A 57671-nucleotide genomic window follows, 5' to 3' on the forward strand; every position below is an offset into this window, starting at 1 on the left:
CTTCGAAGATGTTTATTAGAGACAACCAGGTGACAGGTGGTAGGCGGGCGGGATCGGGTGTACCTGGCGAGAACGGGCGTACCGGGTCGGAAAATCGCACCAGGTACGCCCGGAACGACCAGGTACCCGGGGTCCGCCGTGCGAGGTCGGGCGTACCGAGCGAGACCGGGCGTACCTGGCGAGATCGGGCATACCTGGCGAGATCGGGCATACCTGGTCGGAAGATCACACCAGGTATGCCCGGAACAACCAGGTACCCGAGGTCCACCGTGCGAGACCGGGCGTACCTGGCGAGACCGGGCGTACCTGGTCGGAAGATCGCACCAGGCACGCCCGGAACGACCAGCTACCCGAGCTTCACCGTGCGGGATCGGGCGTGCAGTGCGGGATCGGGCTTGCCGTGCCAGATCGGGCGTACCTGGCGAGACCGGGCATACCTGGTCCTAAGAACACACCAGGTACGCCCGGAACGACCAGGTACCCGAGGTCCACCGTGCGAGATCGGGCGTACCTGATCGGAACGTGCAGCGATCGGACGAGCCGCAGCGGCAGACGTCAGCCCGCAGCGAGGGCCGCGGCTGCGAAGTCGCGCACGGCGTCACGGGCCGCGGGCGGGTCGAGCACCACGGCACGACCCGGCAACCCCGCGACGAGCCGGACCACGCCGTCGAACCCATGCGACGCCGCGAGCCGGATGCGCACACGACCGTCACCGTCGGGCGCGTCGGCGGTGTCGGACAGGAAGTCGGCGACCAGGGGCAGCGACGTCGAGTCGAGTTCCACCGTGACGATGACGTCGTCGGCGGCCTGCTGGAACAGCGTGTCCGGGATCACGACCTGGTCGATGGTCTTCTCGGCCGGGCGGTCGTCGACCCGCGCCTCGGACATCCGGTCGAGCCGGAACGTCCGGAGTGCCTGCCGGTCGAGGTCCCACGCGCGCAGGTACCAGTCGGTGTCGATGGACTCGACCCGCAGTGGGTCGACCCGTCGGGTGCCGCCCTGGGTGCGCGGTCCGGCGTACTCGAAGACCAGGCCGCGGCCGTCGGACATCGCCCGCCTGATGGTGGCGAGGGCGACGTCGTGCAGGTCCTGCCCGACGGCGACGGTCGACGCCGCTCCCCCGGCACCGCGGGAGAGCTTGGCCATCAGCGCGCGGATGGCGTCACGGTCGGCGGCCTCGGGCAGCGCGGACAGGTACTGCAGACCGGCGATGAGCGCCGACGCCTCACGAGCCGACAGACGCGGTGAGTCGTCGATCGCCACCAGGTTGGTCAGCACGATCATGTCGTTCTGGTCGAAGTCGTCCCAGGCGATGTCGAACAGGTCGCCGTGCTGGTACTGCATCGTCTCGCCGGGCACCCCGGACACCGCGATGAGTTCGACGGCACGCCGGATGCGGGCCTCGGGCACACCGAAGTGCCGAGCAGCCTCGGCTACCGAGACCCGCTCGCGGTCGATCAGGTACGGCACCAGGGCGAGCAGGAACGCGAGCTTGTCCTGCGCCTGCAGGGGTTGGGCGTCAGCCACGAACGGGGTCCTCTCCGGGGGCTGCGGCACGGTCGTCGTCGGTGTGGTCGCGCACGAGTGCACGGAGGCGCTCCTCGACCCGTGCCCGCAGGTCGTCGGGCTCGAGCACCCGGACCTCGGGCCCGAAGGCGGCGAGTTCCTCGGCGAGGATCTGCGGGTCGACGTGGTGCAGCACGAGCGCGCCGTCGGCGTCGGTCTCGGTGTCGCGGCGACGGGTGAGTCGGCGTTCGGCGTCGGAACCCGGCGTCACGGCGATGCGCGCAGTGCGCTCGGCCCAGATCCGCTCGAGCTCGGCGAGGGTGCGCTCCCCCGCGCCGACGGGAGCGGTGTGCTGCCCGACCTCGTACTGGGTGACGGGTCCGACGATGCGGGCCAGCAGGTAGTTCTTGTCCGAGTCCGTCGCGAACTCGTGGGCGGCGAGCATCCACCGGCCGCCGTGCTGCACCAGGGCGAGCGGAGCCACTTCGCGCCGACGGGCGTCGTGCTGCCCCGGCGTGATGTAGTCGAAGCGAACTGCGGCGCCGCGATCGAGCGCGGAACGGAGCGGCTCGAAGGACGCATCCCGGGCGCGGAGCCGCGGGGCGTACGCATCGACCCCGAGCTGCAGGGCACCGTCGTCGTCCTCGGCGCCGGCCGAGCGGACCTTCAGCAGGCCACGGCGGGAGTCGGCGGACAGTGCGCCTTCGCGCCAGGCCATCGCGGCCAGGGACAGCAGCGCGGATTCGTCCGGGGTGAAGCGGACGTCGACGGGCAGGTCGTACTCACCCTTCGGGATCCGGTACCGGAGAGTCTGGTTGTTGCCCGCGGCACCCGGGGTCTCGATGGTCTCGAGGGGGATGCCGAGCTCGCGGACGTCGTCCTTGTCGCGTTCGAACTGGCGCTCGAGCGAGGCGTTGTCGCCACCGGTCGAGAACCGCTGCCGGTACCCCTGCACGTTGGCCAGGATCTCGGCCTTGGTCAGCCCGGACTCCGTCGAGAGCAGCGCGAGCACGAGGCTGAACAGCCGCTCCTCGGCGGGCACACGGGGCACACGGGTCGCTGGCACGAGCCGATCCTACGGCAGCGCGGGTGCACCGGAGTGCACCCGCGCCGCGGTCCGTGGACGGTCGGACCGGGTCAGTTCGAGATCGCCCCGAGGACGTCGATCACGTACGCGTACGCGGTCCCCTGCTGGTTGACGATGGCCAGGACCTGGTCGCCGACGTGGTGCCCGACGATGGCGGACCGGACGCCCTCGTCCACCTGGCCCTTGGTGAGCGGGATGGCCTGCGCGCCGGATCCGTCGGTCCAGCTGGAGCCGGCGACGGACGGGTCGGCACCCCAGGTGACGGCGGTGTACTTGATGACCGCGGTGTCCTTCGCGGTGAGCTCGCGACCGTCGCCCTTGCGGAGCAGGTGCGTCTCGTTCGACTTCGGCGCGCTCCACGACGGGATCGTGATGCCGGGGGCGCCGGAGGGTGCGAGCACCACGGCCGGCATCTTGTCGCCGGCGAGCTGCGGGGTGCCGGTGGCACGGGCGTCGAACGCGCGCTTGACGTCGATGACGGCGATGACGGCGTCCTCGGTCTTCTTCGACGACGAGCTGCCAGCGGTGCCGCCGGTGCTGCTCAGGGCGCTCTTCGGCAGGGCCACCGCCAGGCGGTCGCCGACGCGGGCGCACTGCAGCGAGGCGCCGAGGGCCCCGTAGTTGCTCGCACCGGCGGTGATCGGTGCCGTCTGGCCCGAGTAGCCGCTCGTCTGGGCGACCTGCCCCGTGGAGCCGTCGACCAGGGTGTACTCGACCAGGACGGGGGTGCCGTCGTCGATCGTGCGACCGGAACCCTGCTGCAGCACGGACACCTGGGTGCCCTTGGTGGTCAGGCCCTTCGGCACGTTGATCTTCGGCTCCGAGCCGAACTTGCCGGTGGCGGTCACCGCTTCGGACGCGGCGCCGGGAGCGGCACAGCTCGAGGGCGTGGTGCCGGCACCGTTCGAGGCGCAGGCGGTGAGGGACACCGCGAGACCGATGGTGACCAGGAGTGCGGGGATGGTGCGCACGGACCCTCTTTCCGTTCGATGCAGGACGGGCACGCCGTCAGCCTACCGTTCGTCCTCGACGGCCCCGGACGGAGCCGCAGCACCATCCGCCGCCGACGACGCCTCGGCCGCCGCGACCTTGCGCGCCTGCGCCGCCGACTGCCGGGCGACCTTGCGGAGCTTCTTGTCGCTCGTCGCCCGCTCGCCCACGGCGCCGGGGGTCCAGGCCTCGATGTCCTCGTCCGAGAACTCCGCCTTGCCCGCGCGGCGCTTCAGATTCGGCAGCACGGTGCCGTCGGCCAGGCGTCGTGCCGTGACGAGGAACCCGGTGTGCCCGACCATGCGGTGGTCCGGGCGGACGGCGAGGCCCTCGACGTGCCAGGTGCGCACCAGGGTCTCGCTCGGCATCGGGTCGGTGAAGCGCCCGGTGTCGCGCAGGGCCTCGGCCGTGCGGGACAGCTGCGTGACGGTCGCGACGTAGCAGACGATGAGTCCGCCGGGCACGAGGGCGTCGGCCGCGGCGTCCACGCACTCCCACGGCGCGAGCATGTCGAGCACGACCCGGTCGATGCTCTGCGGCTCGGTCGCGTCGGGCAGCGACTCGACCAGGTCACCGACGGTGACGGACCAGTTGTCCGGGACTGCGCCGAGGAAGGTGCCGACGTTGCCCTTCGCGATCGCCGCGAACTCCTCGCGGCGCTCGAACGACTGCAGCTGCCCGGTCGGGCCGATCGCGCGGAGCAGGAACAGCGACAGCGCGCCCGAGCCGACGCCGGCCTCGACCACGCGGGCCCCGGGGAAGACGTCCGCGAAGGCCACGATCTGCGCCGCGTCCTTCGGGTAGACGATCGCGGCGCCACGCGGCATCGACATCACGTAGTCGTTGAGCAGCGGACGGAGCGCGAGGTACTCGTCACCGGTGCTCGCCCGGATGACGGAGCCGTCGGGCTGGCCGATGACGTCGTCGTGCCGCAGCACCCCGCGGTGCGTGTGGTACTCACCCGCGGTCTCGAGCGACAGCGTCGTGAGCTTGCCCTTCGGACCGGTCAGCTGGACGCGGTCGCCGGCCCGGAACGGGCCGCGCGGCGGCGTGTGCGGTGCGCCGCCCGCGGTGTGCGGGAGGGCTGCGGTCGGGTCCGCGGTCGGACTGGAGGCGCTGCTCGCGTCCGCCTCGTCGCGTGCGTCGTCGGTGTGGCTCATCGGGTGACCCCTTCGGTGTCCGCAGCGTGCGCCGGGTCCGGCACCGCGCCTCCAGAGTGCGCAGCCCGTGCGGCCAGTGCCGGCGTCGTCAACTCGACCAGACGGTCGACGTCGACCCCAGCCAGGGTGGTCAGGTGCACGTCGCCGCCGGCGATCTCGGACAGCGGGACGATGTGCTCGACGGCGACCGTGACGGCGCCGGAGGCGACGGCCGACGCGACGCCGGTGGCGGAGTCCTCGATCGCGACGCACGCGGTGGGCTCGACGCCGAGCTGCGCGGCGGCGGACAGGTACGCGTCCGGGAACGGCTTCGGGCGGTCGACGTCGTCACCGGCGACGACGACGCGGAAGCCGTGTTCGCCCAGGGCCTCGGCGGCGACGAGCGCCATCTTGCGACGGGACATCGTGACCAGGGCGGTCGGGATGCCGCGGGCGTGGAGCTCCTCGACGAGCTCGCGGGCACCCGGACGCCAGGGCAGTTCACCGGCGCGCAGGTGCTCCATGACGTAGTCGGTCATCCACTGGATGATCTCCTCGACCTCCATGTCGACGCCCTTGGCGCGCAGGAGCTCACCGGAGCGCTCGAGGCCGGACCCGACCAGGGACAGGCCGTCCTCGTGGGTCCACTCGGCGCCGTAGCGGTTCGTCAGGTCGACCTGGGACCGCTGCCAGATCGGCTCGGTGTCGATGATCGTGCCGTCCATGTCCCACAGCACGGCTGCGGGCGGGACGAGGGCAGGAGGATGCGCGGTCACGGGCGACGAGTCTACCGGGGCCGTTCCGCTGGGCGCGGACGCGCGCGTGCGCCGACACCCCCTGGGCCTACAGTGGATGCCTGAATCGTGTCCGGCCGGGGGCATCGCTCCCGCCCCGCTCCGCTCCACCACCAGGAGGTCCGCTCCGTGCCACAGCACTCCCCCTTCAGCGACGGTCGCTTGCTCGTCGTCGCCTTCGAGGGCTGGAACGACGCCGGCGAGGCCGCGAGCGGTCTGGCGCGTCGCATCGTCGAGTCGCTCGGGCTCGACGAGCTGCGCGAACTCGACGGTGAGCGGTACGTCGACTACCAGTTCAACCGGCCCACCGTCGGCACCGACGACAACGGCGACCGCGGCGTGCAGTGGCCCCGGATCGTGCTGCACGGCCCCGGTGCCGAGGGGCGTCCTGTCATCGGTGCCACCGGCTCCCCCACCGACCGTGACGTCTTCGTCCTCGTCGGCCCGGAACCCTCGCGCACCTGGCGGGGCTTCTGCTCGGAGATCATCGACCTGGCGGACGTCTACTCGATCGACGCCGTCGTCTTCGTCGGTGCGATGCTCGCCGACGTCCCGCACACCCGGCCGATCTCGGTGTTCGTGTCGAGCGAGAACGCCGGGGTCCGCGCCGCGTTCGACGTCGACAAGTCCTCGTACGAGGGCCCGACCGGCATCCTCGGGGTCCTCGCCGACGCGATGGACAAGGCCGGCCTGACCACGCTGTCCCTGTGGGCCTCGGTGCCGCACTACGTGCACAACTCGCCCTCGCCGAAGGCCACGCTCTCGCTGCTCGACAAGATCGAGGAGCTCACGGACGTCACCGTGCCCCGTGGCTCGCTGCTCGACGACGCCACCGAGTGGGAAGAGGGCATCGACGCCCTCGCCGCCGACGACGAGGACATGGCGTCCTACATCGGGCAGCTCGAGCAGGCGCGCGACACGGTCGACTCCCCCGAGGCCTCGGGTGACGCCATCGCGCAGGAGTTCGAGCAGTACCTCCGTCGCCGTGAGCGCAAGGACGGCAAGGACGGCGGCACCGCCGGTGGCGAGGGGCCGTGGCGGCCCCAGCAGTAGCCGTCACCCGCTGACGGACAGGAGGCACGGTGCCGGCCGGCACCGTGCCTCCTGTCCGTCTGGGGCGTGCGGCGAGTGGTCACGAACTGTCGGCTGCGGCCCGCCCGGGCGACAGTTCCTGACCCCTCGGCGGCGCGCACGCGACGTCGCGACCACACGGCGGACGGGAGGCGCGTGTCGGCCTCGCCACGGGCCTCCCGACCGGCGGCCGCGAACGGTCACGACACCCCGCTCACGTCCGGCGAGTGGTCACGAACTGTCCGTTGCGGCCCGCCCGGGCGACAGTTCCTGACCCCTCGGTGGCACGCACGCGACGTGTCGCGACCACTCACCGCGCGGTCACGACACCCCTGCTCACGTCCGGCGAGTGGTCGCGAACTGTCGGCTGCGGCCCACCTCGGCGACAGTTCCTGACCCCTCGGTGGCACGCACGCGACGTATCGCGACCACACGGCGGACCGGAGGCGCGTGTCGGCCTCTCCACGGGCCTCCCGTCCGGCGGCCGCGAACGGCCACGACACCCCGCTCACGTCCGGCGAGTGGTCACGAACTGTCGGCTGCCGACCGTCCAGGCGACAGTTTCTGACCCCTCGTCGCCGGGCATACGGCGTGTCGCGTCAGCGCAGGTCAGGCCAGGCGGATGCCGAGCAGCGCGTCGATGAGGTCGATGAGCTCCGGCGTGCACGCCGTGCCACCGGCGATCGCCGTGTCGACCGCAGCGACGGCACCGGGGGTGTCCAGGTCGTCCGACACCCGCGCGCGGATGCGTGCCGCGACGTCCGCGGCGTCGTCGGCGTGCCCGGCGGAGGCTCCCGAGGCCCAGGCGTCCCAGCCGGCGAGCCGCGTCTGGGCGCTCGTCAGCTCGGTGTCGAACCACTCCCAGTCGTCGGAGTACTTGTGCGACAGCAGCGCGAGCCGGATGGCACGGGGGTCGGCGCCGTCGTCGAGCAGCCCGCGCACGGTGACGAGGTTGCCGAGCGACTTCGAGATCTTCGTGCCCTGGTAGGCGATCATCCCGGTGTGCACGAACGCGTTCGCGAGGGGCTGGTGCGCGAGGGCAGCAGCGTGCCCGGCGCTCATCTCGTGGTGCGGGAAGACCAGGTCGCTCCCGCCGCCCTGCACGCTGATCGGCAGCCCGAGGCGGTCACCGGCGATGACGCTGCACTCGATGTGCCAACCGGGGCGACCGGGGCCGATCTCGGTGTCCCAGGCCGGCTCGCCGTCACGCGCGGCGCGCCACAGCAGCGGGTCGAGCGGGTCGCGCTTGCCCGGACGATCCGGGTCGCCGCCGCGTTCGGCTGCGAGGGCGAGCATCGTCTCGCGGTCCAGGCCGCTCTCGTCACCGAGGGTCCACGCGTCGGTGGGGCGGTTCACGTCGAAGTACAGGTCGTCGCCCTCGGCGCCGTCGGTCGGGACCTCGTACGCGTAGCCGGACTCCTGCAGGAACGAGACCGCCTCGGCGACGCGCTCGACCTCGTCGGTGACGGCCACGAAGTCGTCCGGCGGCAGGATCCGGAGCGACTCCATGTCGCGACGGAACAGGTCGACCTGGGACGCAGCGAGTTCACGCCAGTCGACGCCGTCGCGGGCGGCACGCTCGAGCAACGGGTCGTCCACGTCGGTGACGTTCTGCGCGTACTCGACGTCGAGCCCCGCGTCACGCCAGGCACGGCCGAGCGTGTCGAACGCCAGGTACGTCGCCGCGTGGCCGAGGTGCGTGGCGTCGTACGGCGTGATGCCACAGACGTACAGCGCGGCACGGTCCTCGTCGCGGGCGGGGTCCACCGGCTTGCCCGTCGCGGTGTCGTGGACGACCGGTCGGGGCGCGGCGCCGGGGACGTCGGGGACGGATGGGGCCTGCCAGGCCCTCACGGCTGGATCACTCCGAGCGACAACAACACGATGAGCACGATACCGAGTGCGATCCGGTAAACGACGAAGGGCATGAAGCTGCGCTTGCTGATGTAGTTCATGAACGCCGCGATCACGACGAACCCGACCACGAACGCGACGACGGTGGCGATGAGCGTGTCGGCGAGTCCGAACGGCGAGCCGTGGTCGCCGAGGCTCGTCGCGGCCTCGTAGAACCCGGACAGGAACACCGCCGGGATCGCGAGCAGGAACGCGAAGCGCGCGGCCGCCGGGCGGGTGTACCCGAGGGCGAGACCCATCGACACCGTCGCACCGGAACGGGACACACCGGGCACCAGGGCGAGCATCTGCGCCAGGCCGATGAGCAGACCACCACGGAACGTCATCTGCTCGATCCGGCGCTCCTTGCGGCCGACACGGTCGAGCACCCCGAGCACGACACCGAACACGATGAGGACGATCGCGACGATCCAGAGCGACCGGAACGTGGTCTCGATCGAGTCCTTGAGCAGGAGCCCGGCGACCCCGATCGGGATCGTGCCGAGGATCACCAGCCAGCCGAGCCGGACGTCGGGGTCGCCCTTCGGCACGTCACGCTTGACCACCGACCGGAACCACCGCCCGATGATGCGGGTGATGTCCTTCCAGAAGTAGATGAGCACCGCGGTCTCGGTGCCGAGCTGCGTCACCGCGGTGAAGGCCGCTCCGGGGTCCTTCGCGTCGGGCAGGAAGAGCCCCACGATGCGCAGGTGCGCGCTGGAGGACACCGGCAGGAACTCGGTGAGCCCCTGGACGAAGCCGAGGAAGATCGCCTCGAGGATGTGCATCGCACGGGCCTTTCGGGGGGAGGTCGGTCAGGGCACCGCCACGACGGCGACCATGAACAATATTAGTACGTGGCGAGCAGGTCGCCCAGCACCCGCCGACCGAACGCCAGCGAGTCGAGCGGCACCCGCTCGTCCACGCCGTGGAACATCGCGGGGAAGTCGACACCGGCCGGCAGCTGCAGCGGCACGAACCCGTACCCCGCGATGCCGAGCGTCGAGAGCGCCTTGTTGTCGGTGCCGCCGGACAGCAGGTACGGCAGGACCGGTGCGCCCGGGTCGTGCCGGCCGAGGACGTCGCGGACGGCATCGACCAGCGGGCCGCCGAAGTCCTGCTCGAGGCCGATGTCGCGGAACGACATGACCACCTCGACGTCGGGTCCGGCGAGCTCCCGCACCCGCTCGAGCACGGTCTCCTCGTCACCCGGCAGGCAGCGGATGTCGACCAGGGCCTCGGCGGTGTCGGGGATCACGTTGTGCTTGTAGCCGGCGGTCAGCACCGTCGGGTTCGAGGTGGTGTGCAGCGCGGCGTGGATGAACCGCGACGCCGAGCCGGTGGCCAGGGCGACCTCGTCCGGGCCGGTGACCGTCGGGTCCACCCCGAGGAACCGCGCCACCTCGGCGACCATCGCGTCCGTCGTGGCCGAGAGCCGCACGGGCCACTCCTCGCTGCCGATCCGGGCGACCGCCGCCGCGAGCTTCGTGACGGCGTTGTCGCGGATCACGTGCGAGCCGTGGGCGGCGGTGCCGCGCGCGATCAGCTTCACCCACATGAGCGCCTTCTCGCCGGTCTGCAACAAGTAGGCGCGACGGTCACCGAGCGTGATCGAGTACCCACCGACCTCGCTGATCGCCGCCGACGCCCCCGCGAAGACCTCGGGGTGCTGGTCGACCACGTGGTGGGACCCCAGGACTCCCCCGGCCTCTTCGTCGGCGAAGTACGCGATCACCAGGTCACGCTCCGGCGCACCGTGCTGCTCGATGACGTCCGCCAGCGAAGTGAGCATCATCGCGTCCATGTTCTTCATGTCGACGGCGCCCCGCCCCCACAGCGAACCGTCCTTGACCACGCCACCGAACGGGTCCACCGACCAGTTCGCCGGATCCGCCGGCACCACGTCGAGGTGCCCGTGCACCACGAGCGCCGACTTGTCACGGTTCCGACCGGGCACCCGCGCCACGACGCTCACCCGGTCCGGCTCGGACTCGAACAACTGCGGCTCGAGACCCAGCGCGCGGAGCTTGTCCTCGACGTAGTGGGCTGCCTCCGTCTCACCACGGGACTTCCCCTCGCCCCAGTTCGTCGTGTCGATGCGGATGAGGTCGCGGGCGATCGCCGCGGTGGCCTCGAGCTCGGGCACGGACTGCGGCTCGGAGGGCTCCGGGTTCGTCATGGCTCCACGGTATCGGTCGGCACCGACCCCGTCGCCGGGACAGCGCGCGCAGGACTCGCCCGGGATGCGCGACCGTGTTCATCGCGCGTTCAGACCCGTGCTAGTGTCTTCTCTCGGCAGGAACGCCGGGTTCAACCCGGGAAACAGACACCAGACACCCTGTCCGGGTGGCGGAATTGGTAGACGCGCTAGCTTGAGGTGCTAGTGCCCGTATTAGGGCGTAGGGGTTCAAGTCCCCTCTCGGACACAGGAAATGCGTGCCCCCTGACCTTTCGGTCGGGGGGCATTTTCTGTTGTGTCTTCCCGGCGAGTGCCGCCATCGCTGCGCTCAGGGCGTCACCGCCTCTGGGGCGCCACCTCGCTGCGCTCAGGGCGACCACGTGCCACTTCGCTGCTCTCAGGGCGATTCGGGCGCCACCTCGCTGCGCTCAGGGCGTTCTCCGTGCAGCGTCCGTACACGCGGCTGGACGCGGGACGTGCGGACTGGAGGCGCGGGGCGGGGCCGCAGCGCGCCTCCAGGCCGGAACGTGCGCACGTCGGAGGCCGGTGCAGGGTTGCGCACTCCGTGTGACGGAACAAGGTCGCACCGAGTGGGCAACGCCGCACCGCGCGCGGTCAGCGCGAGCGGCGCCCCCGCCGCACCACCAGCACGACGGCACCGAGCGCCGCCAGCCAGCCCCAGTTCGCGACCACCGGGTCGAGCACCTGGTGCCGCCAGTCCGACCGACTCGACCCCAGCCGCGACGCAACGGGGTGGTTCCCACGCTCCGCCGCGACACCGGTCTCGCTGATCACCCGGTCCGGCCGACCCCGGAGCGCATCGGTCACCCGGTGCGTCGCGACGTCCAGGCGGTCCCCGACGACGAGCAGCATCCAGTGCGCCAGGCGCCCCTCGCTGAACCGCCGGTAGGCGTACCGCCGGACGATCCCAGCGACACCGTGCAACGGCTGCGCGGTGCCGAACACCGGCGTCACGTGGGCGTGCTCGATCGAGCGCTCCCGGCCGTGCGCACCGTCCTGCTGCGGCGGGCGGTCCCAGTGGGCTCCGGTGGCCGAACCGGCCTCGCGCGAGAGCTCCGGAACGGAGGGCCGGTCCGCCGGGTCGAGGTCGCTCCCCCACCCCGGGATGCGGGCACGGAGTTCCTCGGCCGACGGCACCCGACCGGGCGGATCGGCGATGTACGGGGTGTGGTCGGACATGTCGGGCCTCCTCACGGCACGACGACGGTCTTGATGCAACCGTCGAGCTTGGACGAGAACAGGTGGTACCCCTCGGCGATGTGCTCGAGGGGGATGCGGTGCGTGATGATGTCGCTCGGCTTGAAGTGCCCGGCCTGGATGTGCTCGAGCAACCGCGGCCACTGGCGTTTCACGTGCGCCTGGTTCGTGTGGATCGTGACGCCCTTGTTCATCGCGTCACCGAACTTCACCGCGCTCGGGATCGGCCCGTACGCGCCGATCGCCGAGACCGTGCCGCCCTTGCGGACGCCGTCGATCGCCCAGTTGAGCGCCGTCGGGGACCCGCCCTGCAGCTTCAGCTTCGATGCGGTGACCTGCTGGGTGAAGTTGCCGTCCGCCTCGGCTCCGACGGCGTCGATCACACTGTCCGCACCCAGGAAGTCGGTCTGCTTCTTCATCTCGAGCACGACGTCGTCGACCTCGGCGAAGTTGATCGTCTCGGCGTGCGCGAAGCTCCGGGCCTTCTCGAGCCGGTACTCGAGCTGGTCGACGACGATCACCCGACCGGCTCCCATGAACCACGCCGACCTGGCGGCGTAGAGCCCGACCGGCCCGGCACCGAGCACCACGACGGTGTCGCCCTCGCGGATCGACGCCAGCTGCGCCCCGAAGTACCCGGTGCTCAGTGCGTCGGTCATCATCAGGGCGTCGTCGTCGTCGAGCCAATCCGGGATCACCTGCGGTCCGACGTCGGCGAACGGCACCCGCACGCGCTCCGCCTGCCCGCCGTCGTACCCGCCGGTGGTGTGCGAGTACCCGTAGATCCCGCCGACCGCGGTCGCGTTCGGGTTCACGTTGTGGCAGTTCGCGAAGAGTCCGCGGGTGCAGAACCAGCACGTGCCGCAGAAGATGTTGAACGGGACCATCACGCGGTCGCCGACCGACAGGGTCTCGACGGACGAGCCGATCTGCTCGACCACCCCGATGAACTCGTGGCCGAACGTGTGCCCGACCCGGGTGTCGGGCATCATGCCGTGGTACAGGTGCAGGTCTGACCCGCAGATCGCGGCCCGTTCCACCCGGACGATCGCGTCGTTCGGGTGCTCGATCCGGGGATCCGGTTTCTCCTCGACGCGGATCCGGTAGGGGCCGCGGTACGTCATGGCGCGCATGGACGCTCCTCTCGTTCGTCGCGTCAACGCTGGCGCGCGCCACGTTGGAACGGACCCAGGACCGCAGATGGCGGACAAGCGGTGGGCGTCCGCACAGACGGACGGGAGGCGCGGTGCCAGCTGGTAGCGCGCCTCCCGTCCGTCACCGGCGTGCGTCGACCGCTCGGCGCAGCCACGCGCGGGCTCCGGCGACGTCATCGAAGACGCCGTCGTCCTGCGCCGCCGCGGACGCCACGAGGAGTTCGCGGAACACCGGCCCCGGGGTGAGTCCCGCGTCGACGAGGTCGCGGCCGGACAGCAGCCGCACGGGCCGACGCGCGACCTGGTCCCGGAGCGCGACGTCGAACCACGACCACGCCGAGGACCGGCTCGCCCCCGGACCACGCCCCTGCGAGTCGGCTTCGCACACCCGGGCCCACGACTCCATCGCGGGCAGGGAGGATCCGAGCCGTCGGAACAGCCGCCGAGCAGCGGCAACGGACGGTGGCGCGCCGTTGGACGAGTGCGGGACCATGTGCTCGCGAACGAGCGGGACGACCCGCTCGACGATGTGGCGTGGCGCGCCGAGGCGACCGAGCAGCGCTGCTGTTGCCGCAGCGCCGGACACCTCGTGGCCCAGGCTGCGGATCCGGACCGCACCTGCGTCGTCGGCGAGGACCTGCGTGCCGGAGCCGGCCTTCCCCAGGTCGTGCAGCACGGCGGCGAGCACGATGACGACCCGGTCGTCACCCCGGATCCCGTCCGCGGTGCAGGCGCGGGCGGCAGCGTCCCCCGCCGCTCCGAGGTGGACGTGCACGGGACCCTCCGGGTGCCACCGGGGGTCCTGCGGCACGTCTCGGACCGCGGCGAGCTCGGGCAGGTGTCGCTCCCAGCCGCTGTCGTGCAGCGTTCGGAGGGCAGCCGACATGTGGTCGCCGAGTGCCAGCTTGCGGATCTCGGGCCAGATCCGCCCGGTGGCGATCGACTCGAACTGCGCCGCGAGCGACCGCGCCAGACGCAGCGTCGCGGGGTGCACGGCGAAGTCGAACCGGGCGACGAGCTGCACGGCACGCAAGACCCGGAGCGGGTCCTCGCTGCAGCGTTCGGAAGCGTGCCGCAGCACGCCGATGACGGCATCGTCGATCCCACCGACCGCGTCGAGGAACACGTTCGTGCGGGGGTCCCAGGCGACGGCGTTCACCGTGAAGTCCCGACCGAGGGCGGACACCGTGACCGGATCGAGCGCACCGGACTCCGCCGTCACTGCGACGTCGACGCGGGATCCGTCGAGCACCACCTTGAGGACCGGGAACCCCGCACCGGCCTCGACGACGATCGCGCCGGCCGCACGCAACGCTCCGACGACCACATCGGTCCTGGTGCCGTGCACCTCGACGTCGACGTCACCGGTGGTGGTCGGTCCGCGCCCGGCTTCCCGGAGCAGCAGGTCGCGCACTGCTCCGCCGACCAGGGAGGGCTGCCCGATCCCGCCCAGGACCTCGAGCACCGTTCGGGCTCCGGCGTCGAGGCCGAAGGCGCGGAACGGGTCGGCCGGACCGGGGCACCGGTGGACGGTGCTGTCGTGACGCTCGGCGCCGCATCGGAGACACGATCGGACGGAGGAGATGGTGGTGGTGGGGCGCACGTGTCGGTCGACTTCCGGGACCTCGTCGCCGTGGGCGCCGAGGGAGTCAGTATGCCGGAGAGCGGCAGGTGGGTGCGAACGCACGTGACGGACGGACGGGAGGCGCGCTGCCAGCTGGCACCGCGCCTCCCGTCCGATCTTTGGGGGCGTCTAGCTCTTCGACGCCTCGACGAAGTTGCGTCGCGGGTCCGTCTCCTTGATCAGGGAGGTCGCGTCGCGACCGGACACCGCGCCGGTGATCCAGCCGATGATGATGCGGGCCTTCCGGTTCAGGGTCGGCATCGCGTACACGTGGTACGCGCGGTGCGCGAGCCACGCGAGCAGGTTGGTCATCTTGATGCCCTTGATGTTCGCGGCACCCTTGCCGACACCGTACGACGCGACGGTGCCGATGGAGGGGTGGCGGTACTCCTCGAGCGGCTTGCCGGTGATGGTCGCGACTATGTTGTCGGCGGCAACCACGGCCTGACGGACGGCGTTCTGCGCGTTCGGCGGGTAGAACGCCGGCTGCTTGTCGGCGGTCAGGTCGGGCACCTGCGCGACGTCACCCAGGCCCCAGACGCCCTCGACGACCTGGTGGGTGTCCTCGGCCTCGACCTGGAGCTTCGCGTTCGCGGCGAGGTGGCCCTTCGGCCCGCGCGGCAGGTCGGAAGCGTCGAGGAGCGGGTTCGGCTTGACGCCGGCGGTCCAGACGAGCAGGCCGGTGGCGAACTCGTCGCCGTCGGAGAACTTGACGACACCGCCCTCGGCGCTCGGCATGGTGGTCTTCAGGCGGACGTCGATGCCTCGGGCACGGAGCGACTCGAGCGTCCACTTGGACAGCTCGGGGCCGACCTCGGGCGCGACGCGGTCGAGGGCGTCGATGAGCACCCAGCGGGGCTGCTCACCGGCGAGCGACGGGTAGGTCTTGATGGCGGCCTGCGACACGTCGAAGAGCTCGCCGATCGCCTCGACGCCGGTGTAGCCACCGCCGACGAAGACGCTGGTCAGCAGACGGCGACGCTCGTCCTCGTCACGGGTGGCAGCGGCCTTCGCGATGTTGTCGAGGAGCTTGGCGCGCACGTAGGCGGCCTCTTCGACGCTCTTGAAGCCGACGCCGTACTCCTCGAGCCCGGGGGTCGGGAAGGTGCGGGTGACGGAACCGAGGGCGACGACCAGGTGGTCGTAGCCGAGGGTGCGGTCGTCGCCGCCGGCGGTCGCGATCGAGACGGTCTTGTCCGCCGAGGAGATCGCGGTGACCTTGCCCTGGATCACCCGGGTCTTGCGCAGTGCACGGCGCAGCTCGACGGTGACGTCCTTCGGCGCGATGTGGCCACCGGCGACCTCGGGCAGGAACGGCAGGTACGTGTAGTAGGTGTTCTGGTCCACGAGCGTGATGCGCATGGGCACCGTGGCCGCGTGCTTCTGGAGCTGCTTGACCGTGGTGTAGCCAGCGGAGCCGCCGCCGAGGACGAGGACGTGAGGGATCGAGTCTGCCATTCCTCCGGTCTACCGGACTTTGGCTTGGCGCGTCATGAGTTCCGCGGCCTGTCGCGGAGCCGCCACCACGCTGTCTCGGCCAGTTCGGGTCCGGTGAACACCCCGTGCGGGGTGCGGCGGGACTCGGTGAGCGAGAAGCGGCGCAGTCGGTAGCCGCCGCCGAAGCGGTCGATGATCGCCTCGGGTGACGCCTCGGGGTCGCGCTTGACGTACCAGGTGCGGTCGTCGACCGGCTCGATCACGCCGCGGTCACCGTCGTCCGCCGATGCGGGAGCGCAGGATGTCGATGCGCTTCTGGATCTGCTCGATGCTCGCCTGCGCCACGGCCGGGCCACCGCTGATCCGCCGGAGTTCGGCGTGGATCGATCCGTGCGGTTCGTTCGAGTGCCGGGACCAGATCGACACGAGCCGGGCGAGCTCGGTGCGCTGCTCCTTGATCGTCATGTACATCGGTCGGTCGGGCTCGGGCGTCTTCGGCATACCGTCCTTGGCCGTGCGGCCCTTGGAGCGCTTCGCCTGCGTCGCCTGTCGCGCGCGCAGGAGGTCGCGCACCTGGTCGGGTTCAAGGAGCCCGGGGATGCCGATGAAGTCGAGCTCCTCGAGGGAACCGACCTCGCCGCCGGTGCCGAACTCACCGCCGTCGTAGAGGACGCGGTCGAAGGACGCCTGCGAGTCGAGTGCCTCGAACGGCTGGACCTCGAGCAGGCTCTCGGACGCGCGGTCTTCCTTGTTGGCCTCGGCGACCATCGCGTCTTCGGGGTTGTACATGCCGTCGTCGGCGTCCTTCGGGCGGTCGAGGGCGTGGTCGCGCTCGAGCTCGAGGGTGGCGGCGAGGGCCATCAGGCCGGGGACGCTCGGCAGGAAGACACTCGCGGTCTCACCGCGGCGACGGGCACGCACGAAGCGGCCGATCACCTGGGCGAAGAACAGCGGCGTGCTCGCGCTCGTGGCGTAGACGCCGACGCAGAGCCGTGGGACGTCGACACCTTCGGACACCATGCGGACGGCGACCATCCAGCGCGAGGTGTCCTCGGCGAAGGCGCTGATGCGGCTCGACCCGGCGGCCTCGTCGGACAGCACCACGGTGGGGCGCTCCCCCGTGATCTGCTGCAGTATCCGGGCGTAGGCGCGCGCTGTGGTGGTGTCGGTGGCGATGACCAGACCGCCGGCGTCGGGCACACCGCGACGGACCTCGGTCAGGCGCTTGTCGGCGGCGGAGAGCACGGCCGGCATCCACTCGCCCTCGGGTGACAGCGCGGTGCGCCAGGCCTGGGCCGTGATGTCCTTCGTGACCTGCTCGCCCAGGGACGCCGACATCTCGTCGCCCATCCGGGTCTTCCAGCGCATCTGGCCCGCGTAGGCCATGAACAGCACCGGGCGGACGACGCCGTCCTTCAGGGCTCGGCCGTAGCCGTAGTTGTAGTCGGAGATCGAGGTGCGGATGCCCTGCTCGTCGGGGGCGTACTGCACGAACGGGATCGGTGCGGTGTCGGACCGGAAGGGGGTCCCCGACAGCGAGAGCCGGCGGGTGGCGCCGGAGAACGCCTCTCGGATGCCGTCGCCCCACGTCAGGGCGTCGCCACCGTGGTGGACCTCGTCGAGGACGACCAGGGTGCGGCCGCCCTCGGTGATGCGCTTGTGCACCTCGGGGTTCATGCCGACCTGGGCGTACGTGATCGCGACGCCCTGGTAGTGCCGGCCGAACATGCCGTCGCCGTTCTTGAACATCGGGTCGATCCGGATGCCCACACGGTCGGCGGAGTCGGCCCACTGGCGCTTCAGGTGCTCGGTCGGGGCCACGACGACGATGCGGTCGACGGTGCCGCGGGCGAGGAGCTCGGTCGCCAGACGCAGCGCGAAGGTGGTCTTGCCGGCGCCGGGGGTCGCGGCCGTGAGGAAGTCGCGGGGTTCCTTCTCGAAGTACTTCGTGAGCGCTTCGATCTGCCAGGCGCGGAGCTTCGATGCCGTGCCCCAGGCGGCCCGGTCCGGGAACGCCGGCGACAGGTGCTGGACGGCCGAGTTGCCGGCCGCTTCGGCCAGTGCCGCGGCATCGGCTTCGGCACGGGCTGCGTCACCGTGCGCCTGGGTTTGGTGCGCCTGGCTGCCGTCGTGCGTCGACGACGATCCGCCTGCGCCGGACTGGTCGTCACCCGACTCCGCCCACAGCGTGGCGGGCTGCTGGTCTTCGTACTCCGCTGCGCTCACTGAACCCGATTCTACCGCCACCGTCAGTCCTGCCGAGCGTGCGGGACGCCGCCGTCAGCGGTCCGGCGGACCAGGGATGCCGGTCGCAGCACGCCGGCGCCGAAGCGTGCGGCGACCGCGTCGACCGTGGTCTCGGTGTCGCGCCACGGCGCGTCGTCGTCCCACAGGGCGTTGCTCGCGGCCGCGGGCACGAGGTTCTCGCCGCGCACCCCGATCAGCCGGATCTGGTTGCCCGGTCGGTGCAGCACGTCGTACAGCTCGACGGCTTCGCGGTGCAGGCGCTTCGCGACGTCGGTGGGCTCCGCCAGCGTGCGCGACCGGGTCAGGGTGGTGAAGTCGGTGTACCGGACCTTGAGCGCCACGGTCCGGGCCTGTACGTCGGCCTGGCGCAGGCGGACGGCGACCTTGTCGGCCAGGCGCAGGAGTTCGCGTGCGACGTCGTCGCGCTCCGTCAGGTCGCGACCGAACGTGACCTCGTGCCCGATCGACTTCTCACCGACGCCGGTGTCGACCACGCGCGGGTCGCGACCCCATGACAGGTCGTGCAGCCGCTGCCCGCCGGCCGGGCCGAGTGCCGACACCAGCGACCCGAGCGGGGTGTTCGCCAGGTCGCCGACCGTGCGGATGCCCCGGCGTTCGAGCGTCTCCTGCGTCTTGCCGCCGACGCCCCAGAGCGCGGACACCGGCTGCGGGTGCAGGAACGCCACGGTGTCGGCGGCGGGCACCACGAGCAGGCCGTCCGGCTTCGACCGGCTGGACGCGAGCTTCGCGACGAACTTCGTCGATGCCGCACCGACGGAGCAGTGCAGACCGGTCTCGGCGAAGACCGTGCGGCGGATCGCCTGGCCGATCTGCCACGGGGTGCCGTACAGGCGGAGGGCGCCGGCGACGTCGAGGAACGCCTCGTCGATGCCGAGGCGCTCGACCCGCGGGGTGAACCGGTCGAAGATCGCCATCACCGCGGCAGACTTCGCACGGTACTTCTCGAAGTGCGGCTCGACGATGACGGCGTTCGGGCAGCGTCGCTTGGCGATGGCCATCGGCATCGCGGAGTTGACCCCGTAGCGACGGGCTTCGTAGGTGGCGGCGGTGACGACGGAGCGGTCGGAGTCGTGTCCGACGATGACCGGCAGCCCCACCAGGTCGGGGCGGTCGAGCAGTTCGACGGAGGCGAAGAAGGCATCCATGTCGACGTGCAGCACGGTCGCCGAGACGTCGTCCACCGGTGCGTCGGAGACGAGGCGGTTCCGTCCGTCCTGCTTGCTCACACCGAGATGATGCCAGGCACCGCCGACATCGCCGTGCCCGGGCGTGCTCACGGCCGCTCGGTGCGAGGTTCGTCCCGTCGTGCGCGGTTGCTCGCCCGCCGTCGCACCGTGCGCCCTTCGCGACTCGGTGCCGGGTTGGTTGCACGGTGCGGCGCCACAGGGCAGCACCGAGCGACCAAGCTCGCACCGGCCGACGGACTCCGCACCGTGCGCCGCCACGCCATCGACGCCGTCGCGCCCATCGCACCGTGCGCCCTTCGCGACTCGGTGCCGGGTTGGTTGCACGGTGCGGCGCCACAGGGCGGCACCGAGCGACCAAGGTCGCACCGGCCGACGGACCCGGCACCGTGCGCCGCCACGCCAACCTCGCACCAGGCGCAGGCAGCCCCGAGCGCAGCGCTCAGCCGAGCGGGCCGAGCACCGACGCGGCGATCGTCCGCGCCGCGGAGTCCCGAGACGACGGGTGGTACTGCCCCGCCCGGACGTCACGCGCCAGCCGCGCCAGCTCGCTCGACGACCGGAACGCCGAGCCGCCGACGACGCGCATGGCCTCGTCCACGACGTGCTGGGCCGTGTCCACGGCCCGGGCCTTCGTACCGACGAGCAGCGGGAACCAGCGGGCTCCGAGGTCGTCGAACTCGTCGACCGACCGCGCCAGCGAGTCGACCTGCAGCGTGATCGCGTCGACCGCACCGCGCAGGTCGGCGATCGCCCGGCGCACGTCCGGGTCCTGCGACCGCGGAGTCCCGTCGGCCGCGGTCCGCCCCGCCACGGCGGCCGCCGCGAGCGTGATCGCCCGCTCCGCGATCCCGGCGTACACCGACGCGATGAGGAGCTCGAACGACGCGAAGATGCCGAACACGAGCGGGTCCTGGTTCGGCCCGACCGGCAGCGACCGGACGATGCGGTCGGCGGGGACGTGCACGCCGTGCAGCTTCGTGGTGCGGCTCTGCGTCGCGCGCATCCCGAGCGTGTCCCAGTCGTCCAGGTGCTCGACGTCGCCGTCCGACCGCAGGACGAACCCGTGCACGAGTCGTGGCTCCGACCCCGAGGTGTCCTTGCCGAAGACGCTCATCACGTCCCACGCCGGCGTGAGGGACGTGAAGACCTTCGTGCCGGTGAACCGGTAGCCGCCGTCGCCGTCCGGCTCCGCCGTCGTCGACGAGTCGAACAGCACGGCGTCGTTGCCGGGTTCGCTCACCCCGAAGGCGAGCAGGTGGTCGTCCGCAGCGTGGTCGATGACGGCCTGGAGGAACGACTCGCCTCGCGCACGGACGGCGCGGGCCGCCTGCACCCACACCTGGTGCATGCCGAGGCCGAGTGCCGTCGCCGGTGCGGCCTGGGCGAGGGCGCGCTGCACCCGCGCGGTGGCGCGGAGGCCGAGGCCCGCCCCGCCCTGATCGACGGGGACGCCGATCCGCAGGTAGCCGGCGGCGCGGAGCTCGTCGAGGTCCTCGGTGCAGAACGCGTTCGCGGCGTCGTAGCCGGGGGCGCGCTCGGCGATGCGGCTGAGCAGCTCGTCAGGCACCGACCAGCCGACGGCGTCCGTGTTGGCCTTCGTCATGCCACGAGACTAGGGTCCGGGACGTGTCAGATCGTCATCCTTGGACCAGGTACGTCGCGATCGGTGACTCGTTCACCGAGGGCATCGGGGACCCCGACCCCACCGTCCCGGGCGGCAACCGCGGCTGGGCGGACCGCGTCGCCGAGGTGCTCGCACACCAGACCGACGACTTCGCCTACGCGAACCTCGCGATCCGCGGGCGGTTGCTGCAGCAGATCATCGACGAGCAGGCCGAGGCCGCCGTCGCCCTGCACCCGGACCTCATCACGGTGTCCGCCGGCGGCAACGACATCATCCGCCCCGGCTCGGACCCGGACGAGCTCGCCGAGCGCGTGGACCGGCTCGTCGCCGACCTGCGCCGCGACCGAGCCACCGTCGTGCTCTTCACCGGCCCGGACGTCGGGATGACCCCGGTGCTCGGCATGGTCCGCGGCAAGACGGCGATCTACAACGAGAACCTCCACGCCATCGCCCTGAAGCACGGCGCCCTGGTGGCGAACATGTGGGCACTCCGGGTGCTCCGGGACCCGCGGATGTGGGCCCCGGACCGCCTACACCACTCCCCGATGGGCCACTCGACGATCGCCGCGGCGGTGCTCGACGCCCTCGGTGTGCCGCACGGGCTTGAACCGTTCAATCCGGACCCGCTCGAGGCGCGGCCGTGGCGCGAGGCCCGCGCCGAGGACCTCGGGTGGGCCCGGGAGTACCTGGTGCCGTGGGTGGTCCGGCGCATCAAGCACACCTCGTCCGGCGACGGGGTGTCGGCGAAGCGACCCGAGCTGCAGATCGTCACGGAGCACCCCTCCGACACCCCGTAGCCAGACGCCCGTCCGAGTCCGCACGCCTCCCCGACCGCGCCCCGCCACGGTCATCGCGCCCCGACTCCCCAGGGCGCGATGACGACACGGGGGCGCGAACCGCGTCGTGCGCGCCGCGAACGGGGTCGTGCGCGCGGTGAGGTCGGCGCAGGTCAGTCCGCCGGGCGACGGAGCGTCATCGGACCGTCGTGCAGCGGCTCGGTCTTCCACTTCGCCCCGACCGTGCCGGCGTCGAGGTCGACGCGCAGGTGCAGCAGGTGCGGGGTCTCCAGGAAGCGGACCGCGACGAGCACGCTGCCCTCCGGCTCGGTGGCCGCACTCGCCGCGAGGGCGCCCTCGACGGCCCACCGTCCTTCGCCGAGCAGCACGGACTCCGACCGGCCGTCGTCGGTGATCGTCAGGCGGATCCCGTCCGCACCACGGGCGAACGTGACGGCATCGAGGATCCCGCGGGGACGCGACCGGAGCTCGACGTCGGCGAGGTGCTCCGGAAGGCGACCGCCCTGTACCGGAGGCAGTCCCAGGGAGGCGAGCCGGGCCTCCAGGACGGATGCCGACGCCGCGTCGGACGCGCGGTCGACGGCGGGCAGCAGGTGCTCCCAGACCGCGTCGAGGACGGCCTGCATGTCGAGGCTCTGGCCGGTCATCGCGAGGACGACGTCCTGCTCCGGCAGGACGACGCAGAACTGGCCGTAGGCGCCGTCGCCGCGGAAGCCGTGGCGGGCCATCCAGAACTGGAAGCCGTAGCCCTGGGACCAGTCGGGGTTGGCCTCGTCCGGGTTGGCGACCTGCGTGCTGGTCGCCTGCTCGACCCAGTCGGCGTCGAGGATCCGCTCGCCGTCCCAGACACCGCCCTGCAGGTACAGCTGGCCGAGCTTGGCGACCGCGTCGGTCGGGGCGTAGCACCCGCTGTAGCCGAGCTCCGCGCCGGTGTCGTCGCGGCGCCAGGCGAGGTCGTCGATGCCGAGCGGGTTGAGCAGGTGCGGGCGGAGCCACGCGACGAGGGACCCGCCGGTCACCCGCCGGACGATCTCGGCGAGGGTGTACGTGCACGGCTGGTTGTAGGCGAAGACCGTGCCGGGTTCCTCGTCCGGCGGGAGCAGCAGGAACCCGCGCACCGTGTTCGTCGGGTCGAGGGCCTGGGCGCGGTCGATCGTCTCCTCGCGGTGGCCGCTCGCCATCGCGAGCAGGTGCCGGACGCGGATGCGGCGGCTGCGTTCGTCGGTGACGTCGGCGTCGAGCTCCGGGAAGTACGACAGCACGGTCGCGTCGAGGTCGATCAGGCCCGCCCGGACGGCGATGCCGACCCCGGCGGCGGTGAAGCTCTTGCTCAGCGAGTAGAGCAGGTGCACGCGGTCCGCGGCGTAGGGCTGCCACCAGCCCTCGGCCGCGACCTGGCCGTGCCGCAGCAGCATGATGCTGTGCGGCTCCACGCCGGGCGTGGACTCGAGGGCGTCGAGCAGGGCGGTCACGCCGCCGGGATCGATGCCGAGGGCGGCAGGGGTGGTCCGGGGGAACGTCGTCATCGTCGTCACCCGACCGACCCTACGGTCGGCGGCCGACGGGCGTCACGCCCCCTGGAACGGGTTCGTCCAGCGCCACCAGACGCCGGGGTCGTCGATCGTGCGTTCGAGCACGAGCGGCACCGTGACCGGGTCGTGGTCGGAGATGCGGAACCGCACCTGCCCGACCCGCTCGCCCTTCGTGCCGAAGGTCACCTGCTCGAGCTTCGCCTTCGCGGTGACGGTGGTCTTGCCCCACACGAGCACCTCGGCAGCCTTCGTCGTGACCGCGTCGGCCTCGTCCTGCCACGGGGTCGAGAAGGTGCCGAAGGTCTGCCCCTGGTGCGTGAGCGTCACCACCTGGAAGTTGTCCGCAACGGACCGCAGCAACCGCTGCACGTCGACGTCGAGGGAGTCGTGGTCGACACCGCCGAGCATCACGCCGACGACGGTGACGTCCCTGCCGCCGCGCTCGTACGTCGCCGCGAACAGCAGACAGGCGCCGGCCTCGTCGAGGGTGCCGGTCTTGATCCCCTCGATGCCGTCGAGCCCGAGGAGCTTGTTCGAGTTCTCGATCTCGCCGACCGTCGGGATCGTGACGTCCTGGGTACCGACGATGTCCTTCACCACCGGGTTCGCCAGCGCGAGCTGCCCGAGCTCGACCAGGTCCGTGGCGGTCGAGGTGTTGTCCGGGTCGAGGCCGGTCGGCTCGTGGATCGTGGTGTCGTCCAGGCCGTGTTCGTCGAGCCAGTCGTTCGCCGCGTGCTCGTAGGCGGCGATCGACCCGAAGGCCCAGATGGCGAGTGCGCCGGCGTAGTTGTTCGCCGACTTCATGAGCATCACCTGGAACGTCTGGTGCTCGGTGAGCTTCAGGCCGGCGGGCATCGGGGCGACCTCGCCGTTCTGCGCGGCGTACTTGGCGTACAGGCCCTCCATCTGCTTCGTGAAGCGGATGGACGGGCCGGACTCCCCCGCGGCCATCGGCTTCTCGTCGAGCACCACGAGCGCCGTGACGACCTTCGTGATGCTCGCGATCGACCGGGGTTTCGTGTCGCCGCTGGTGCGCAGGCTCTCCGGGAAGTCCGTCGCTTCGACCGCCGTCGCGCCGTACCCGGGGAAGCTCAGCGCCGGGACGGTCGTCTTCGGTGCCGAGTACGTGGTGGTGCTGGCGCTCGCCGGGCCGAACGGCACGACGGCCGCGGCGACGAGGTACCCGGCCACCAGGAGCAGGACGGCGACCACCGAGATCGTGACCGGCCTCCGGACGGCGGAGCGGGGGCGGCGGACGACTCGTGACACGGGACCCGAGCGTACCGGTCCGCTCCTAGGCCGAGGCTGCGACGGGCTGGTCGGGCTGGCGTTCCGGAGCGGGAGGCGGGGTCGCTGCGCCGCCGGCGTCGGTCGCGGCGACCGGGTCGGCCGAAGCGGCCGGGTCGGACGAGCCGACCGAACCGGCCGAGCCCGGCGTCGCGGCCCGCGCGAAGGTCAGGCGACGGGACAGGTAGGCGAACACCGGCCCGAGCGCGTTCATCAGCACGACCGACACCCAGGCGGCCCAGGCGTTCCCCGGGTCGAACCCGAAGCCGCCGAAGCAGGTCGCGAAGAACGAGGCGAACCCGAGGAACATGCCGGGGACGAGCCCGAACAGCTTCGTGCGACCGGTGTACATCAGGGCGCAGTTCACGACGAGGATGAGCAGCGCCAGCACGGTGTTCTGCGCAGCCTGCCCCTCGCCGAACAGCGTGCCGAAGCGCTGGTCGAGCAGGACGATGACCAGGCCGAACGCCGAGCCGATCGGCATCGCGGCCCACAGGCGCGTGGCGTTCCGCAGCGTCGGCTTGCTGCCGAGCAGGAACATCCCCGCCCAGCTGATGAAGATCGCCCAGGTCGGCAGGTGCAGGGCGTTGCCCCCGATGAACGCCGTGGCACCGGCCAGGACGGAGGCGACGATCTCGTGCGGGATCCGTTCACGCATGGCTGAGTTCCTTCGATCGGTTCGTGGTGCGGCTGGTGGTGAGGCGGGTGGTCCGGGTGGTCTCGGCGACGACCCGGCCGCGCTTGACGACCAGGGCGCGGTCCGGCCGGTCGAGCAGGACGCCGTCCGGGTCGGTGGTGGAGAGCACCACGAGGTCGGCGGCGGCACCGGGCCGGATGCCGTGGGTGTCCGCGACGCCGACGACCTCCGCCGCCCCCGTGGTCGCCATGGCGAGCACCCGGCGCAGGTCGTCCGGGCCGGACAGGTGCCCGGTCTGCGCCAGGAGCAGCCCGACGTCGAGCAGGTCGGCGTTGCCGAACGGGGTGAAGGCGTTCCGGACGTTGTTCGACGCGTACGCGCTCGTGACCCCGGCGTCCCAGAGTTCGCGGACCGGCACGACCCCGCGCCGCACGTCGTGGTCGTCGGACCGGCCGCCCAGGTGCAGGTCGGTCGCGGGCAGCGGCACGACGGCGACCCCGGCAGCTGCCAGACGGTCGAACAACGCCCGGCGCTCGCCGCGGGGCAGACTCGCGACCGAGGTCACGTGCCCGAGCGCCACCCGCCCCTGCAGCCCGCGGGCGGTCACGCGGTCGGCGATGTGCCCGGCGAGGGCGTACCGCGGGTCGGAGGTGTCGTCGGCGAAGTCGGCGTGCAGGTCGGCCGGCACCCCGAACTCCTCGGCGAGGTCGAGGACGGTCTCGACGTGCTCGTGGCACGCGGACAGGGTGTGCTCGTTGTACGTGCAGCCACCGATGACGTCCGCCCCCGCGGCGAGCGCCTGACGGAGCAGCGCGAGGGTGCCCGGTGCCTTGGCGATGCCCTCCTGGGGGAACGCGACGATCTGCAGGTCGAGGGCGTCCCGGTACTCGTCGCGCAGGTCGAGCAGCACCTCGACGCCGGTGAGCCCGACGATCGGGTCGACGTCGGGGTGTGCGCGGACGAGCGTGGTGCCGTTCGTGATGGCCTGGTCGAGCAGGGTGCGGGCGCGGTCGCGGACGGTGGCGTGGGTGAAGCCGCGCTTGAGCTCCCCCGTGACGGCGATGGCGCCGGCGAGGGTGCCGTCGGGGTTCGGGCGTTCCCGGTCGAGCAGGGCCTTGTCGACGTGCAGGTGTGCCTCGATGAGCCCGGGGATGAGCACACGTCCGGCGCAGTCGACCACGCGAGCGGAACCAGCGGGAGCGGCGGCACCGGGCAGCGCGTCGGCCACGCTGACGATCACGCCGTCGGCGATGGTGACGTCGACGGATCGACCGTCGGTCAGCCGTGCGTTGGTGAGGACCAGGTCCACGTCGAACCCCTCTTCCGGTCGGTGCGGGTGGGACGTGCTCCACCATTCGCCCGCCGTGTTTCGGGTTCCGACGCCGCGTGTGACGGCCGTGTAAAAGATGGTCGTACCAATGAACCAAGCAGACCAACCGGCCCTACGGTCGAGGGCATGCACCGTGGACGGACCCTGAGCGCGGCGACCGCCGCCCACCTCGGCACGCTCGTGCTCGACGACCTGCAGCCCGGCGACAAGCTGCCGCCGGAACGCACCCTCGCCGAGGACCTCGCCGTGTCCCGCACGACCATCCGGGAGGCGCTGCAGGAGCTCGAGCGCCGTCGCCTGGTCTCCCGGACCCCTGGTCGTGGCACCGTGGTGCTGCCGCGGCCGGAGGAAGCGTCCGCCCTGCTCGACCACCACCGCGACGACCTGGACCACCGGGCCGAGCACGTCGCCGAGTTCCGGACCGTCGTGGAGCCGCAGGTCGCCGGACTCGCGGCGTCGCGGGCGGGCGAGGCCGACCTGCTCACCCTGGAACGCATCCTCGCCGCCACCCACGCGGGGCTCAGCCCGGAGGAGTCGCTCGCCCAGGACGTCGCCTTTCACGTGCAGGTCGCCCGTACCTCGGGGAACCCCCTGCTCGTGTCCCTGTGCGAGCTCAGCAGCGGCTGGGTGCAGGACGTCCGTGCCCGCTCGCACAGCACCAGCGAGGGGCGCCGGTCGTCGTTCGAGTGGCACGAGCGGATCCTCGAGCGGATCCGGGAGCACGACGTCGCGGGCGCGACGCGGGCGATGGCCGACCACCTCGCCGACGTGGCCCACCTGGTCGAACGGAGGACGGACCGATGACCACCGCACACCGCACCACCGCACGCGAGACCACCGCCCCCGCGGTGGCGACCCTGCAGCCCGGCGCCGGGCCCGTCCGCGGCGACCACGCCCTGCCCGTCGACCCGGAGACCGTCCTCTGGGGCCGGCTGCCGAGCGACGGTGACACCCCGGCCCTGACGATCGGCCCCGGGGAGTCGGTCACGATCGACACCGTCAGCCACGAGGGGATCCTCCCCGACCAGGGCAGCGACCCCGTGGCGTGGTTCGGCGACCACGGCGTCGCTCCGGAGCACGTCCTCGCCGACGCCGTCGCGATCGTTCGCTCCGGTCACCGCGACCCCTCGGCGGACGGACCGCACGTCGTGTCCGGGCCGATCGCGGTGCGCGGTGCCCGTCCCGGCGACGTGCTGACGATGACGGTCCTCGAGACTCTGCCCCGCGTGCACTACGGCGTCGTGTCGAACCGGCACGGCCGCGGCGCCCTGCACGGTGAGTTCCCGGTCGACGGCACGACGGTGAGCGTCTTCGCCGACGTCGTGGACACCGACCAGGGCCGGCGGGGCCGTATCCCGCTCACCGCCGCCGGCGACCGCTTCGCGCACTTCCCCCTCGCCCCGTTCCTCGGGATCATGGGCGTCGCCACCCCCGGGGAGCGGCTGCACTCCGTCCCGCCCGGTCGCCACGGCGGCAACATCGACGTCAACCTGCTGCAGGCCGGGTCGCAGCTGCACCTGCCGGTGCTCGTCCCCGGCGCGCTCGCCCACGTCGGTGACCCGCACTTCGCCCAGGGTGACGGCGAGGTGGCACTCACCGCGATGGAGGCCTCGCTCCGCGCGACGATCCGCTTCGACCTGACCCCGGCCGCCGAGGCCTCCGCGCGCTTCGGGGACCTGGTCTGGCCCGTCGCCGAGACGCAGGAGTTCCTCGTGCCCACGGGCATGGACCCCGACCTCGACGAGGCCGTCCGGCAGTGCGTCCGGCACGCCGTCGCGATCCTCGGCGCGCGCTGGGGCATGGAACGCCACCTGGCGTACGCCTACCTGTCGGCCGCGACCGACTTCAACATCTCGCAGGTGGTGGACCTGGTCACCGGGGTCCACGCTCGCATCCGCAAGGCCGACTTCGAGGAGCCCGTCCGATGACCACGCCACGCGGTGCGGCCGCGCCCGACGCCGCGCCCGAAGGCCTGCTCGAGGCGCTCGACGCCTACGAGGCCGCCCTGCTGGCGAACGACCTCGACGCCCTCGACGCCGCCTTCGTCGACTCCCCCGGCACGATGCGCGGCGACGACCGCGGCCTGCTCGTCGGGCACGACGCGATCAGCGCGTTCCGCGGGGCACGGGGTGGGGTCGCGACCCGGTCGCTGACGCACGTCGAGGTCCGCCCCCTGACCGAGGACCGCGCCCTCGTCGTGTCGGTGTCCCGGTTCGCCGCGGGTGGGCAGGGCCTTCAGACCCAGCTCTGGCGCCGCGACGGCGACACCCGCTGGCGCATCGAAGCGGCCCACGTCACCGGCCGCCCCAAGGCCGTCGACACCACCGTCTGGCGGGCCGTCGGCGACCCGCTCGTCGCCCCCACCGCCTCCGGACCGCTCGACGGCCTGACCATCGCCGTCAAGGACCTCTACGCCGTCCCCGGCCAGCCCGTCGGCGCGGGCAACCCGACGTACCTGCGCGAGGCCCCCGTCGAGACCGCGCCCGCCGCAGCGGTCGCCGCGCTCCTCGCCGCCGGCGCCTCGATCCGCGGGATCGCGCGCACCGACGAGTTCGCCTACAACCTGACGGGCCGGAACGCGCACCACGGCACGCCGCCGAACAGCGCGGCTCCCACCCGACTGCCTGGAGGCTCGTCCAGCGGATCCGCATCGGCCGTCGGCCTCGGGACGGCCGAGATCGGGATCGGCACGGACACCGCGGGATCGGTCCGGGTCCCCGCCTCGTACCAGGGGCTCTGGGGCCTCCGGACGACCCACGGCACGGTGTCCCGCGAGGGGCTGCTCCCGCTCGCGCCGTCGTTCGACACCGTCGGGTGGCTCACGCGGAGCCACGGTGTGCTGCTCGCCGCCCTCGACGCCACCGTGCCGCCGCCCGCGACGGCAGGGGCACCCGACGCGACCGTGCTCGTCGTCCCCGAGGAACTCGTCGCCCTCGTCGAACCGGCCGTCGCCCGGTCCTTCACCGCCTTCGTCGAGACACTCGAGGAGCCCGTCGCGACCGTCCGGCTGCGCGACCTGGGCATCCCGGACCCCGCCGCACTGCAGGAGCAGATGCGGCTCGTCCAGGCCGCCGAGGCACTCGCCGCCCACGGCCCCTGGATCGACGCGCACCCCGGCGCACTGAGCCCCGTCGTCGGTGACCGGTTCCGGGCGGCACGCGCGAACGACGCCGACGCGACCGCCGACGCCGTCGCACGCCTCGACGAGGTCCGTACGACGATCCGCCGTGCCCTCGCCGGTCGGACCCTGCTGTTCCCGACCGTGCCCGGACCCGCACCGCTGCTCGACGCGGACACCGCTGCGCTCGAGCGCACCCGGACCGCCACGACGGCGATGACCGCGCTCGCGAGCGTCGGCGGCCTGCCCGCGGTGAGTGCACCGGCGCTGACCGTGGACGGCACGCCCGTCGGCGTCTGCCTCGTGGGCGGGCCAGCCACCGACCGTGCCCTGGTGATCCGTGCCGGGCGCATGCTGTCCGACCAGGCCGCCCCGGGCCTCCCGACCGTCTCGGTGGTGCGCTAGGAGGCGAGCCGCCGGGCGTGGGTGACCGCCCAGAGACCGACGGCGCTCGCCGCGGCCACGTTGAGCGAGTCGACGCCGTGCGCCATCGGGATCCGGACCGTCGTGTCGGCCGAGGCGATCGCGGCCGGCGTCAGCCCCTGCCCCTCGGTGCCCATCACGAGCGCGACCTTGTCGGGCAGGTCCGCCACGAAGGCGTCGAGGTCGATCGACTCGTCGGTCAGCGCCATCGCGGCCAGGTGGAAGCCCTGCGCGCGGAGTTCCTCACCAGCCGCCGGCCAGTCGCCGATGCGGGTCCACGGCACCTGCAGGACCGTGCCCATGCTCACCCGGACGCTCCGGCGGTACAGCGGGTCGGCACACCGCGGGCTGACGAGCACCGCGTCGGCGCCGAGGCCGGCGACGCTGCGGAACACCGCGCCGACGTTCGTGTGGTCGACGATGTCCTCGAGCACGACGACGACCTTCGCGTCCCGCACCACGTCGGCGACGCTCGGCAGCTCGGGACGCTGCATCGCGGCGATCGCACCGCGGTGCATCCGGAAGCCGGTGAGCTCCTCGAGCAGGGCGTCCGCGCCGACGAAGACCGGCCCGTCGTGCTCCGCGACCAGGGGCAGGACACTGTCGAGCCACTTCTCCTGCACCAGGATGCTCCGCGGCACGTGCCCGGCGCGGACCGCACGCTCGATGACCGTGTTCGACTCGGCGATGTACAGGCCGCCCTCGGGCTCCGAGACCCGGCGGAGTGCCACGTCGGTCAGACGGGCGAAGTCGTCGAGGCGGGGATCGTCGAGGGAGTCGATGCGGACGGGGTGCACGGGGCTCGTTTCGGTGTGGTGCGGAGGCGGCGGGTGGGTCAGGCGGGCCGGGGCCGGCGGGCCTGGGCCGGCGCGGGTCCGGCGGCCCGGGGCCGGCGCGGGTCCGGGCTGCCGACGGGCTGCTCCGGGCTGTCGCCGGGCGGGTCCGCCGAGGATGCGCTCCGCCTGGGAAGCGACCGGGACGGTCGGGTGTTGAGGGTACCGTGAACAGGGTGCTGGATGATGCTGCGTCGACGACCGGACCGACCACCGGGGCGGCCGCCGGATCGGTGACCGCGGACGACCTGGACCGCGTCGTCGAGGTGCTCGCGGGCAAGCGGATCGCCGTGCTCTCCGGTGCCGGCCTGAGCACCGACTCCGGCATCCCCGACTACCGCGGTGCCGGACGGGTGGTGCGCAAGCCCATGACGTTCCAGGAGTTCCTGGCCGACCCCGCGAAGCGCCAGCGCTACTGGGCCGGATCGCACCTGGGCTGGCGGAGCTTCGCGGCCGCCGTGCCGAACGACGGACACCGGGCGCTCGCCGCACTCGAGGACGCCGGGATCGTCGCCGGGGTCATCACGCAGAACGTCGACGGCCTGCACCTGCGCGCCGGCTCCCGCCGCGTCGTCGAGATCCACGGCTCGATGGACCGCGCCGTGTGCCTGCGGTGCGGCCAGGTGTTCTCCCGCTCCGACCTCGCCGCCACGATCGACCGCGAGAACCCCTGGATCGACGAACCGGGGTCCGTGCAGCTGCAGCCGGACGGTGACGTCGAGATCACCGACGTCGAACGGTTCGTCGTGCCCGCGTGCACCGTGTGCGGCGGCGACCTGAAGCCCGACGTCGTCTTCTTCGGCGAGTTCGTGCCGGCCGAGAAGTTCCGCGAGGCCGTGTCGATCGTCGCCGACGCCGACGCACTCCTCGTCGTCGGTTCGTCCCTCACCGTGAACTCGGGCGTGCGGCTGGTCGACCACGCTGCGCGCCGCAAGAACCCGGTGGTCATCGTGAACCGCGGCGAGACCCGCAGTGACCGTCGTGCGGCCGTGAAGCTCGACGCCGGCACCACCGAGACGCTCGTGCACCTGGCGGAGCGGCTCAGCGCGGCGGCGGCGACCGACTAGCGGGTCGCGGCGGGCTGGACCCGCGCGGGCGCTGCCTGGACCCGCGCGGGCGCTGCCGCCGGACGGACTTGCCGGGCGCGTCTGCGAAGATCGACGGGTGACGACCCTCCTGTACCTCGTCCGGCACGGCGAGACCGACTGGAACGCGCAGCGCCGCATCCAGGGCTCGACCGACATCCCGCTCAACGACACCGGACGACGGCAGGCCGCCGAGGCCGCCGAGCTCCTGACCCGCCGGCCGTTCGACGCGGTGGTCGCCTCCCCGTTGTCCCGTGCGGCCGAGACGGGCGCGATCATCGCCGACCGCCTGGGCCTCGACGCACCGACGACGTACCCGGGCCTGGCCGAGCGCTCGTACGGCGAAGCCGAGGGGCTGACCGACGACGAGGTGTCGGCACGGTACCCACACGACGACATCCCCGGTCGGGAGTCCCGCTCCGCGCTGCTCGCCCGCGTCACCGAGACGCTCGGCGAGATCGCGGTCCGGTTCGACGCCGGCGTCGTCGTGGTCGCGACCCACGGCGCGGTGATCCGCAGTGTCGTGAACGCCGCAGCCCCCGGCACCGCCGACCGCCGCAACACCCCGATCCGCAACGGGTCCATCCACTCGTTCCGGTGGGACCCCGAGCGCTTCCACGCCGAACTCGTCCGGTTCGACGACCCGATCGACGACGTGTCCGACGCCACCGGAGGGTCCGCGTTCGAGTACCAGAACCCCTTGGAGCGCCGGGGCTGACCGGGGACTAGGCTCCGACGCACCCGCACACCGGGGTGAGGGGAGCCACATGTCCGACGACGGAACCAGCCGACACGGCCAGCATGCCCTCGACCAGCAGGACGACGACCTCGACCGGGTGTTCGGTCCCGAGACGGCGAGCGTCCCCACCCGCACCCGGGCCCGCACCTGGTTCATCATCGGCGGCAGCACCCTCGCGGTGGTCGCGGTCATCGCCGTGGTGCTCGGCTCGATCATCGGGAGCGTCCAGAACGGCATCGGCGGGGTCTTCCCACGGCCGGACGTGGCGCTCGACCGGTTCGACACGCGCGTGCGCGCGCTGCCCGGCGTCACCGACGTGCGGCACCACGCCCCGTCGAAGACGGCGTTCGCGAGCTACGACGCCATCGCCTCGGTCCGGGCGGACCCGGCGCTCGACCTCGCTGCCCGGCGTGACCTGGTCGCCGCCATCAGCCGCGCAGCCGACGAGTCCGGTGGCAACGGTGTCCGCGTCGTCGTGGTCGCCGACCTCGGCAACCTGGAGATCGGCGTCACCGGTGCCGGTGGGGTCGCGGCGAAGCGCCTGGCACTGGCGGACACGCTCGACCACATCGGCGGTGTGACGGAGGTCCGTTGCTCGTGGGAGCGCGGCGGGGATCCGTCCGACGCCGCACGCGACCAGTCGATCGTCGTGCGGACCCCGGGTCGGGGTGCAGCGGTGCCGCCGATCGTGTCACGGGTGACCGAGGAGACGCAGAAGGTGTTCCCCGGGGCGGACGTGCAGGTCATCGCGCCGGAGTGACGGTGTGGTGGTCGCGCGCTCGTCACGCGTCCGACGTGGGACGACACGGTCGACGTCGTACGACATCGACATCGTCGTTCCGCATCGCCGCGAACCGCAAGCGCCGGCGCCCGAGCCCGCACCCGCCCTTCAGCCCCGCCGGTCCCCCACGGCCCGCTCGACGGCCCGGACGACCTGCTCCGCCGAGTCCTGCCACCGGAACCGACCGGCACGCTGAATCGACTGCCGCGAGGCCTCGTCCCACCGTTCCTCGACCCGCCGGACGGCCGCGGCAAGGGCGGACGGCGACGCCGGGTCGAAGTACTCCGCAGCCGAGCCACCGATCTCCCGGAAGATCGGGATGTCGCTGACGACGACCGGGGTCCCGACGCCCATCGCTTCGACGAGCGGGATGCCGAACCCCTCGTCGTACGACGCGGTCGCCAGCGCAGTGGCCGAACGGAGCACGGACAGGTACTCCTCGTCGGTGGCGCCGTCGTGGAACACGATCGTCCCCGTGGGAGCCAGCGCCTCGAGCCGTGCACGATCGGCGTCGGACACCCGTGACATGCAGTGCAGCGTCCAGTCCGCCCCCAGGAGCGGCAGCGCCGTCGCCAGGGTCTCGACGTTCTTGTACGGCATGAACGAGCCCATGTAGACGAGCGAGCGTCCACGTGGCGCTCCGGCCACCCGCGGGGTCGCCGGGTCGGCCGCGTTGTAGGCGACCGTCACGGGTCGCTTCGTCAGCCGGTGCTCGGCGATCAGCCCGGCGGTCGTCTCGGACACCGTCACGACCCCGTCGGCGCCGTTCAGCAGGAACCGCTGCGGCGCCCAGGACAGGTGGAACGCCCGCCAGCCGAGCCGCAGCGGCCACGAGAACTCCCGCGGGGGCGTGCGGTTGCGGTAGTAGATCAGGTCGTGCAGCGTCAGGACGAGCGCGTACCGGCGCCCCCGTGACCCCATCGTCTGCATGGGCGAGAAGACCGCGTCGAGCCCGAGCCGGTTGACGCGCCGGGCGACGAGCGGCTCCCCCGCGTCCGTCGGCGCGGGCAGCAGCTCCCACGGCAGGTCCCTCGGCAGCGACTCGAGCTGGCGCTCGTCGCTGACGAGCAGCACGTAGTCGTGCCGGTCCGGCAGGTGCGCGACGACCCCGGCGGTGAACCGGCTGATGCCGTCGTGCCGACCGATCCGCACGTACCGGCAGTCGATGCCGATGCGCAGGCGCGTCACGACGCGTCCGCCGTCCGGGAGGACCGCCCCGCCCCCGACGGTCGGCTGTCCGTCGCGGCCGCGCCGCGTCCAGTGCGTCCATGGCGTCCCGCACGCCCGGTCGTGTCCGCCATCCGGCGGAGCACGGCCGCCGCGGCCGGAGCCGGCGTCTCGTAGTGCACCAGGTGGCCGACCCCCGGGATCACGACGAGCTCGGCGTCACGCAGCCGCTCGGCGAGTGCGCGCTGTTCGGGGACGGCGGTGATGTCGTCGTGCTCGGCCGCGACGAGCAGCACGGGCACGTGGATGCGGTCGGCGTACTCGGAGACGTCGTGGGTGACCGAGGTGCGGAACGCCTCGAGCACACTCGTGCGGTTCGCGAAGGCCGAGAAGTACCGGTCGTGCTGGTCGTGCACCCATCGGCGGACGGCGGGGTCGTGCGACTTCAGCATCGCGATGCTCATCGCCCGGACGATCGCACCGTTCCGCAGGATCCCGAGCCCGATCGGCTTCGGCAGCACCGCGCCGGCGCGGTAGTACCCGATCGCGATCGCGGTCCCGACGGCACGCGGTCCCTGCAGTGCCGGGGCCGCGATGGGGTTGACGAGGACGAGCAGCCGGGTGTCGAGCCCGGCGGCGACGGTGGCCGACACCACGATCGACCCGAACGAGTGCCCGAGCACGACCGTGTCGCGGCCGAGCCCGAGCGCGGCGTGGAACCCCGTCAGCCAGGCCACGTAGGCGTCGATGTCCGACACCGGCAGCGGGTCGGACACGCCGAAGCCGGGCAGGTCCGGCACGATCACACGGACACCTTCGAGGTGCGCGGCGATGGTCTCGAGCCCGTGGTGGTCCCCGCGGAACCCGTGCACGGCGAGCACGGTGCGATCCGAGTCCTCGGGCCCGTAGACCCAGTAGTGCGTGGTCCGGCCGTCGACCTGGACGGCCCGGTGCACGACCGGGGTGGCGGCCATCAACGACTGGTACGGGGAGAGCACGGGCGGTTGCATCCGCGCCAGTCTAGGGAGCGAACCGCACGAAACCCCGGACACCCGCAGCATCTCGCGCCTATCGTGTCCGGGGCGGGCCGTCGACCGGTCCGTCGATGACGACGAGGAGCACGGTGACCTTCACAGCCCCGATCCAGCTGCCCGGCCTGACGCTCGACCCGCAGTGGTACAAGCGCTCGGTCTTCTACGAGTGCATGATCCGGTCGTTCGTCGACTCCAACGGAGACGGCATCGGCGACATCCAGGGCGTGATCGGCAAGCTCGACTACCTGCAGTGGCTCGGCGTGGACGCCCTGTGGCTGCCGCCGTTCTTCCAGTCGCCGATGCGCGACGGCGGGTACGACATCGCCGACTACCGGGCGATCCTGCCGGAGTTCGGCACGCTCGACGACTTCCGCGAGCTCGTCACGAAGTCGCACGAGCGGAACATGCGCATCGTGATCGACATGGTGATCAACCACACCAGCGACCAGCACGAGTGGTTCCAGCAGTCCCGCGAGGACCCGGACGGCCCCTACGGCGACTTCTACGTCTGGCGGGACACCGACGAGGACTACTCGAACATCCGCATCATCTTCGTCGACACCGAGGAGTCCAACTGGACCTTCGACCCGGTCCGACGCCAGTTCTTCTTCCACCGCTTCTTCTCGCACCAGCCCGACCTGAACTTCGAGAACCCCGCGGTCATCGAGGCGATCTACGACGTCGTCCGGCACTGGCTCGACATGGGCGTCGACGGGCTCCGGCTCGACGCGATCCCGTACCTGTTCGAATCAGAGGAGGGCAACGGCGAGGGCGAGCCGGAGACCCACGAGTTCATCAAGAAGCTCCGCGCGATGGTCGACGACGAGTACCCCGGGCGGGTGCTCCTGGCCGAGGCCAACCAGTGGCCGCGCGAGACGGCGGCGTTCTTCGGCACCGACGAGGAGCCCGAGTGCCACATGGCGTTCGACTTCCCGGTGATGCCGCGCATCTTCTACTCGCTCCGTGCCCAGCACGCCGCCGAGCTCAAGGCGATCCTCTCCGAGACCCTCGACGTGCCGGCCAGCGCGGCGTGGGGCGTCTTCCTCCGCAACCACGACGAGCTCACGCTCGAGATGGTGAGCGAGGAGTACCGGCAGGCGATGTACGGCTGGTACGGCTACGACCCGCGGATGCGCTCCAACATCGGTATCCGCCGACGTCTCGCTCCCCTGCTCGACAACTCGCGCGCCGAGCTCGAGCTCATCCACGCGCTGCTGTTCTCGCTGCCCGGTTCGCCGTTCCTGTACTACGGCGACGAGATCGGGATGGGCGACAACATCTGGCTGCCGGACCGCGACTCGTCGCGAACGCCGATGCAGTGGACGCCGGACCGCAACGCCGGCTTCTCCACCGCCGACCCGGGCAAGCTCTACCTGCCCGTCGTGCAGTCCCTCGTCTACAACTACGCACAGGTCAACGTCGAGGCGCAGCTCGCCCAGTCGCGCTCGCTGCTGCACTGGGTCCGGAACGTCATCCACACCCGCAAGGCCCACCCGGTGTTCGGTCTCGGCTCCCTGAACGTGCAGGAGACCTCGAACGACTCGGTGCTCGCCTTCGTCCGCTCGTGGGAGGGCTCCGGCCAGCAGTTCGGCCCCTCCGCCGAGGACGTCCTGTGCGTGTTCTCGTTCGCGACGAACCCGACCTCGGTCACGATCTCCGCTCCGGAGTTCGCGGGGCGCCCGCTCTACGACCTGTTCGGCGGCAGCTCGTTCCCGTCGTTCGACGAGGACGGCACCGTCACGCTCACCATGGGCACGCAGTCGTTCTACTGGCTGCACGTCGGCGCGCCGACCCGGTAGTCGGGGGTGTCGGTGCGTCCCGTTAGCCTGACCGCGTGACGTTCCCCACAGCACAGCTCGACGCGCCCGCTCCGTCCCAGGACCTCACGGGTCGGCCCTGGTGGCACGCGCTGGGCGTCTTCGACCTCGAGACCACCGGGGTCGACGTCGAGACGGCCCGCATCGTCACCGCCCACGTCGGGCTCATCGACATGACCGGGGCCTCCATCGTCGAGGGTGCCTGGATCGCGGACCCCGGCGTGCCGATCCCGGAGGGCGCCGCGGCCGTGCACGGCTACACCACCGAGCGCGCCCAGGCCGAGGGGCGTCCCGCGGCCGAGGTCGTCGCCGAGATCATCGCCGCGATCGAGGCCGTGTTCGCCCGGGGCATCCCCCTGGTGATCTACAACGCCCCGTACGACCTCACCGTCCTCGACCGCGAGGCGAAGCGGCACGGGTTCGCCTCGCCCGTCATCGGCAACGTCGTCGACCCGCTGGTGATCGACAAGGCGCTCGACACCTTCCGCAAGGGCAAGCGCACGCTCGAGGCCGCGTCCGAGCTCTACGGCGTCACCCTCGACGACGCGCACGACGCCGGAGCCGACGCGATCGCTGCCGGGCGTGTCGCCCAGGCCATCGCGGGCAAGTACCCGGACGAGCTCGGCATCTCCGCCGAGGAACTCCACCGCAAGCAGGTCGGCTGGTGCGCCGAGCAGGCCACCTCGTTCCAGGACTACATGCGCAAGAAGCGCGACCCGACGTTCACCGCCGACGGCCGTTGGCCCCACCGCAACGGCGCCTGATCCCGCGCTGCCCCCCTCGTAAAGCACCGGTGTTCGCGCACCGAACACCCGCAGACCGCGGTGTGACGCGCGAACACCGGTGTCCCGCGTCCCTGGGTCAGCGGCAGCCGTGGACACCGCACAACGCGAACGGGCGGCCCTCCCGGAGGAGGACCGCCCGTGGGCGTTGCGTGGGGGCTGCTTACTTGCTGAAGCCCTTGAAGCGCTGGTTGAACTTCTCGACGCGACCGGCCGAGTCGAGGATGCGCTGCTTGCCCGTGTAGAACGGGTGCGAAGCGGACGAGATCTCGACGTCGATGACCGGGTAGGTCGCACCGTCGAGCTCGATGGTCTTGTCGCTGTTCGCGGTCGAACGCGTCAGGAACGTCTCACCGGAGGCCAGGTCGCGGAAGACGATGGCGCGGTACTCGGGGTGGGTGTCGGTCTTCATGGAGATTCCTCGATAGCGGTGATGGGATTGCGCGAACTGCGCGGGAAGTCGTCGGCTTGCGCCAGCCGTCCACGATACCAGAGAGACGGCGGGATCGCAGCGCTACGCGGCGCGTGCCGTGTAGCGACCGGCGTCCTTGGTGACCGAGAGGTCGATGCCGAACGCCTCGGTCAGGGTCTGGTCCGTCAGGACCTCGTCGATGGGGCCTGCGGCCTGCACGTGGCCGTCGGCGAGGACGAGCGCGTGGGTGAACCCGGCCGGGATCTCCTCGACGTGGTGGGTCACGATGACGATGGCCGGCGAGTCCGCGCTCTGGGCGTAGCCGCCGAGAGTGCGGACGAGGCTCTCACGGGCACCGAGGTCGAGCGACGCGGCCGGTTCGTCGAGGAACAGGATCTCCGGGTCGGTCATCACGGCACGGGCGATCTGCACGCGCTTCTGCTCGCCGTCGCTCAGGTCGCCGAACGTGCGGTCGGTGAAGGAGCCCAGGCCCCACTCCTCGAGCACGCGCTGCGCACGGCGGACGTCGAGCTCCTCGTACTCCTCGTTCCAGCGGCCCGTCACCGAGTACGCCGCGGTGAGCACGACGTCGATGACCTTCTCGGTCACCGGGATGCGACGGGCCAGCGCGGTCGACGCGAAACCGATGCGCGGGCGGAGCTCGAACAGGTCGGCACCGCCGAGTTCGGTCCCGAGCACCTCGACGTCACCCGAGGTCGGGAACGTCTGGGCGCCGGCGACCTGCAGCAGCGTCGTCTTGCCGGCGCCGTTCGCGCCGAGCACGACCCAGCGTTCGTCGTCCTGCACCTCCCACGAGATCGCGTCGAGGATGGTGGCCCCGTTGCGGACCACGGAGACGTCTGACAAGCGCACGACCGAGGGCATGCGACCAGCCTACGGGTTCTGGCCGAGCACCCGGTCGTAGACCTGCCGTGTCCTGGTGGCGATCGCGTCCCAGGTGAACTCGGTCTCGACACGGAGCCGTCCGGCGCGTCCCATGAGCTTCGCCAGCCCCTCGTCGGCGAGCACCTCGGTGAGGGTCGCGGCGAGGTCGGCCACGAAGCGGTCGGGGTCGGTCGGGGTGCCGGTGCCGTCCTGCACCTGGTCGATCGGGACGATGCGGCCGGTGAGCCCGTCGGCGACGACCTCGGGGATGCCCCCGGTGCCGGTGCCGACGACCGGGATGCCGCACGCCATGGCCTCGAGGTTCACGATGCCGAGCGGCTCGTATACCGACGGGCAGACGAACACGGTGCCCGAGGACAGCACGTTCACGATCTCCTCGTGCGCGAGCATCCGGTCGATCCAGACGACGCCTTCACGTTCCGCGCGGAGGCCCTCGACGAGCTCGGTGACCTCGGCCAGGATCTCGGGGGTGTCCGGCGCGCCGGCGCACAGCACGATCTGCACGTCCGACGGCAGCGACGCCACGGCACGGAGCAGGTACGGCAGGCCCTTCTGGCGGGTGATGCGTCCGACGAACACGACGCTCGGGCGCGTCGGGTCGATGCCGAGGGCGCGCACGGCGTCCTCGTCGACGGTCGGCTTCCACGCGTCGATGTCGATGCCGTTGTAGACGACGTGGACCTTCGCGGGGTCGATCGACGGGTACGAGCGCAGGATGTCCGCACGCATGGCCTTCGAGACCGCGATGACGCCGTCGGCGTGTTCGAACGCCTCGCGCTCCATCCAGCTGGACAGGCGGTAGCCGCCGCCGAGCTGCTCGGCCTTCCACGGGCGGAGCGGCTCGAGGCTGTGGGCGGTCACGATGTGGGGGATGCCGTAGGTCAGCTGCGCGATCCGGCCCGCGGAGTTCGCGTACCAGGTGTGCGAGTGCACGAGGTCGGCACCCTCGACGTCGGCCGCGATGGCCACGTCGGTCCCGAGGGCCTGCAGCGCGCCGTTCGCCTGGCCGAGGCCGTCCGGGGTCCGGTAGCCCCACACGTCGGGTTCGTCACGGAAGGCCCCGAAGGCCCGAACACGGACTTCCGTGTCCGTCCCCGACCGCAACGCGGCGGTGAGTTCGGACACGTGGACACCCGCTCCGCCGTAGACCTCCGGCGGATACTCCCTGGTCAGCAGATCGACTCGCACTGGTTCAACGTAACCGGTTCCCAGTGCTGACGCCTACTGTGAGCGGCATGGCACCAAAGAAGGTCTTCGGCATCGTGCTCGCCGGCGGCGAGGGCAAACGACTCATGCCGCTCACGGCCGATCGCGCGAAGCCCGCCGTCCCGTTCGGCGGCAACTTCCGTCTCATCGACTTCGCACTGTCGAACCTGGTCAACTCCGGTCTGCAGAAGATCGTCGTCCTGACCCAGTACAAGTCGCACAGTCTCGACCGGCACGTCGCGGAGACATGGCGCATGGAGGGGCTGCTCGGCTCCTACGTCGCGTCCGTCCCCGCGCAGCAGCGGCTCGGCAAGCGCTGGTTCGCCGGCTCGGCCGACGCGATCCTGCAGTCGCTCAACCTGCTGCGCGACGAACGCCCCGACATCGTGGTCGTCGTCGGTGCGGACCACGTGTACCGGATGGACTTCCACCAGATGGTCGAGGCGCACATCGCCTCCGGCCGCAGTGCCACGGTGGCGGCGATCCGTCAGCCGATCGGGCTCGCCGACCAGTTCGGCGTGATCCAGGTGGCCGACGACGACCCGACGAAGATCGAGGCGTTCCTCGAGAAGCCGAAGGACGCCGTCGGCCTGGCCGACTCCCCCGGCGAGATCCTGGCCTCGATGGGCAACTACGTGTTCAACGCGGACGCGCTCGTCGACGCGGTCCTGCGCGACGGCCAGCTCGAGACGTCCGCGCACGACATGGGCGGCGACATCGTCCCCGACTTCGTCAACCGCGGCGACGCCGGCGTGTACGACCTGCAGCGCAACGAGGTCCCCGGTTCCACCGACCGCGACAAGTACTACTGGCGCGACGTGGGCACGATCGACTCGTTCTTCGACGCCCACATGGACCTCATCGCCCCGGTCCCGGTCTTCAACCTGTACAACCAGGACTGGCCGATCTTCAACCAGCAGACGAACCTGCCGCCGGCGAAGTTCGTCCGCGACGCGAACGGCAACACCGGGTCCACGGTGGACTCGCTCGTGTCGCTCGGCTGCCTGGTGTCGGGTGCGCAGGTCGAGCGCAGCATGATCGGGCCCTGGTGCTCGATCGACTCCGGCGCGAAGGTCCTCGACTCGATCGTGTTCGAGCGCGCCACCATCGGCGCCGGCGCGGTCGTCAACCGCGCCATCCTCGACAAGGACGTCGTCATCGCACCGGGCGCGCAGGTCGGCGTCGACCGCGAGGCCGACGAGGCACGCGGCTTCACCGTCACCGAGTCGGGCATCACCGTGGTCGGCAAGGGCGTCCGCGTCGACGCGTAGACACGACGAACAGGCAAGCACCCGGGGCGCAGCCCCGGACGGACGGCCTGGAGGCACGGCTCGCGTCACGGACGCGGCCGTGCCTTTCGTCAGTCGGTACCGTTGGTGCGTGCCCCGCTTCCTCGTCGTCCTCGATGCCGATTCCACGCTCCTCGAGGACGAGGTGATCGAACTGCTCGCCGACAGCGCCGGGACCCGGCCACAGGTGGCGGCGATCACGGAGCGCGCCATGCGCGGGGAACTCGACTTCGCCGAGAGCCTCCGGGAGCGTGTCGCGACCCTTGCGGGCCTCCAGGCAGACGTCTTCGTCCGCGCCCAGCAGGCGGTCCGTGTGACGCGGGGCGCCGACCAGCTCGTCCGTGGGGTGCACGCCGCAGGCGGCACCGTCGGCGTGGTGTCGGGCGGGTTCCACGAGGTGCTCGACCCGTTCGCCGAGCAGCTCGGCCTCGACCACTGCCGGGCGAACCACCTCGAGGTCACCGACGGCGTGCTCACCGGCCGCGTGCTCGGCGACGTGGTCGACGCGCACGCCAAGGCCGTCGCGCTCCGCGAGTGGGCGGACGCCGACGGGGTCGACCCGGCACGGACCATCGCCATCGGCGACGGCGCGAACGACCTCGAGATGATGCGCGTCGCCGCGCTGTCGGTGGCGTTCGACGCGAAGCCGCGCGTGCGGGAGGAGGCGGACGTCGCGGTCGTCGACCGTGACCTGTCCGCCGTGCTCGCGACGCTCGGTCTGCGCGGCTGATCAGTCCGAGTGCTAGTGGCCCATCCCGAGGCCGCCGTCGACCGGGATGATCGCACCGGAGACGTACCCGGCGCCGTCGCTCGCCAGGAACAGCGTGGCGTCGGCGACGTCGTCGACCGTGCCGTAGCGGGCGGCCGGGATCGCCTTCTTGAACTCGGCCTGCAGCTCCTCGGAGAGCGCGGCGGTCATGTCCGTCTGGATGAAGCCGGGCGCCACGACGTTGGCGGTGATGCCGCGCGAACCGAGCTCACGCGTGATCGACCGGGCCATGCCGACCAGGGCGGCCTTCGAGGACGCGTAGTTGACCTGGCCGATCTGGCCGTAGGCGCCCACGACGCTCGACATCAGCACGATGCGGCCGAACTTGGCCTTCATCATGCCCTTCGTGGCGCGCTTGACGACGCGGAAGGTGCCCGTGAGGTTCGTGTCGACCACGCTGGTGAAGTCGTCCTCGGACATGCGGAGGAGCAGCTGGTCGTTCGTGATGCCGGCGTTCGCGACGAGGACCTCGATCGGACCGAGCTCGGCCTCGACCTGCGTGAACGCGGCGTCGACGGAGGCCGTGTCGGTGATGTCGGCCTGCACCGTCAGCGCGCCCTCGGGACCACCCTGACCGCTGCGCGACGTCACGGCGACCCCGTGGCCGGCTGCGACGAACCGCTCGGCCAGCGCGTGGCCGATGCCGCGGTTGCCGCCGGTGATGAGGACGGTACGGGGGGTGCTCATGGTCGCTCCGTTCGGTGGGATCTGCTCGGCACGCGGTGCCGGGGACCCGGCGGACACGCCCGGACGAGCGTACCGGAGCGGACCACCCCGCCGGTTCGCGCGCGGCGCACCCACGATCGGTCCGGCGGGATTAGGCTTGACCACGGGTAGACGGAGACCATCTGTATGAAGAGCACGCACACGAGCATCACGTCGCTGCCGGACACACCGGAGCAGGACCGGGCGCACCGCCTGTCCCGCTACGTCTGGCAGATGGCCATCCGAGTGGTCCTCTTCATCTCCGCCGTGCTCGTGTACTCGATCTGGCACTCATGGCTCGCGGTCATCCCGATCGTCCTCGCCGCGGTGATCCCCTGGGTCGCCGTCGTCATCGCGAACGCCGGCAGCCGGACCGAGAGCGACATGATCTCCCCCGCCGGGTCCATCGAGCTCTACGACGCCGTCGACCCGCGCCTCCGCGAACAGCAGGAGGACGCCCGGGCCCAGGCCTACCGCGACGAGCAGGACCGCCTCCGTCAGCAGGCGCAGCACGCGCAGGACGAGTGGCAGCGCAACGGCGACCGATCGAAGATGTGGGGACCCCGCTGATGGGTGCGACGTTCGACCTGCAGACCGAGCCCGGATCCACCCCGGTGTGCTCGCGTGCCGGCTGCGTGTCGACGGCCGGGTGGCGTGTGAACTGGCGCAATCCCCGGATCCACGCGATCGACCGCGTGAAGATCTGGGCCGCGTGCGAAGAACACCGCGACTTCCTGGCCGACTACCTGCGGTCCCGCTCCTTCCCGGTGCGCGTCACCGGCATGCACGAGGACGTCGACCACCTCGACGACGAGCGCGAGACGACCGCGGCGCCGAAGAACGACGTCGGGGTGCGCTCCACCGGCACCTCGCGATGACCGACGGCTTCGACCCGCAGTCCCGGTACGGCCGCAAGCACGCCGCCAAGCTGCAGCGCGCCGCGGCGGAGTCCCGCTCGACCGACGACACCAGGTCGGCCTCGTCCGGTCGGGACCCCGACGAACCGTTCGTGGGCTGGCGCTTCGTCCGGAGCCGCCGCTGGCTCGGCTACTTCGCGATCGCGGTCGCCTTCGCCATCGTGTGCGCACTGTTCGGCATGTGGCAGTGGGACCGCCGCAACGAGGCCGTCCGGCAGAACGAGCAGGTCGCGCAGAACTACGACCACACCCCCGTCCCCCTCGACCGGGCGCTGCCGAAGGCCTCGAGCTGGCAGGACGAGCAGGAGTGGCTCCGGGTCACCGTGACCGGCCGCTACGACGTCGACTCACAACTGCTCGTGCGCAACCGCGTGCACAACGGGCAGCCGGGGTTCGAGGTCCTGACGCCCCTGGTCACGTCCGAGGGCCGCGCGTTCATCGTCGACCGCGGGTGGGTGCCGACCGGCAACGCCCAGGATGCCCCCGACCACGTGCCCGCTCCCCCGTCGGGCGAGGTCACCGCGATCGTCCGCCTGCAGGAGAGCGAACCGCGCATCCCCGGCCGATCCGACCCGAAGGACACCGACCAGGTGCAGTCGGTGACCCTGGCCGACGTGGCGGACAAGGTCGAGGACCCGATCTGGACCGGCGCGTACGGGCAGCTCGCCTCCGAGTCCCCCGCACCGACCGAGGCACGCCCGCTCGGCTGGGAGCGTCCGAACGCCGACACCGGGCTGCACCTGAGCTACTTCATCCAGTGGTTCCTGTTCGCCGCCGGGGGCTTCGGGTTCCTGGCGTACGTGATGGTGCAGGAGTACCGGAACCTCAACCAGGACGACCCCGAGGAGCGCGAGCGCGCCCTCGAGCGCGAACGCCGCAAGAACGCGAAGCCGAAGACGGACGCCGAGATCGAGGACGAGCTCATCGCGTCACGTCGCTGACGCGCGGCTGAGGCGCGGCCGTGTGTGCGCGTCGGCGCACCGTGCGCACCTCGCAACCCCGTGCGCGCTTCCGCGCACCGTGCAGCGCCACACGCGCGCACCCAGCACGGAACGCCGCACCGGATGGCGGAACGGGCACCGTGCGGACGGGAGGCGCGACGCACGACCGGCACCGCGCCTCCAGACCGCACCGTGCGGACCTCGCAACCCCGTGCGCGCTTCCGCGCACCGTGCAGCGCCATAAGCGGGCACCCAGCACGCAACCCCGCACCGGATGGCGAAACGGGCACCGTGCGGACGGGACCGCACCGTGCGTACCTCGCAACCCCGTGCGCGCTTCCGCGCACCGTGCAGCGCCACGAGCGCGCACCCAGCACGCAACCCCGCACCGGATGGCGAAACGGGCACCGTGCGGACGGGAGGCGCGACGCACGACCGCACCGCGCCTCCAGGCCGCACCGTGCGCACCTCGCAACCCCGTGCGCGCTTCCACGCACCGTGCAGCGCCACAAGCGCGCACCCAGCACGCAACGCCGCACCGGACCGCGAACGCGGCACCGTGCGGACGGGCATCGCCCGACCACGCCCGCGGCAGCTAGGCGAGCTCGATGAGCTCCGCGTAGTCCTTGTTCCAGTGGTCCTCGGTGCCGTCCGGCAGCAGCAGGACGCGCTCGGGGTTGAGCGCCTCGACCGCGCCGGCGTCGTGGGACACCAGGACGACCGCACCCTCGAAGCCGGCCAGGGCATTGAGGATCTCCTCGCGCGAAGCCGGGTCCAGGTTGTTCGTCGGCTCGTCGAGCAGCAGGACGTTCGCGCCGGAGACCACGATCATCGCGAGCGACAGACGGGTCTTCTCGCCGCCGGACAGGACGCCGGCCTTCTTGTAGCCGTCGTCGCCCGTGAACAGGAACGAGCCGAGCACCCGCCGGGCCTCGGTCTCGTTGAGGTCCGTCGACGCCGACACCATGTTCTCGATCACGGTGCGGTTGATGTCGATGTTCTCGTGCTCCTGCGCGTAGTAGCCGATGCGCAGACCGTGACCGGGCTGGATCTCGCCGGTGTCGGGCTGGTCCGCTCCCGCCAGGATGCGCAGCAGCGTCGTCTTGCCCGCACCGTTGAAGCCGAGGATGACCACGCGCGAACCGCGGTCGATCGCCAGGTCGACACCCGCGAAGATCTCGAGCGACCCGTAGGACTTCGACAGCCCCTCGGCCATCAGCGGAGTGCGGCCGCACGGGGCCGGGGTGGGGAAGCGGATCTTCGCGACCCGGTCGGCGACGCGCTCGTCCTCGAGGCCGGCGAGGAGCTTGTCGGCACGCGCGACCATCTGGTGGGCTGCTGCGGCCTTGGACGCCTTCGCACCGAAGCGGGCGGCCTGGTCCTTGAGCGTGGCGGCCTTCTTCTCGGCGCCCGCGCGCTCCTTGCGGCGGCGCTCCTCATCGGCGACGCGCTGCCGCTGGTACAGCTTCCAGCCCATGTTGTAGATGTCGATGGTCTGGCGGTTGGCGTCCAGGTAGAAGACGCGGTTCACGACCTCGTCGACGAGCTCGACGTCGTGGGAGATGATGATGACGCCACCGGGGTAGGTCTTCAGGTGCTCGCGGAGCCACACGACGGAGTCGGCGTCGAGGTGGTTGGTCGGCTCGTCGAGGATCATCGTCTCGGCGTCCGAGAACAGGATCCGGGCGAGCTCGATGCGCCGACGCTGACCACCCGAGAGCGTCTTGAGCTGCTGGTCGAGGATGCGGTCCGGCAGCTTGAGGTTCGACGCGATCGACGCCGCCTCGGCCTCGGCCGCGTAGCCACCGAGCGCGTTGAACTGGTCGTCGAGGCGGCTGTAGCGCCGCATCGCCTTCTCGGCCACGGCCGCGTCGTCGCTCGCCATGTCGAGCGTGGCGAGGCGGATGCCCTCCACGAGCTCCCCGAGCCCACGGGCGTCGAGGATGCGCTTGCGCGCGGTCTCCTCCGGGTCGCCCGAGCGGGGGTCCTGCGGCAGGTAGCCGATCTCCCCGCCGCGGTCGATCGTGCCGCCGTTGGGCTGCGTCTCGCCCGCGAGGGCCTTGGTCATCGTCGTCTTCCCCGCGCCGTTGCGGCCGACGAGTCCGATCTTGTCGCCCTTCTCGACACGGAAGGACACGTCTTCCATGAGGAGACGAGCTCCGACGCGGATCTCGAGTTCGTGCACGGCAAGCACAGTGGACGTCCAATCAGTTGGTGGGTTTGCACAACGGTGTGTGCGTGAGGTGCACCGCTACGCTGACGGGACCGATGGTTCCGAACGGAACCAGCAGTCCATTCTAGGAGAATCCATGACGAACGCCACCGGGTTCGCTCCCCGCGCAGTCCTCGCCGACCGTCTGCGCACGCACGGGCTGGCCGCCGACGCCGCCCTCGTCGCCGGCGGAGCCCTGTTCACCGCCGCGATGGCGCAGCTCGAGGTCCCGATGTGGCCGGTCCCGATCACCGGGCAGACGCTCGCCGTCGTGCTCGTCGGCGCGACCCTCGGCGCACGTCGCGGCATGCTCTCGCTGCTCGTCTACGCCGTCGCCGGACTCGCGGGTGCCCCATTCTTCGCCGACATGCAGGGCGGTCTGCAGGCCCTGGCCCTGCCGAGTTTCGGGTACGTCATCGGCTTCATCCCCGCCGCCGGGCTCGTCGGCTGGCTCGCCCGCCGCAACTGGGACCGCAACGTCGGCCGCGCCACCGTCGCGATGCTGCTCGCGAGTGCCATCCCGTTCGTGACCGGCCTGCCGTACCTGGCCGTGGCGCTCGGCCAGCTCGGCGCCCCGAACGACGTCCAGTCGGTGCTCGCCGCCGGCCTGTACCCGTTCATCGTCGGTGGTATCGCCAAGGCCCTCATCGCCGCGGGCATCCTGCCGCTCGCGTGGAAGGTCGTCGGTCGCCGCTGACCCGTCGTACGAGAACGGCCCCGCACCTGATCGGTGCGGGGCCGTTCTGCGTCCGGTGCGGGGATGAACAGTCCGTGCGGGGCCGGGCCGGGGTTTCGGTCGGTCACGACTCCCCGCCACCCGGACGCCGAGTGGTCGCGTTCTGTCGCCTGGAGCGCGGTCAGCCGACAGAACGTGACCACTCGGCGAACGTGAGCGGGTGGTCGCGACCACTCCGCGGCGCGCCCCGCGCGTGGCGTGCGCACAGACGGACGGGAGGCGCGGTGCCAGCTGGCACCGCGCCTCCCGTCCGTGGTGGGTCGCGACTAGATCGCGAACCCGAGGGCGCGCATCATCTCGCGGCCGTCGTCGGTGATCCGTTCAGGACCCCACGGCGGCATCCAGACCCAGTTGATCCGGAAGGCGTCCACGATGCCGTCGAGGGCGTTCGCGGTGTCACCCTCGATGACGTCGGTCAGGGGGCAGCCGGCGCTCGTGAGCGTCATGCTGATGACGAGCGCGTTGGCGTCGTCGTCCCAGGCGAGGTCGTAGATCAGGCCGAGGTCGACGATGTTCACGCCGAGCTCCGGGTCCTGGACCTCCTTCAGGCCCTCGACGACCTCGTCGAACTTGTCGGGAGCGAGTGCGGCGATCATCAGGCCTGCGCCTCGGCGGCGGCCTGCACGTAGCGGTCGTAGCCCTCGTTCTCGAGGCGGTCGGCGAGCTCGGGGCCGCCCTGCTCCGCGATCTTGCCGGCGACGAACACGTGCACGAAGTCCGGCTTGATGTAGCGGAGGATGCGGGTGTAGTGCGTGATGAGCAGCACACCGAGGCCGGTCGCGGCCTTGGCGCGGTTGACGCCCTCGGAGACGATCTTCAGCGCGTCGACGTCGAGGCCGGAGTCGGTCTCGTCGAGGACGGCGAACTTCGGCTTGAGGAGCTCGAGCTGCATGATCTCGTGGCGCTTCTTCTCGCCACCGGAGAAGCCCTCGTTGACGTTGCGCTCGGCGAACGACGAGTCCATCTTCAGGTCGGCCATCGACTGGCGGAGTTCCTTGATCCAGCCGCGGAGCGCCGGGGCCTCACCGTCGATCGCCGTCTTGGCGGTGCGGAGGAAGTTCGACACCGTGACGCCGGGGATCTCGACCGGGTACTGCATCGCCAGGAACATGCCCGCACGGGCACGCTCGTCAACGCTCATCGCGAGGACGTCCTCACCGTCGAGGGTGATGGTGCCACCGACGACGTGGTACCGGGGGTGACCGGCGATGGTGTACGCCAGGGTGGACTTGCCGGAGCCGTTCGGCCCCATGATCGCGTGGATCTCGCCCTCGTTGATGGTGAGGTCGACACCCTTCAGGATCTCCTTGGTGCCCTGATCGGTGTCGATCGAGACCTTGAGGTCACGGATTTCCAGAGTGGACATTGCGTTCCTTCGGTTGCAGCTGTGTGCGGCGTCAGCCGCGGGAAGTGTTGGGGGGTGCTCAGTCGACCGGGACGACGTCCTGCACGTCGACGTAGACGTCGCCGTCGCGGACCTCGACCCGGAAGACCGGGACTGGCTCGTAGGCCGGGAAGTTCTGCGGCTTGCCGGTGGCCAGCGAGAAGCGGGACCCGTGGGCCCAGCACTCCAGCGAGTCACCCTCGACGAAGCCCTCGGCCAGCGAGATGTCGCCGTGCGTGCAGGTGTCGCCGATGGCGTGGACCGTGCCGGACGAGTCCTTCACGATCGCGACCGCCGTGCCGTCGACGACCACCCGCATCGGGCTGTCCACCGCGATGTCGGCTTCGGCGCAGACCTTTTCGGCCATCAGGCGGTGGCCTGCGGGGCGGCGGTCTGCGGGGCGGAAGCCTGCGCGGTGGCGGCCTGTGCGTCGCCCGCCTCGGCCGGTGCGGCGATGACCGAACGGCCCTCGGCCAGCTCCTGCTCGACCGCGGCGATGAGGCGTTCCTCGAGCTCGGGAGCACCGATCTTCTGGATGACCTCGACCAGGAAGCCGAGCACGACGAGGCGCCGCGCTTCTTCTTCCGGGACGCCGCGGGACTGCAGGTAGAACAGCTGCTCGTCGTCGAAGCGACCGGTCGCACTCGCGTGGCCGGCGCCCTCGATGTTGCCCGTCTCGATCTCGAGGTTCGGGATGCTGTCGGCGCGGGTGCCGTCCGTCAGCACGAGGTTGCGGTTCTGCTCGTACGAGTCGGTGCCGTCACCGGCGCGGCCGATCAGGACGTCGCCGATCCAGACGGTGTGCGCGCCCTGGCCCTGCAGCGCGCCCTTGTAGTTGACCCGACCGCGCGTGTTCGGCGCGTCGTGGTTCACGTAGACCTGCTGCTCGATGTACTGGCCGGCGTCGGCGAAGTACACGCCGTACATCTCCGTGTCGGCACCCTGCGCACCGAGGTGCGTCGAGGGGTTGACGCGGATGACGTCGCCGCCGAGCGAGACCACGACGTGCTTGAGGAAGGCGTCGCGGCCGACCTCGGCGAAGTGGGTCGAGACGTGCACGGCGTCGTCGTCCCAGTCCTGCAGGCTGACGACGGTCAGTCGTGCGTTCTGCTGCGCGACGATCTCGACGTTCTCGCTCAGCAGCGCGCTGCCGCGGTTGTCGAGCACGACGATGCCCTGGGAGTTCGGCTCGGCCGTGATGACCGTGTGCGCGGCGCGTGGCTGCGACCCGAAGTCGGAACGGGTCACGGTGATGAACTCGTGCGCTTCGGTGGCCTTGATCGTGATCGCCAGGACCGCGTCACGGGCGGTCCAGGCTGCGGCCGACGCGCGGTCCTCGGGCAGGCCGGCGGAGCCGACGCGGGGGTCGTCGCTGCGACCCCACTCGACGTCGGCACCCTCGGACTGGCGGGCGAGGTACGGGTAGGCGGATCCGTCGAGCGCGCCGTCCAGCAGCGGCTGGAGCTTGGCGAGCGGCGCGAACTTCCAGTTGACCTCTCGGCCGGTGACCTTCGGGAATGCCTCGACGTCGCCGGACTGGAACCGCTCGGAGCGGGTCTGGACCGGCACCTTCTTGTCGGGGGCGTCCCAGCCGCCGTCGGAGTGGGCTCCGGCGCCGTGCTGGGTGCCGCCCTGCGCTGCGGCAGCGGGCTCGATCGGCTGGTCGATGTGGGGAGGGGTGGTGCTGGACATCTAGCCGACGGATCCTTCCATGCTCATCTCGATGAGCTTGTTGAGTTCGAGTGCGTACTCCATCGGGAGCTCGCGGGCGATCGGCTCGATGAAGCCACGGACGATCATCGCCATCGCCTCGTCCTCGGCCATGCCGCGGGACATGAGGTAGAAGAGCTGCTCCTCGCTGACACGCGAGACCGTGGCCTCGTGTCCCAGCTGCACGTCGTCGACACGGATGTCGATCGCCGGGTACGTGTCGCTCCGGCTGATCGTGTCGACCAGCAGGGCGTCGCAGCGCACGGTGTTGGCGGCGTGGTGCGCGGCCGGGTCGACCCGGACCTCACCGCGGTAGCCCGCACGACCGCCACCACGGGCGATCGACTTCGAGACGATCGAGGATGTCGTGTACGGCGCCATGTGGATCATCTTCGCGCCGGCGTCCTGGTGCTGACCGGGGCCGGCGAAGGCGACGGAGAGCGTCTCGCCCTTGGCGTGCTCGCCGGCGAGGTAGATCGACGGGTACTTCATCGTGACCTTGGACCCGATGTTGCCGTCGATCCACTCCATCGTCGCGCCCTCGTGTGCGATCGCACGCTTGGTGACGAGGTTGTAGACGTTGTTCGACCAGTTCTGGATCGTCGTGTACCGAACGCGGGCGTTCTTCTTCACGATGATCTCGACGACGGCCGAGTGCAGCGAGTCGGACTTGTAGATCGGGGCGGTGCAGCCCTCGATGTAGTGGACGTACGAGTCCTCGTCCGCGATGATCAGCGTCCGCTCGAACTGGCCCATGTTCTCGGTGTTGATCCGGAAGTAGGCCTGCAGCGGGATCTCGACGTGGACGCCCTTCGGGACGTAGACGAACGAGCCACCGGACCAGACGGCCGTGTTCAGCGCGGCGAACTTGTTGTCGCCGGCCGGGATCACGGTGCCGAAGTACTCCTCGAACAGCTCCGGGTGCTCACGGAGCGCCGTGTCGGTGTCCATGAAGATGACGCCCTGCTGCTCCAGGTCCTCGCGGATCTGGTGGTAGACGACCTCGGACTCGTACTGCGCGGCGACGCCGGCGACGAGGCGCTGGCGCTCGGCCTCGGGGATGCCGAGCTTCTCGTAGGTCGCACGGATGTCCTCGGGGAGGTCTTCCCACGACTGCGCCTGCTTCTCCGTGGAACGCACGAAGTACTTGATGTTGTCGAAGTCGATGCCCGTGAGGTCGGCACCCCACGTCGGCATCGGCTTGCGGCCGAAGAGCGACAGCCCCTTGAGGCGGTTCTTCAGCATCCACTCGGGCTCGTCCTTGAGGTTCGAGATGTCGGTGACGACCTCTTCCGAGATCCCACGACGGGCGGAGGACCCTGCCGAGTCGGAGTCGGACCAGCCGAACTCGTATTGGCCGAGCCCTTCGAGCTCGGGACGGTCGATGAGCACGTCGGACATGGTCTCCTCGTTTCCTTCTCGCGGGACAGCGTTACAGGTGTGAACCCGTGGCGTCTGGACGCCATTCCACCGCGGACCGCTGACATGCGGACCGGGTGCTGCTCCCTCGCAACGACAATGGTTCCACGCAGTCCGTGGGTTGATCGGCGATCTCGGCCCATTCGGAGCCGGCGCCTGCCTAGACTTGACTGCTGCTGAACCCTCGAATCCTACAGGTTCACTGCACGGAACAACAGGAAGGCACCACCCTCGTGACACGCGTCGGATCCCCCGTCGAGCAGGATCTCCGGACCGGACGGTGGTGGTCGCTCCCCCGCGTGGTCGACCGTCGCGTGGTCGCACTGGCCTGGGCGTCCTTCGTGGTCGAGGTCGTGCTGATCGGCACCGGAGGCCTGGTACGCCTCACCGCCTCGGGCCTCGGATGCCCCACCTGGCCCAAGTGCACGGCGGATTCGCTCGTCTCCACGCCGGAGATGGGCATCCACGGCATCATCGAGTTCGGCAACCGACTGCTGACCTTCGTGCTCGTGATCGTGGCCGTCGCGATGTTCCTCGCGGTCGTCCGGATGCTCCGCACGCGCCCCGAACTCTTCTGGCTCGCGTTCGCTCAGGGCGTCGCGATCCCGGTGCAGGCCGTCATCGGCGGCATGAGCGTCTGGACGAACCTGAACCCATTCGTGGTCGGGCTGCACTTCGTCGTCTCCGCCGCCCTCACCTCGGTGACCGCTGCGCTGGTCTACCGCACGACGCACGGCCCGCGCACCGCCCAGCGGCTCGTCCCGCGCTGGTACACGGGTGTCGTCCGCGGCACCGTCGCCGCCGTCGTCGTGACCGTGCTCGTCGGGATCCTGACCACCGGCAGCGGCCCGCACGCCGGAGCCGACGCCGCGGTCGACGGTGGACGTCTGCACCGCACCGGGTTCGACCCCGCGGTCATGGAGCACGTGCACGCCTGGCCCGCGTACGCCCTCTTCGCCCTGACCCTGGTGCTCGTCATCGGAGCCGTCCGCCTGGGCCGCCCGAGCAAGTGGCCGCTGCTGCTGCTCGTCGTCGAGTTCCTGCAGATCGCGGTCGGGCTCACGCAGGCACGCACGGGTCTGCCCGTCGGGCTCGTCGGCACGCACATGGTGCTCGCCGGGCTGCTCGTCGGAGCGGTGACCGCCGTCGTGCTGTCGACGCGGGCCTCGGCCGGCCGAGACGCCGTCCGGGAACCCATCGACGCCTGACGCCCGGGCGCGTCGCGCGCTCGACACCCGTTCTCCGACACCCCACGAGTCGTTCGACTCGTGGGGTGTCGCGTTTCCGGTGGACGTGGCCGGCGGGCGCCACGCTGCTGACGCAGAACGACACCGCCGACGTCGCACGACATCGACTTCGTCGATCGACATCCGCACCACGCGCGGTCCGCAGCGGCTCGCGTCCGCCCCGCGGCCGACGGCGGTCACGCCGGACGGGAGGCCCGTGGCGGGCCCGCACCGCGCCTCCAGGCCGCCTCGTGGCCGACGCAGGACGCCGGTGTCCTGCCGGTACGCCGCCGAAGGCGCGAGACGCCGCCGGATTCGGCGGCGTCTCGGCGGGGTGGCGGCGTCATGCAGACACGACGGCGTCAACAGGACACAACGGCGTCAACAGGACACGACGGCGTCGAATCGACACGACGGCGTCGTGCGGACCGAACGCGCGGGCGCCCGCTCGACCGCCTAGAAGGTGAAGACCTGCGGCAGCAGCGGGTCGATGCCCACGGCGATGAAGAGCAGCGTCAGGTACGTGATCGAGCTGTGGAAGACCCGCATCGGCTGCACGTGCTCGACGTGCTGGATGGCCCGCGAGTACAGGCGGTGCGACTCGACGACGAACCAGATGCCGCCCGCCAGCGCGACCACCGTGTAGAGCGGCCCCATGTGCCCGACGGGGATGAGCAGGAGCGAGCAGACGAGCGTCGCCCACGCGTACAGCACGACCTGCAGGCCGACGACGGTGCGGCCACGGACCACGGCGAGCATCGGCACGTCGGCCGCGTCGTAGTCGTCGCGGTACTTCATCGACAGCGGCCAGTAGTGCGGCGGCGTCCACAGGAAGATCACCATGAACAGGATGACCGGGGTCCAGGTCAGCGAGCCGGTGACGCCCGCCCACCCGATGAGCACCGGCATGCAGCCGGCCGAGCCGCCCCAGACGATGTTCTGCGGGGTGCGGCGCTTGAGCCACAGCGTGTAGACGAACACGTAGATGAGGATCGCGATGACGCTCAGCGCAGCGGCGAGCCAGTTCACCAGGAAGCCGAGCACCGCGGTCGACAGGATGCCGAGCACCCACGAGAACACGAGGGCCTCGCGGTCGGACAGCTCGCCGGTGACGAGCGGGCGGGTGCTGGTCCGCTTCATCAGGCGGTCGATGTCGCGGTCGATGTAGCAGTTGAAGGCCGACGCCGAACCGGCCGACATCGCTCCGCCGAGCATCGTCCAGAAGACGAGCCACAGGTCGGGGACGCCGCGTTCGGCGAGGAACATCGTCGGCGCCGTGGTGACGAGCAGCAGCTCCATCACGCGCGGCTTCGTCAACGAGACGTACGCACGGACCTTGCGGGACAGCGGCGATCGGGGTCGATCGGTGTCGGGCCGGGTCACGGTGGCAGTCGGCAAGAGAACCTCAGTCTGTTCGCATCAGCTCGCACACTCGGTGGACGACTGCGACGGCGTCCGGGCATGCGCTGACCCGGAATGTCCACGGGTCCGGATCAGTTTACGGGATGGAAGCGCCGCGACGGTGCCCCGCTCCGACATCCCGGCGTGATCCGGACGCGCTCGACACGCCCGGATCGACCGTCGACGGCCACCCCGGTGTGAACATCGGGGGTCACCTGAACCCCTTCTGAGTACCGGGTCACTATGCTGGACACGCCCTCCCGCAGTGCGCGCCCCGATGACGTCGGCCGCGATGAGCCGGTCGGCCGCCGCTAGACGGCGACACGACTCGGTCCCGGGATGGCCACATGTCCGTGCGATGGCACGAGCCCTCGCACATGTCGCATCAAGAAGGGTCAACATCCAAGTGGCTGAATTCACCTGGGACGCCATCGACCGGAAGGCCGTCGACACGGCCCGCGTTCTCGCCGCCGACTCGGTCGAGGCCGCCGGCAACGGTCACCCCGGCACCGCGATGAGCCTCGCTCCGCTCGCCCACCTGCTCTTCCAGAAGGTGATGCGTCGCGACCCGAGCGACTCCACCTGGATCGGCCGCGACCGCTTCATCCTCTCCGCCGGTCACGCCTCGATCCTCCAGTACGTGCAGTTCTACCTGCACGGCTACGGGCTCGAGATCGACGACCTGCAGCACCTGCGCAAGTGGGGCTCGAAGACCCCGGGTCACCCGGAGTACGGCCACACCGACGGTGTCGAGATCACCACGGGCCCGCTCGGCCAGGGCCTCGCGTCCTCGGTCGGCTTCGCCTACGCCCAGCGCTTCGAGCGCGGCCTGTTCGACCCGGAGACCCCGGCCGGCCAGTCGCCGTTCGACCACTACACCTACGTGATCGCCGGCGACGGTGACATGCAGGAAGGCGTGACGAACGAGTCCGGCTCGCTCGCCGGCCGTCAGCAGCTCGGCAACCTCATCGCGTTCTACGACTCGAACCAGATCTCGATCGAGGACAACACCGACATCGCGTTCTCGGAGAGCGTCGCCGACCGCTACGAGGCGCTCGGCTGGCACGTCCAGATCGTCGACTGGAAGAAGACCGGCGAGTACTCCGAGGACGTCGAGGAGCTCCACGCCGCGATCGAGGCCGCCAAGCAGGTCACCGACAAGCCGTCGCTCATCGTCCTCAAGACGATCATCGGCTGGCCGTCGCCGACCAAGCAGAACTCGGGCAAGATCCACGGTTCGGCGCTCGGCGCCGACGAGATCAAGGGCCTCAAGGAGATCCTCGGCTTCGACACCGACAAGACCTTCGAGGTCGCGCCCGAGGTCCTCGAGTACACCCGCGGCGCCGTCGCCAAGGGCCAGGCCGAGCACGCCGAGTGGCAGAAGTCCTTCGACGCGTGGGCCGCGGCCAACGCCGACAAGAAGGCGCTGTTCGACCGTGTCCAGTCGAAGGAGCTCCCGGAGGGCCTCGAAGCAGCGCTCCCGGTCTTCCCGACCGACAAGGCCGTCTCGACCCGTGCCGCTTCCGGCAAGGTCATCAACGCCATCGCGCCGCTGATGCCCGAGTTCTGGGGCGGTTCCGCCGACCTCGCCGAGTCGAACCTCACCACGATCGAGGGTGCCAAGTCCTTCGGTCCGGCCGAGGCCTCGACGTCGACGTGGAGCACCGACCCGTACGGCCGCGTGCTGCACTTCGGCATCCGCGAGCACGCCATGGGCTCGATCCTCAACGGCATCGTCCTGCACGGGAACACCCGCCCCTTCGGTGGCACGTTCCTCATCTTCAGCGACTACATGCGTCCGGCGGTCCGTCTCGCCGCGCTCATGCAGGCGCCGGCGATCTACGTCTGGACCCACGACTCCATCGCCCTCGGCGAGGACGGCCCGACGCACCAGCCGATCGAGCA

At 71.2% G+C, this 57671-nt stretch carries 52 protein-coding genes and 1 tRNA gene (1 of these 53 running past the window's edge); 19 read left to right on the plus strand and 34 right to left on the minus strand.

Annotated elements, in window-relative coordinates:
- Positions 1-555: 555 nt before the first annotated feature.
- The 5 genes from DEJ04_RS04410 to DEJ04_RS04430 all read right to left on the minus strand — a co-directional run bounded on the left by DEJ04_RS04410 (position 556) and on the right by DEJ04_RS04430 (position 5498).
- A complete protein-coding gene (locus DEJ04_RS04410; protein WP_071244904.1) occupies positions 556-1527 on the minus strand; it encodes a YafY family protein in 972 nt (323 codons plus the stop codon).
- On the minus strand, positions 1520-2572 hold the full coding sequence (locus DEJ04_RS04415) for a YafY family protein (protein WP_111046360.1): 1053 nt from the start codon (positions 2570-2572) through the stop codon (positions 1520-1522). The genes DEJ04_RS04410 and DEJ04_RS04415 overlap by 8 nt, the downstream gene beginning before the upstream one ends.
- A gap of 71 nt (positions 2573-2643) precedes the next feature.
- Positions 2644-3564 carry an FKBP-type peptidyl-prolyl cis-trans isomerase gene (locus DEJ04_RS04420; protein ID WP_111046361.1) on the minus strand — a complete coding sequence of 307 codons (921 nt, stop codon included), beginning with the start codon at positions 3562-3564 and terminating at the stop codon, positions 2644-2646.
- A gap of 42 nt (positions 3565-3606) precedes the next feature.
- Positions 3607-4743, minus strand: coding sequence for a tRNA (adenine-N1)-methyltransferase (locus DEJ04_RS04425; protein ID WP_111046362.1), 1137 nt, complete (start codon positions 4741-4743; stop codon positions 3607-3609).
- Positions 4740-5498: an HAD family phosphatase gene (locus DEJ04_RS04430; protein WP_258371309.1), complete on the minus strand. Its 759-nt coding sequence runs from the start codon at positions 5496-5498 to the stop codon at positions 4740-4742. The genes DEJ04_RS04425 and DEJ04_RS04430 overlap by 4 nt, the downstream gene beginning before the upstream one ends.
- 147 nt (positions 5499-5645) lie before the next feature.
- Between DEJ04_RS04430 and DEJ04_RS04435 the strand changes: the two genes are divergently transcribed.
- Complete coding sequence (locus tag DEJ04_RS04435) at positions 5646-6569, plus strand: proteasome assembly chaperone family protein (protein ID WP_027465645.1); 924 nt, start codon at positions 5646-5648, stop codon at positions 6567-6569.
- 627 nt (positions 6570-7196) lie between these two features.
- On the opposite strand, the gene mshC is transcribed toward DEJ04_RS04435, so the two are convergent.
- The 3 genes from mshC to DEJ04_RS04450 form a co-directional block, all read right to left on the minus strand.
- A complete protein-coding gene (mshC, locus tag DEJ04_RS04440) occupies positions 7197-8441 on the minus strand; it encodes a cysteine--1-D-myo-inosityl 2-amino-2-deoxy-alpha-D-glucopyranoside ligase (RefSeq protein ID WP_111046364.1) in 1245 nt (414 codons plus the stop codon).
- Positions 8438-9268: an undecaprenyl-diphosphate phosphatase gene (locus DEJ04_RS04445; protein WP_027465647.1), complete on the minus strand. Its 831-nt coding sequence runs from the start codon at positions 9266-9268 to the stop codon at positions 8438-8440. The genes mshC and DEJ04_RS04445 overlap by 4 nt, the downstream gene beginning before the upstream one ends.
- Before the next feature lie 62 nt (positions 9269-9330).
- Positions 9331-10659 carry a M20/M25/M40 family metallo-hydrolase gene (locus DEJ04_RS04450; RefSeq protein WP_111046365.1) on the minus strand — a complete coding sequence of 443 codons (1329 nt, stop codon included), beginning with the start codon at positions 10657-10659 and terminating at the stop codon, positions 9331-9333.
- A gap of 161 nt (positions 10660-10820) precedes the next feature.
- Between DEJ04_RS04450 and DEJ04_RS04455 the strand changes: the two genes are divergently transcribed.
- Positions 10821-10906: transfer RNA gene (locus tag DEJ04_RS04455), tRNA-Leu, on the plus strand.
- 368 nt (positions 10907-11274) lie between these two features.
- On the opposite strand, the gene DEJ04_RS04460 is transcribed toward DEJ04_RS04455, so the two are convergent.
- The 8 genes from DEJ04_RS04460 to DEJ04_RS04495 all read right to left on the minus strand — a co-directional run bounded on the left by DEJ04_RS04460 (position 11275) and on the right by DEJ04_RS04495 (position 21150).
- Entirely contained in the window at positions 11275-11859 is a 585-nt protein-coding gene (locus DEJ04_RS04460) for a hypothetical protein (protein ID WP_111046366.1), read from the minus strand.
- An 11-nt stretch (positions 11860-11870) separates the two neighbouring features.
- Positions 11871-13010, minus strand: a complete 1140-nt coding sequence (locus tag DEJ04_RS04465; protein ID WP_111046367.1) for a zinc-dependent alcohol dehydrogenase — start codon at positions 13008-13010, stop codon at positions 11871-11873.
- A 142-nt stretch (positions 13011-13152) separates the two neighbouring features.
- Positions 13153-14496, minus strand: coding sequence for an HD domain-containing protein (locus DEJ04_RS04470; RefSeq protein ID WP_146248640.1), 1344 nt, complete (start codon positions 14494-14496; stop codon positions 13153-13155).
- A gap of 288 nt (positions 14497-14784) precedes the next feature.
- A complete protein-coding gene (locus tag DEJ04_RS04475) occupies positions 14785-16113 on the minus strand; it encodes an NAD(P)/FAD-dependent oxidoreductase (RefSeq protein WP_027465651.1) in 1329 nt (442 codons plus the stop codon).
- 32 nt (positions 16114-16145) lie between these two features.
- Positions 16146-16355 carry a hypothetical protein gene (locus DEJ04_RS04480; RefSeq protein ID WP_017887301.1) on the minus strand — a complete coding sequence of 70 codons (210 nt, stop codon included), beginning with the start codon at positions 16353-16355 and terminating at the stop codon, positions 16146-16148.
- Between the two features lie 7 nt (positions 16356-16362).
- Complete coding sequence (locus DEJ04_RS04485; protein ID WP_111046433.1) at positions 16363-18153, minus strand: DEAD/DEAH box helicase; 1791 nt, start codon at positions 18151-18153, stop codon at positions 16363-16365.
- A 188-nt stretch (positions 18154-18341) separates the two neighbouring features.
- A complete protein-coding gene (dinB, locus tag DEJ04_RS04490) occupies positions 18342-19586 on the minus strand; it encodes a DNA polymerase IV (RefSeq protein WP_111046369.1) in 1245 nt (414 codons plus the stop codon).
- A 400-nt stretch (positions 19587-19986) separates the two neighbouring features.
- Positions 19987-21150, minus strand: coding sequence for an acyl-CoA dehydrogenase family protein (locus DEJ04_RS04495; protein WP_111046370.1), 1164 nt, complete (start codon positions 21148-21150; stop codon positions 19987-19989).
- 23 nt (positions 21151-21173) lie between these two features.
- On the opposite strand from DEJ04_RS04495, the gene DEJ04_RS04500 reads away from it, so the two are divergent.
- A complete protein-coding gene (locus tag DEJ04_RS04500; RefSeq protein WP_111046371.1) occupies positions 21174-21968 on the plus strand; it encodes an SGNH/GDSL hydrolase family protein in 795 nt (264 codons plus the stop codon).
- Positions 21969-22120: 152 nt separating this feature from the next.
- On the opposite strand, the gene DEJ04_RS04505 is transcribed toward DEJ04_RS04500, so the two are convergent.
- From DEJ04_RS04505 to DEJ04_RS04520, 4 genes are read right to left on the minus strand one after another with little or no spacing between them, the layout of a single operon-like run.
- The gene (locus DEJ04_RS04505; protein WP_181437740.1) at positions 22121-23494 is read right to left on the minus strand and encodes a serine hydrolase; all 1374 of its coding nucleotides are present in this window, start codon (positions 23492-23494) and stop codon (positions 22121-22123) included.
- Positions 23495-23536: 42 nt separating this feature from the next.
- Complete coding sequence (locus tag DEJ04_RS04510; protein ID WP_146248641.1) at positions 23537-24769, minus strand: D-alanyl-D-alanine carboxypeptidase family protein; 1233 nt, start codon at positions 24767-24769, stop codon at positions 23537-23539.
- 25 nt (positions 24770-24794) lie between these two features.
- Positions 24795-25445 carry a DUF1097 domain-containing protein gene (locus tag DEJ04_RS04515; RefSeq protein ID WP_111046374.1) on the minus strand — a complete coding sequence of 217 codons (651 nt, stop codon included), beginning with the start codon at positions 25443-25445 and terminating at the stop codon, positions 24795-24797.
- The gene (locus tag DEJ04_RS04520; protein WP_111046375.1) at positions 25438-26733 is read right to left on the minus strand and encodes an amidohydrolase family protein; all 1296 of its coding nucleotides are present in this window, start codon (positions 26731-26733) and stop codon (positions 25438-25440) included. The genes DEJ04_RS04515 and DEJ04_RS04520 overlap by 8 nt, the downstream gene beginning before the upstream one ends.
- A 147-nt stretch (positions 26734-26880) precedes the next feature.
- On the opposite strand from DEJ04_RS04520, the gene DEJ04_RS04525 reads away from it, so the two are divergent.
- From DEJ04_RS04525 to DEJ04_RS04535, 3 genes are read left to right on the plus strand one after another with little or no spacing between them, the layout of a single operon-like run.
- Positions 26881-27558 (plus strand): FadR/GntR family transcriptional regulator, encoded by a 678-nt coding sequence (locus tag DEJ04_RS04525; protein ID WP_111046376.1) that lies wholly within the window; start codon positions 26881-26883, stop codon positions 27556-27558.
- Entirely contained in the window at positions 27555-28682 is a 1128-nt protein-coding gene (locus DEJ04_RS04530; protein WP_111046377.1) for an acetamidase/formamidase family protein, read from the plus strand. The genes DEJ04_RS04525 and DEJ04_RS04530 overlap by 4 nt, the downstream gene beginning before the upstream one ends.
- Entirely contained in the window at positions 28679-30277 is a 1599-nt protein-coding gene (locus DEJ04_RS04535) for an AtzH-like domain-containing protein (protein WP_111046378.1), read from the plus strand. Before DEJ04_RS04530 ends, DEJ04_RS04535 begins: the two co-directional genes overlap by 4 nt.
- Here DEJ04_RS04535 and DEJ04_RS04540 read toward each other — a convergent pair.
- Entirely contained in the window at positions 30274-31092 is an 819-nt protein-coding gene (locus DEJ04_RS04540) for an RNA methyltransferase (protein WP_111046379.1), read from the minus strand. The two genes, DEJ04_RS04535 and DEJ04_RS04540, sit on opposite strands and share 4 nt — an antisense overlap.
- 269 nt (positions 31093-31361) lie before the next feature.
- Here DEJ04_RS04540 and DEJ04_RS04545 point away from each other — a divergent pair, with 269 nt between their 5' ends.
- From DEJ04_RS04545 to DEJ04_RS04555, 3 genes are all read left to right on the plus strand, one after another.
- Positions 31362-32195 (plus strand): Sir2 family NAD-dependent protein deacetylase, encoded by an 834-nt coding sequence (locus tag DEJ04_RS04545; RefSeq protein ID WP_111046434.1) that lies wholly within the window; start codon positions 31362-31364, stop codon positions 32193-32195.
- Between the two features lie 97 nt (positions 32196-32292).
- Positions 32293-32931 carry a histidine phosphatase family protein gene (locus tag DEJ04_RS04550; protein WP_111024980.1) on the plus strand — a complete coding sequence of 213 codons (639 nt, stop codon included), beginning with the start codon at positions 32293-32295 and terminating at the stop codon, positions 32929-32931.
- 49 nt (positions 32932-32980) lie between these two features.
- The gene (locus DEJ04_RS04555; RefSeq protein WP_111046380.1) at positions 32981-33712 is read left to right on the plus strand and encodes a hypothetical protein; all 732 of its coding nucleotides are present in this window, start codon (positions 32981-32983) and stop codon (positions 33710-33712) included.
- Between the two features lie 129 nt (positions 33713-33841).
- On the opposite strand, the gene DEJ04_RS04560 is transcribed toward DEJ04_RS04555, so the two are convergent.
- Complete coding sequence (locus DEJ04_RS04560; RefSeq protein ID WP_111046435.1) at positions 33842-34912, minus strand: glycosyltransferase family 1 protein; 1071 nt, start codon at positions 34910-34912, stop codon at positions 33842-33844.
- Positions 34913-34917: 5 nt separating this feature from the next.
- On the minus strand, positions 34918-35910 hold the full coding sequence (locus DEJ04_RS04565; RefSeq protein WP_258371311.1) for an alpha/beta fold hydrolase: 993 nt from the start codon (positions 35908-35910) through the stop codon (positions 34918-34920).
- 113 nt (positions 35911-36023) lie between these two features.
- Between DEJ04_RS04565 and treS the strand changes: the two genes are divergently transcribed.
- Positions 36024-37733, plus strand: a complete 1710-nt coding sequence (treS, locus tag DEJ04_RS04570; RefSeq protein WP_017887282.1) for a maltose alpha-D-glucosyltransferase — start codon at positions 36024-36026, stop codon at positions 37731-37733.
- 35 nt (positions 37734-37768) lie between these two features.
- A complete protein-coding gene (locus tag DEJ04_RS04575) occupies positions 37769-38515 on the plus strand; it encodes a 3'-5' exonuclease (RefSeq protein WP_111223637.1) in 747 nt (248 codons plus the stop codon).
- Positions 38516-38696: 181 nt separating this feature from the next.
- On the opposite strand, the gene DEJ04_RS04580 is transcribed toward DEJ04_RS04575, so the two are convergent.
- The 3 genes from DEJ04_RS04580 to glgA all read right to left on the minus strand — a co-directional run bounded on the left by DEJ04_RS04580 (position 38697) and on the right by glgA (position 41039).
- A complete protein-coding gene (locus DEJ04_RS04580) occupies positions 38697-38945 on the minus strand; it encodes a type B 50S ribosomal protein L31 (protein ID WP_017887280.1) in 249 nt (82 codons plus the stop codon).
- Positions 38946-39047: 102 nt separating this feature from the next.
- A complete protein-coding gene (locus DEJ04_RS04585) occupies positions 39048-39830 on the minus strand; it encodes an ABC transporter ATP-binding protein (RefSeq protein WP_017887279.1) in 783 nt (260 codons plus the stop codon).
- Between the two features lie 9 nt (positions 39831-39839).
- Positions 39840-41039 carry a glycogen synthase gene (gene glgA, locus DEJ04_RS04590; RefSeq protein WP_071403766.1) on the minus strand — a complete coding sequence of 400 codons (1200 nt, stop codon included), beginning with the start codon at positions 41037-41039 and terminating at the stop codon, positions 39840-39842.
- Between the two features lie 47 nt (positions 41040-41086).
- Here glgA and DEJ04_RS04595 point away from each other — a divergent pair, with 47 nt between their 5' ends.
- Positions 41087-42328, plus strand: coding sequence for a glucose-1-phosphate adenylyltransferase (locus DEJ04_RS04595; RefSeq protein ID WP_111046381.1), 1242 nt, complete (start codon positions 41087-41089; stop codon positions 42326-42328).
- Between the two features lie 109 nt (positions 42329-42437).
- Positions 42438-43076: a phosphoserine phosphatase SerB gene (gene serB / locus DEJ04_RS04600; protein ID WP_111046382.1), complete on the plus strand. Its 639-nt coding sequence runs from the start codon at positions 42438-42440 to the stop codon at positions 43074-43076.
- A gap of 12 nt (positions 43077-43088) precedes the next feature.
- Here the strand turns inward: serB and fabG are convergent, their stop codons facing one another.
- Positions 43089-43802 (minus strand): 3-oxoacyl-ACP reductase FabG, encoded by a 714-nt coding sequence (gene fabG, locus DEJ04_RS04605; protein WP_111046436.1) that lies wholly within the window; start codon positions 43800-43802, stop codon positions 43089-43091.
- A 165-nt stretch (positions 43803-43967) separates the two neighbouring features.
- Between fabG and DEJ04_RS04610 the strand changes: the two genes are divergently transcribed.
- The 3 genes from DEJ04_RS04610 to DEJ04_RS04620 are packed head-to-tail and all read left to right on the plus strand — an operon-like array spanning position 43968 to position 45678.
- Positions 43968-44390 (plus strand): DUF3099 domain-containing protein, encoded by a 423-nt coding sequence (locus tag DEJ04_RS04610; protein WP_051596733.1) that lies wholly within the window; start codon positions 43968-43970, stop codon positions 44388-44390.
- Positions 44390-44698, plus strand: coding sequence for a hypothetical protein (locus DEJ04_RS04615; RefSeq protein WP_372500258.1), 309 nt, complete (start codon positions 44390-44392; stop codon positions 44696-44698). Before DEJ04_RS04610 ends, DEJ04_RS04615 begins: the two co-directional genes overlap by 1 nt.
- The gene (locus DEJ04_RS04620; RefSeq protein ID WP_111046383.1) at positions 44695-45678 is read left to right on the plus strand and encodes an SURF1 family protein; all 984 of its coding nucleotides are present in this window, start codon (positions 44695-44697) and stop codon (positions 45676-45678) included. The genes DEJ04_RS04615 and DEJ04_RS04620 overlap by 4 nt, the downstream gene beginning before the upstream one ends.
- Positions 45679-46273: 595 nt before the next feature.
- On the opposite strand, the gene DEJ04_RS04625 is transcribed toward DEJ04_RS04620, so the two are convergent.
- Positions 46274-47872, minus strand: a complete 1599-nt coding sequence (locus DEJ04_RS04625; RefSeq protein WP_071403762.1) for an ABC-F family ATP-binding cassette domain-containing protein — start codon at positions 47870-47872, stop codon at positions 46274-46276.
- 115 nt (positions 47873-47987) lie between these two features.
- Here DEJ04_RS04625 and DEJ04_RS04630 point away from each other — a divergent pair, with 115 nt between their 5' ends.
- On the plus strand, positions 47988-48587 hold the full coding sequence (locus tag DEJ04_RS04630) for a biotin transporter BioY (protein WP_111046384.1): 600 nt from the start codon (positions 47988-47990) through the stop codon (positions 48585-48587).
- Between the two features lie 305 nt (positions 48588-48892).
- On the opposite strand, the gene DEJ04_RS04635 is transcribed toward DEJ04_RS04630, so the two are convergent.
- From DEJ04_RS04635 to sufB, 5 genes are read right to left on the minus strand one after another with little or no spacing between them, the layout of a single operon-like run.
- Positions 48893-49222 carry a metal-sulfur cluster assembly factor gene (locus DEJ04_RS04635; protein WP_017887270.1) on the minus strand — a complete coding sequence of 110 codons (330 nt, stop codon included), beginning with the start codon at positions 49220-49222 and terminating at the stop codon, positions 48893-48895.
- Complete coding sequence (sufC, locus tag DEJ04_RS04640; protein WP_111046385.1) at positions 49222-49992, minus strand: Fe-S cluster assembly ATPase SufC; 771 nt, start codon at positions 49990-49992, stop codon at positions 49222-49224. Before sufC ends, DEJ04_RS04635 begins: the two co-directional genes overlap by 1 nt.
- Positions 49993-50050: 58 nt before the next feature.
- A complete protein-coding gene (locus tag DEJ04_RS04645; protein WP_084740352.1) occupies positions 50051-50377 on the minus strand; it encodes a non-heme iron oxygenase ferredoxin subunit in 327 nt (108 codons plus the stop codon).
- The gene (gene sufD, locus DEJ04_RS04650) at positions 50377-51702 is read right to left on the minus strand and encodes a Fe-S cluster assembly protein SufD (RefSeq protein ID WP_111046386.1); all 1326 of its coding nucleotides are present in this window, start codon (positions 51700-51702) and stop codon (positions 50377-50379) included. The genes DEJ04_RS04645 and sufD overlap by 1 nt, the downstream gene beginning before the upstream one ends.
- On the minus strand, positions 51703-53121 hold the full coding sequence (sufB, locus tag DEJ04_RS04655; protein WP_071403757.1) for a Fe-S cluster assembly protein SufB: 1419 nt from the start codon (positions 53119-53121) through the stop codon (positions 51703-51705).
- A gap of 251 nt (positions 53122-53372) precedes the next feature.
- On the opposite strand from sufB, the gene DEJ04_RS04660 reads away from it, so the two are divergent.
- The gene (locus DEJ04_RS04660) at positions 53373-54347 is read left to right on the plus strand and encodes a heme A synthase (protein WP_071403756.1); all 975 of its coding nucleotides are present in this window, start codon (positions 53373-53375) and stop codon (positions 54345-54347) included.
- A gap of 474 nt (positions 54348-54821) precedes the next feature.
- Here the strand turns inward: DEJ04_RS04660 and DEJ04_RS04665 are convergent, their stop codons facing one another.
- A complete protein-coding gene (locus DEJ04_RS04665; protein WP_071403755.1) occupies positions 54822-55748 on the minus strand; it encodes a heme o synthase in 927 nt (308 codons plus the stop codon).
- 424 nt (positions 55749-56172) lie between these two features.
- Between DEJ04_RS04665 and tkt the strand changes: the two genes are divergently transcribed.
- Positions 56173-57671 carry the 5' portion of a transketolase gene (tkt, locus tag DEJ04_RS04670; RefSeq protein WP_111046387.1) on the plus strand. 595 nt of this gene lie beyond the right edge of the window, so only the first 1499 of its 2094 coding nucleotides appear in the window; it begins with the start codon at positions 56173-56175; its stop codon lies off the right edge, out of view.

It is taken from the genome of Curtobacterium sp. MCLR17_044 (assembly GCF_003234435.1).
GTDB classification, from domain to species: domain Bacteria; phylum Actinomycetota; class Actinomycetes; order Actinomycetales; family Microbacteriaceae; genus Curtobacterium; species Curtobacterium flaccumfaciens.

What these genes read in the sequence shown, in the direction of transcription:
- DEJ04_RS04450 (WP_111046365.1), bottom strand. Translation starts at nt 10,659, where the DNA reads ATGACGAACCCGGAGCCCTCCGAGCCGCAGTCCGTGCCCGAGCTCGAG.
- DEJ04_RS04465 (WP_111046367.1), bottom strand. Translation starts at nt 13,010, where the DNA reads ATGCGCGCCATGACGTACCGCGGCCCCTACCGGATCCGCGTCGAGGAG.
- DEJ04_RS04445 (WP_027465647.1), bottom strand. Translation starts at nt 9,268, where the DNA reads ATGCACATCCTCGAGGCGATCTTCCTCGGCTTCGTCCAGGGGCTCACC.
- DEJ04_RS04530 (WP_111046377.1), top strand. Translation starts at nt 27,555, where the DNA reads ATGACCACCGCACACCGCACCACCGCACGCGAGACCACCGCCCCCGCG.
- DEJ04_RS04555 (WP_111046380.1), top strand. Translation starts at nt 32,981, where the DNA reads ATGTCCGACGACGGAACCAGCCGACACGGCCAGCATGCCCTCGACCAG.
- DEJ04_RS04565 (WP_258371311.1), bottom strand. Translation starts at nt 35,910, where the DNA reads ATGCAACCGCCCGTGCTCTCCCCGTACCAGTCGTTGATGGCCGCCACC.
- DEJ04_RS04615 (WP_372500258.1), top strand. Translation starts at nt 44,390, where the DNA reads ATGGGTGCGACGTTCGACCTGCAGACCGAGCCCGGATCCACCCCGGTG.
- sufB (WP_071403757.1), bottom strand. Translation starts at nt 53,121, where the DNA reads ATGTCCGACGTGCTCATCGACCGTCCCGAGCTCGAAGGGCTCGGCCAA.
- DEJ04_RS04595 (WP_111046381.1), top strand. Translation starts at nt 41,087, where the DNA reads ATGGCACCAAAGAAGGTCTTCGGCATCGTGCTCGCCGGCGGCGAGGGC.
- DEJ04_RS04630 (WP_111046384.1), top strand. Translation starts at nt 47,988, where the DNA reads ATGACGAACGCCACCGGGTTCGCTCCCCGCGCAGTCCTCGCCGACCGT.
- DEJ04_RS04635 (WP_017887270.1), bottom strand. Translation starts at nt 49,222, where the DNA reads ATGATCGCCGCACTCGCTCCCGACAAGTTCGACGAGGTCGTCGAGGGC.
- sufC (WP_111046385.1), bottom strand. Translation starts at nt 49,992, where the DNA reads ATGTCCACTCTGGAAATCCGTGACCTCAAGGTCTCGATCGACACCGAT.
- DEJ04_RS04585 (WP_017887279.1), bottom strand. Translation starts at nt 39,830, where the DNA reads ATGCCCTCGGTCGTGCGCTTGTCAGACGTCTCCGTGGTCCGCAACGGG.
- DEJ04_RS04610 (WP_051596733.1), top strand. Translation starts at nt 43,968, where the DNA reads ATGAAGAGCACGCACACGAGCATCACGTCGCTGCCGGACACACCGGAG.
- sufD (WP_111046386.1), bottom strand. Translation starts at nt 51,702, where the DNA reads ATGTCCAGCACCACCCCTCCCCACATCGACCAGCCGATCGAGCCCGCT.
- fabG (WP_111046436.1), bottom strand. Translation starts at nt 43,802, where the DNA reads ATGAGCACCCCCCGTACCGTCCTCATCACCGGCGGCAACCGCGGCATC.
- DEJ04_RS04425 (WP_111046362.1), bottom strand. Translation starts at nt 4,743, where the DNA reads ATGAGCCACACCGACGACGCACGCGACGAGGCGGACGCGAGCAGCGCC.
- DEJ04_RS04495 (WP_111046370.1), bottom strand. Translation starts at nt 21,150, where the DNA reads ATGACGAAGGCCAACACGGACGCCGTCGGCTGGTCGGTGCCTGACGAG.
- DEJ04_RS04645 (WP_084740352.1), bottom strand. Translation starts at nt 50,377, where the DNA reads ATGGCCGAAAAGGTCTGCGCCGAAGCCGACATCGCGGTGGACAGCCCG.
- DEJ04_RS04525 (WP_111046376.1), top strand. Translation starts at nt 26,881, where the DNA reads ATGCACCGTGGACGGACCCTGAGCGCGGCGACCGCCGCCCACCTCGGC.
- DEJ04_RS04620 (WP_111046383.1), top strand. Translation starts at nt 44,695, where the DNA reads ATGACCGACGGCTTCGACCCGCAGTCCCGGTACGGCCGCAAGCACGCC.
- DEJ04_RS04505 (WP_181437740.1), bottom strand. Translation starts at nt 23,494, where the DNA reads ATGACGACGTTCCCCCGGACCACCCCTGCCGCCCTCGGCATCGATCCC.
- DEJ04_RS04460 (WP_111046366.1), bottom strand. Translation starts at nt 11,859, where the DNA reads ATGTCCGACCACACCCCGTACATCGCCGATCCGCCCGGTCGGGTGCCG.
- DEJ04_RS04515 (WP_111046374.1), bottom strand. Translation starts at nt 25,445, where the DNA reads ATGCGTGAACGGATCCCGCACGAGATCGTCGCCTCCGTCCTGGCCGGT.
- DEJ04_RS04535 (WP_111046378.1), top strand. Translation starts at nt 28,679, where the DNA reads ATGACCACGCCACGCGGTGCGGCCGCGCCCGACGCCGCGCCCGAAGGC.
- DEJ04_RS04475 (WP_027465651.1), bottom strand. Translation starts at nt 16,113, where the DNA reads ATGGCAGACTCGATCCCTCACGTCCTCGTCCTCGGCGGCGGCTCCGCT.
- DEJ04_RS04580 (WP_017887280.1), bottom strand. Translation starts at nt 38,945, where the DNA reads ATGAAGACCGACACCCACCCCGAGTACCGCGCCATCGTCTTCCGCGAC.